Here is a 57,671-nt window from a genome sequence, read left to right as displayed (position 1 = left end):
GCATTGTGGGAATCGTCTATGGAGGCATCACCTATACATCGGCGAAAGATGTCGTTGACCTGGGGCCGCTGCACGTCGAGGTAGACCAGCAGCGTCGGATCCCAATCACCCCTCTTGCGGGTGCCGTAGTCCTGTTGTTCGGTGCAATACTCATGTTTGTCGGAAAGCGCCATCTGGCCAGAGGAAAAATTGTATGAGCAACCATTGTACGTCCGGGATTCTCCGGGGGACCTGGGAGTGTGTTCACGTCAAAAAGCGAGTGAGGAAATATGCGAAAGTTAGACTTCCTGAAGATAGTTGGGGCAATATTTGTGTTCGGTCTCTTGTTCACAGGAGTACCGATTCAAGCTGATTCATTAACGACGCCGATCCGTATCGCGACATCAACAGCCAATAGCGGTCCTACGCTGGGGATCCCCCGCTGGAAAGGATACATGTCGGAGACGGATCCCAATCGATTTTATGCCGTTTATGGCAACGGCAGCAACAGGCTGGGAAATATCTCATATACCAGCAATGGTGGGACTACGTGGGGGACCAATCTTATACAGGTCGATCCGTTAGGCTATCTCGACATGCACACTTCCGTATTCGGCCGCGGCGGCAATATGTACGTCACCTGGCCGGGTCGCACCACCATCATGTTCCGCAAGTTCAATGCACCGATCAACAGCAACACCGACCGGGGACCGCTGGTGACGATCGCCAATACAACTGATGCCTATCGTTCCAATATCATGGTCCAGAATACAGGTCGTATCTGGTTGTTCACCCGGCTGGGCGGAAGCCCCAACGAAAATGTGCGCTACAATTATTCGGACAACGACGGTGCCAGTTGGACGCGCGGCACCGCCTTCGCCACACAACATGATGACGTGCGGATCGGTTCAATGCCCTATGTCGGAGGAAATCCAGCGCTGGTGGTCCTCTACCTTGACGATCCCCGCGGCTTCCAGTATTACCTCTGGAATGGATCATCGTTTGTCGCGAGACCAGATCACGCGATCTATCCGGTGAATATGGGGCATGTTCGATCATTTACTCACAACGTCATTAATGATACGACCATGCATCTGATCTTTGGACTTGGTACGCAACTTCATCATGTGTGGAAAAATTACGCCAACGGCTCTGGTGCCTGGAACCATCAGACCATTGACAACTCCAGTACCACGACGGACGAAGAGTGGTATCCGATTTCTACGGTTCGCGGCGGAGAGCTCTTTGTGTTCTATATAAAGAAGACGTCTAGTAGCGATGCAAGCGGTATGGTATACTATAAAAAATGGAATCAGTCATCGCGTACCTGGACGGCACCCGTCCTGGTCTCCACCAACACCGCCAACCAGTCCAACCGCGACCCCAATACGACATTCCATGTCCCGGCCAATTCTCCTTACATTCCGGTCTATTGGCGAACCGGCACGGGGCCGTTTAATATCTACTTCTCCAAGATTGTAGTCGGTACGAGTTCGCCTACCCAATACACACTGACCATGTCCAGGACTCCGACTGCGGGCGGCACTATCCTGCCAACCAGTGGAACCAGCCAGCATTCTGCGGGCTCGGTAGTCAACATTTCGGCCACGCCAGCCTCGGGTTACGCTTTCAGTTCCTGGACAGGCGGCGTGACGAATCCGACTGCACTATCGACAACAGTATTGATGAACAGCAACAAGAGTGTGGTTGCGAATTTTGTCGCGAGCCCGACCCCGGTCATTACCTGTCCATCGGGAACAGTCAACCTGACATCCTGCTTCCCGGCCACACTGCAGATCTCGTTGCCGATCTCCAATCAGACGCAGGTCACTGTGCCTGGAGCATCCTGGTCGGCGAATCAATTGTCATTTGCTGCGGATACATCCGGGCTCTACTCATATCGCGTCACTGCAACTAATGCGAACGGCTCAACAGTTTGTCAGGTATCGATCCGGGTCACGATCGGGGCGGCCACTGATTTCTATCTGACCGATGATGATATATCAGTCTCAAATCCCGGAGCTGTGCCCGGAAATACGGTCACGTTATCTGCGGTGATACACAGCGATCCACGCTCTCGGCCAGCGACGAATCTGGTCGTCCGGTTCTATAATGGCGACCCCCTCCTGGGTGGCGCTCGCATAGGTTCGGACCAGACCATTGCATCGATCAACGGTGGCCAATCGAGAACAGTCTCCGTTCAGTATGTTCTTCAGGCACCGGTACCTCGGACGATATTTGTGGTCATTGACCCCAACGTCGTCAAGCCCGAGTGCTCAAAGAGCAATAACATCGGCGAACTGACCATAGTCGGCAGTCCGGTGACTGCCTGGATCCACGGAAGTGTGTCCGCCGGGTCAAACGCGATGCACGGCGTCACTGTCAATCTCTTCACTGACGAAGGCGACCTATTTCAATCGGCCACAACAGATCTCTTCGGTGATTACTACCTGGATGAGATACCGAACGGAGGTTATGTAGTAGAAGTGAACCTGCCGCTTGGCTATGGGTCGGTCTCTCCCGCTGCGGTCCCGGTCGCGCTTTCCGGTGATGGTGTGGTGGTCAATTTTGAATTGAGCGATGCAACGAATGGCGCGATCGCTGACTTCTGGTGGTGGAAACGCCAGATCGTCGCCATGCGAGACGGTGCGCCGGTCGAGAGCGACATGACGCGGGCTGATATCGATCAGCTTGGAGCCACGATCTACGAACACTTTTATGCGCGGACGGATGGTTTCGCCATTCGTATCGATGGTGCGACCAATGCCGGTGGAACAACCCGAGCTCTGACGTTTCTGGATATCGCCAGCCTGTGGATCGATGATCCAAGCATAAGCATCGCCGACCGAACCAGAATGCATCTGTTGGCCTGCCTGCTCAATGTGGCTTCGTCTCGACTCAGTTTGCGCAGAGTGGTCACCTCCGATGGTGCCACTGCCAGTCAGGCGATTACGTTCATTGCGAACCGGTTCATGGCCGGCGACACAACAGATGTTACACTTTGGTCAAACTTGTCGCGCATCAATGCCAGGACACTGATTGCCTCAGGGGTCATACCGCTCTCCACGGCCAATATCATGTATAAGCCGGAGAACAATGAGGACGGCGAAACCTTGCCGAACGGATATTCACTTTCTCAGAATTATCCAAATCCGTTCAACCCGACTACCACGATAGAATATGCGCTTGCAGCGCAGGCAACGGTTCAAATCCACATCTACAATGTGGCCGGTCAACGGGTACGCACGCTGGTAGATAAGGATCAGTCGGCGGGAGTTCACCGGATCATATGGGATGGCACCGATGACAACGGGAATCCGGTTGGGTCGGGAATCTACTTCTCGAGATTGACAGCCGACAACCACACGTACACAAGGAAGATGACATTGTTGAAATAACCCCGCTTCACGAACCAAAAAGATACAGGGCAGCATTGGGGTGATGCTGTCCTGTGTCGTAAATACTTGTAGGAGTGAGCCGACTTTATCCTGAACTTTGCATCGTAATATGGTGTAACAGCAACTGATCGAACGTGATGGGCATGATTCGGCGCATGCACGAACGAATGCGTCTACGATAAATCTGAAGGGGAACTGAGCCAGTTTGATTATGGCAGCGTTCTTTTAATCAACCTGCAGATCGAAAGGAGCCCTACCATGGGTGACAAAGGCGGCAAAAAGGACAAAGAAAAAAGCCAGAAGCAGAAACAGTCCAAAGACCAACAGCACGAAAAGGACAGACAGGACAAGCAGCCAAAGAAGGCTCAGTAGCATCATGCGAAAATTATCGCATTCCGATCGGCCTAAGAAGTGCATGTTCTCGAGTGTTTAGGTTGGGTTTCTTCTACAACCCTCGACAGGTTGAGTCCAGAACGCCTCAGAACTTTCATGATGACCTGGGGCTGCCGCTGGACGAAAAAAAAGATTTTGGCGCCTTTTCGCGCTGATCTTGCGCTCGCCGGTAATGGCCCGGGAGAAGCCAATTCAGCTATCGTTGTTTACACCAGTCCAGATAGTGTCGGAGAGTAACGCCATAGCAGGAATACGGCTCAGCCTGATCTATGGCAAGAACACGCATGTTAGCGGATTAGACTGGGGTCTGGTCAGCCATTCAACCTCGGGTCAGTCCAAGGGCGTGCAATGGGGACTGGTCGGACTGAATGATGCCGACTTTGTCGGATGGCAAGGAACCGGAATCAATATCACGAAAGGGAAATTTGAGGGATTCCAGTGGGGTGTGGTTAACTATGCCGGCCACGCCAGCGGATTCCAGCTCGGGTTCGTCAACTATGCAGTGACGATGAACGGTCTGCAGATAGGGCTGGTGAATATCATCAAGCAGGGGGGCCAGTTCCCGGTCTTCCCGATAATCAACTGGTCGTTCTGATCGGATCGAGAGCATGAAACAGTTTCTTCGAAGCATCGCCCATGCAATTCTTCTAGCCATCCTGTCTTCACTGTTGCGCGCCGCGGAGCCAGATAGCGCCGCGGTCAAGCTGTCGACAGATGATGGTCCGCACATATTCTGGCAGAATGATACGACTGCCCAGGTGATCTACTTCTGCGACAGCGCACTATCGACTCGCCAGTTCGTGGCGCGGGATACGATCCGCTTCACCGGATTCTGCAAAGATTCTGCAGTTGACTATCGGATCCCGGTCGGTCGGCATCTGCCACAGCCGGACCAGTTCGAGCAAATCACCAAGTTGTTTGCAGTGAGTGATATCCATGGGGAATACAGTAGCCTCGTCGAGTTACTGACAGCGGCGAAAGTGATCGACACTGACCTCACGTGGTCATTTGGCGACGGTCATCTGGTCATAGTCGGGGATGTTTTCGATCGCGGTCCGAATGTCACCGAGTGCCTCTGGCTGATCTATCGCCTCGAACAGGAAGCATCGGCCGCGGGTGGCGCAGTGCACTTTCTGTTGGGGAATCATGAACTGATGGTGATGCGCGGGGATCTTCGGTATCTGAATGAACGGTACACTGAAGGGATTGCGCGGCGGTCGCGCTTCAAATACGATGAGCTTTTCGGACCGGAGACAGAACTTGGCCGGTGGCTCCGTTCCAAACATGCGCTGTTGCGACTCGACCGCACCCTCTTTGTGCATGGTGGATTGATGCCGGAGTTCGTGAAAAGCAGAGCAAGTATTGGTGAGATCAATGAAGCCGCCCGCGACGGACTGGATCTGTCATCGGTGAGCCTCTACTTTGACGCTCCGACCAAACGGTTGTATGGCTCATTCGGCCCGCTCTGGTATCGCGGATATACTGAAGGGATTGAGGGGTCCTACCCTGCCGCTCCGACTGCTCTGATCGATTCGGTGCTTGCGCTGTGCGATGTCGATCAGGTGGTGGTCGGACATACCGAACATGATACGCTTTCGCTCTTTCACGATGGCAAGGTGATCGCGATCGATGTGGATGTTGAGGCGCTGCACGGTTTTCAGGCGCTGGTTTGGGAGAAGGGTCGATTCTATCGCGTCTCGAAAAGCGGCGAGTTGACGCCGCTGCAATTCAAGAACTGATTACCGTCAGTACTTGGCAATGCATTAGAAAACTCATCCCAGCGGCCCTCTCGCGCCTCATCCCAGCGAAAGCTGGGATCCACCCCCCTTGACTATCGCCGCGTAATGTTGTATACTGAATCCACATAACACAGTACTAACCGCTCGGGGAGAGCTCATGCACAGGTTCGCTATTTTCATCACTTTGATGGTGCTATGCTGCGCCGTCGCGTCTTCGTATTCAGCCACAATCTATGTCCCCTCACAACAGCCGACGATCCAGGCGGGTATCAACGCCGCGGTCAACGGCGATATGGTACTCGTTGCGCCGGGTACGTACAATGAGAGGTTCTCTTTTAATGGCAAGGATGTGATTGTCAAATCGTCCCAGGGACCGTTGTTGACCAAGGTCATTGGTGCTATCTCAAATAGTCAAAGCGATCCTACGGTGCTATTTTCCGGTAGTGAGTCCGCGGACGCTATTCTTGAAGGTTTTACATTTGAGGGAGGCCCAATTGCAATACGCTCTAGCCCTGGAAGCGCCCCTACTATCAGAGGAAATATCCTGATTGATCAAACATATCCGAGTTGGGCAGCGGCCGTAATTGAGGGTCCGGCGCAATTTTCCAACAACACAATCTGTTTTGGAGCTAATGGCGGAATTGCGACCTATTCATCTTCGGCGATTGTGGAAAACAACATTATAGCTTTCAATGTCAACTACGGTATTGCAGCTGGAAGCGGAACGCCGGTACTTGCCTTCAACGACGTCTTTGGCAATGGTGCTAATTATCTTAACTTAGCTGACCCAGGGTTTCCATCGTTAGTTCTTAACCCACTGTTCGTAGACGCTACCTTGAGAGATTTTCGCCTGTTACCTAATAGTCCCTGTGTAGACGCTGGCAATCCTGATCCGGCTTACAATGACCCCGACGGGACCAGAAACGACATTGGGGCGTATCCTTTGTCCGGGCTCGGTGGAACAAATTACCCGATTTGTTTTTCACTTACAGTGTCACCAAGACTGAGTGGAGCACGTACCAGCTCGCTGACTCCGGAAGTGGTCTGGGCCTTTTTGGATACAGGTGGCGTGGTTCAGTCAGCCTACGAGATCGAAGTGGGAACAAACAATGAATGGTCGACTGCCGAAATGTGGGCTAGTGGACAGGTTAATGATTCATCGACTTCGGTAATGTACTCTGGTGCGCCATTGCAGGATAAGGAACAGTACTTCCTGCGCTGTCGCGTTAGCGATGGCACTAGCTGGAGTGAGTGGGCTGGAATATCTTTCGTTGTGTGGCTTCCCAAGTCCATAGCCGTACCTTCAGATTTCACAACAATCCAGATGGCGATAGATTCTGCATCTGAAGGCGACACGGTGCTAGTAGCGCCGGGTGAGTATGTGGAAAATCTCTTGGTACAAGGTAAGGCGATAACGCTTACGAGTAGTGGGGGACCGGAGATTACAATTATCCGAGGTCAGAGTTCAGAACTGGCAACTATTCGGATTACTAATACTCAGATAAGACGGGCCGAGATTTCAGGATTTACTATCACTGGCGGAGTTGAAGGTGGCATCATCTGTGCAAATACATCTTTGGCTGTTCTCGGGAATATTATAACCGGTAACTCGCACGAAGGTAATGCTGGAGGAGGCATTAGCCTAAATACTACTTTCGGTTCTCTGATAAGAGGAAATCGAATATTCGGAAACACGGGATTCGGATATGGTTCCGCGATCCATGTTGGTAGTGACGGCAGCGGCAGTCAGAGTGATACTATCTGTTACAACTTGATGTATGACAACCAAGGCATCGGAGATATTAGACTGCTGGGCACGGTCAATAATTTGCAGGTTTACAACAATACAATTCGTGTGATCACATATGGCGGCATAGCTAAGCAGAGCGCAGGAAGCGTTTATATTCGCAACAATATCATCTTCGGCGCACCAGTATATGCCTTTCATGGTGAAATGACTGTCGAATACAATTGCCTCTTTGATAATTTGGCAAATTATGCAAATGGTTGTATACCGGGATCCGGCAATGTCACGCAAGACGCATTGTTCAAGAACATCGCGACTAAGGATTATTCTCTCCAAGTAGTATCGCCCTGTATCAACTCTGGTGACCCCAATCCGGTATACAATGACCCAGACGGTTCACGAAATGACATGGGTGCCATCCCTTATTTTCCGATAGTTGCACCGCCAGTATTGGCTCCCATTGGGCCAAAGACAGTGAATGAAGGAGTCCAACTGTCATTCAATATCTCAGCTACAGACGCCAATGGAACAACTCCGTCGCTTGAAGTTCCTGCTCATCTGCCCGGTTCTGCATTCTTCGACAGCACAAACGGACATGGCAACTTTTCCTGGACGCCAACCTTTGCACAGGCCGGAGAGTATGATGTCCTGTTCATCGCCAGTGATGGTGAATTGGCTGACTCGGAATTAGTTCACATTACCGTCCAAAATGTCATACGTCCCCAGTCGTTGATTCATTTAGAATTGACGGCCTCACCGCCTATCAAAACCAGCTGAATCCACTTCCGCAGTTCCAGTGGCAATACTCCGATCCCGAAGCAGTTGGACAGGACTCCTTCCTCATCGCTGTTGGGACGGACAATGACTGGCAGTTTGCCGAGAAGTGGAATCCCGCGCCGTTTGCATCATCGGATACGTTTGTCGTATATGATGGCTCTGCGCTGCTCGATGGTCAGACCTATTATCTCAGGTTGCGCGTGCACAACACGCTCGCCTGGTCCGATTGGTATCAGACCTCCTTCCGCATGAACTCGGTGCCGACATCGCCGGTGCTTCGCGCTCCAACGAATCTAACGGTCGTTGGGTCGACCCCGATACTCTGGCTCACCAACGGCGCGGATGCCGAGGCTGATCCGCTCACCTATGAGTTCGCCGGGTTCCATGATACCGACTGCGTATCCGGACCGGATATCAATCTGACAGGCGTGGCGCAGACCGCGGATTCGACCGGCGGCCAGATTGTCGATCCGCTCGCGGAGAACTGCCGCTATTTCTGGCGCGCGCGGGCGTTTGACGGTTTCGAGTATTCCGCCTGGACCGACCTCGCGCAGTTCCTGGTGAATGGCACGCCCGAGGCGCCAACCGCGCCGATGCTGGACTATCCGCCGCTTCCGAACAACAAACCGATCTTCACGCTCTTGCCCACGCTGACATGGCAGGCATCGTATGACCCTGACCCGTCGGACACGGTGCGGTATAAACTGGAGCTTTCGGACCGGGCGAATTTCTCGTTTGCGCTGGTGCGCGATTCATTGCTGGCGACCAATTTGCCGCTGGTTGATTCGCTGGTTTTCGGCACGCACTATTATTGGCGGGTGACCTCGCGCGACAAAACCGGGTTGGGGGCGATGTCGAGTGTGAAAGAGTTCTGGACCTGGAAACTTGGGGATATAAACCACAGCCATTCGACTGATCTGTCGGATCTCAGTTTGCTGATCGCGTATCTGGTGCAGACTCCGCGGCCGGAGATTTCGCCGAAGATGCTTGCCGACCTGACCGGGGACTGCAAGATCGACCTGTCGGATCTGTCGCTCATGATCTCATTCATGACGACCTCGGGGATCCAGTTGCAGGTGGGGTGCGAGTAGACTATTGCATCATTATAGGTAACAATGTATATTTTGGTGTTACCCAACTGGCGCTCTAAGGTCAATCGACTGTTTTTCTGGGAGGCGTTATGTATCTACGTTCATCGCTCGTGTCAATCTTCATGCTCTGTCTGTTGTCGGCGACAATAATCTACGCCGGTAACTCGAGTCCAATTTCTGCGGTAATGTCCGGTGGCGATGATCTGAGAGTCACATCCTCAGCTTCATCCATGCCAACTGCCTTCACCAAGAATATGGGGCAGTGGCCGGATTCCATTCTATTCCGGGCCGATGCCGGCGGCGCCACCATGTGGTTCACCAAAGACGGCATCTACTACCAGTTCAGCAGACATATTCCCCTTCCACAATCGAGCGAGGGTGCACTGGCGGCCGGCTTGGGACCACGGCAGATCGACCCCGCGGACCAGTTGCATCAAGAGCGAGATTCTGTCGAATCGATCATGCTCAAGGCGCAGTTTGTAGGAGCGAGTCCCGATGCACAGGTTGTCGGGCTGGATGAACTGGAGTACAAGTGCAATTACTTCATCGGCGATGAGCGATCGAACTGGCACACCGATGTTCCCAATTTCAGTGGGATCACCTACCAGCAGCTTTACCCCGGAGTGGATGCCTCGTTTGGCGCGCGGGATGGGAAGATGGAATGTCGCCTGACGGCGGCAACTGAGTCGAGCCTTGCGCAGGTGAAGACGGAGTATCGCGGCGCGCTGTCCGTGACGAATGAGAGCGACGGCATGGCCACGCTCCAGACCACATTTGGCGAGATGCGCTTCGCGGGAGTACTGCCGGTGACGGAGAGTGAGATGAGAGGGGCGATGAAAACGTCCGCTGAGGCGGCAACTGGCACATGGGTCCTGGTGTACGGGACGTATCTCGGGAGCAGTGCTGAGGACAAGGGGTACGGCATCGCGGTTGATGCTGATGGCTGCGCATATGTAACTGGCAATACATCCTCCGCAGGTTTCCCTGTTCTTGATCCATACCAGACACATCAGGGAAGTTCGGATATCTTTGTAACCAAGCTCAATCCTGCAGGCGATGGTCTGGTCTTCAGTACCTTCATCGGCGGAGACTCGGCTGATGGAGGCAACGATGTGGCGCTTGATACTGAAGGCAACGCTTATGTAACGGGAACAACGTATTCTCCGGATTTCCCGACCGTGAACCCCTTTCAAACACTCCAGGGGGCGACCGATGCGTTTGTGGTCAAGCTCTCCGCCGCGGGGAACAGTCTACTGTTTGGTACCTGCCTTGGCGGTAGCATCTATGACTTCAGTATTAGAGATATAGAGGATGGAACCGGGATCGACGTTGACGCGAATGGCAATTGCTATGTGATAGGATCAACCAATTGCGTAGACTTTCCCTTGCAGAATCCTCTGAAAGCGGCAAAGACGGGCAACTTTGACGTTTTTGTGGCAAAGTTAGCAGTTGATGGTGGAAGCCTGGTTTATAGTACGTACTTTGGCGGTGGCGACAGTGAATATGGACATGCCATTGCAGTTAGTGACGCCGGTAACGCCTACGTTACGGGAGATACCAAGTCAACCGACTTTCCTATACAGAATGCAATTCAGATGACTTACGGCGGTGGTGAAGATGCCTTCGTCGCCAGATTCTCCGGTGACGGTAGTAGTCTGATCTACAGCACATACCTGGGCGGGCTCTACTGGGACGAGGCAAATGACATAGCAGTGGATAGTGGCGGCAGCGCATATGTTGTAGGGAAAACAGGCGGTGAGGGGTTTCCACTAGCGAATCCGCTGCAACCACAAACTGGAGACGAGAGTTACTTCGACATGTTCTTGACCAAGTTTTCCGCTGATGGTACCAGTCTGTACTTTAGTACCTATATCGGCGGACCGAGGCATGATTTCGCCAATAGTGTGGCCCTCGATTCTGCCGGAAACATCTATATAGCCGGTTATCATGATACTGGCCTGTGGCCGCGCCCTGGTTCTTCTTCTCAACCACAATCGTATACGAATGATATTATGGTGGTCGCGGTTTCTTCCGGAGGAGAAAGTCTCCTTTACACCGGCTACCTTTTGCCTCAATCTGGTTCAGATGCTTGGGAGGAGGCTTATGCCATTGCCGCTGATGGCGACGGCAACACATACGTTACCGGGATGACAACATGGGGAGGAAAGCTACCGTTTCCAGATCCATATCAGCCCTATCAAGGCAATGCAGATGCTTTCGTGGCCAAATTGGCCGGCCCGTCCGCCGATCGGGACTCGGATGGTCTACTTGATATAAATGACAACTGCCCGCTCATCGCGAATCCCGGCCAGGAAGACACCAACAACGATGGCATTGGCGATGCCTGCTGTTGTATTGGTACGACTGGCAATCCGAGCGGTTCCATTTCACAGACTCCAGATTTGCTCGATCTTACGTTCGTGATTGCTTACTTGATACTCACACCCAGCTATCCACTACCGTGCCCTGCAGAGGCGAACACTGACGGCTCGGGCGGAGTGGACTTGTCTGATCTGTCGGTCCTGATTGCATATCTGACTCAAACAGGCTCGCCAGAACTTGCACCCTGCCGATAGGCCAGTTGAATCTCAGGGGCGGCAGGCGCCGCCCCTTCCCTTCTTGACATCCACATAAGAAATTCGATATCAGTGCACATGGCCCTGAAGTTTGAACATCGCCACCAGCCGCTCGCGCCACGAGATAAGTTCGTCCGACGGCTCCTCAATGCGGCACTGCTAGCGGTCGCCGCACTGATCGTCTGGATGATAGTCGGCGTCTGCGGCTACCACTGGATCGCCGGGTTGCCGTGGGTGGATGCGTTTCTCAATGCATCGATGATCGTGGGCGGGATGGGGCCGGTCGATCTGCTGAATTCGGATTCCGCCAAAATCTTTGCCGGATTTTATGCCATTTTCAGCGGTGTGATCTTCCTGGCGATCTTCGGCCTGTTGATCGCCCCGATCTTCCACCGCTTCCTGCACCGCTTTCATCTGGAAGCGAAGTCCGAGTAGCAGTTATCTTTTGCTTGTCTCCGGGCGGAAATTTTCGCACCATGAGTCTGGAGGTATCACCATGAAACAGATCCTGATCGCCCTCATCCTATTGACAACATCCGCCGCGGCCCAGACCGACCAGCCATGCTTTATCGGTCAAGAAGCGGAGGAACTGACTCTCCTGCTCGACCAATATCAGGCATACAGCCGGGCTCTCCAATGGGATTCGCTGACCATGTTGATGGACACCACGGAGCTTGTCGGGTTCAAGGAGATAATGGTCGGAGCGCTCAGGCAAGCCGGAGCGGACGCCGATATGTCGGCGTTCTCGATGATTTTCGAAGACAGTCTCGCGAGCATTGAGGAAGTGGAAAAGATACCACCAGGTGTTTTCTTCGCTAAGTTCATGGGTTTTATGACCGAATACGCGCCTGAATTTGCGGAGATTATGAAATCGGGATCGTTCAGCCTGGTGGGCTGCTTGCGGGAATCCGAGACCACCGGTTATGCGGTGATAAAAGTGAGCATGCAATACTCCGGCGAGACGATAGACGCCGTCGATGTCATCCCGCTCCGGAAACGCGCGGACGGGAGATGGTTTGTCGGAATGAAGGCGGATTTCAAACAGCTGGCCAGCGCACTGGTCGGCGGTCAATAAAACGAATTTCGAGAATATCAAGTGCGGGTCCGAGGTCGGACCCGTTTTTTATGGACGAAACCAGGTAAGCTGTTATTATACAATTATATAGGCAGCTACTGCCGTCGATCTCTTCCTCAAAAACTCTCAAAATCATGTAGTCGTTGCTTTACATTATGTATTATTTTATTGACTTTATGTAAAGTATACTGTACATTCCTGCCGATAGCATTGGTGAATGAGCTAATTAAGCCAAAGAGTCGCCATGAAAACAACACTTCGCAAATTCCGCTTTGAACGCGGCGAAATGAGCCAACAGCAACTGGCCGATCTGGTCAGAGTGTCGCGGCAGACGATTATCTCGATCGAACGCGGTGATTACTCTCCCTCGGTCAAACTTGCCCTGCTTTTGGCGCATCATCTTCAAACGACCGTCGAACAGCTTTTCGTTCTGGAGGAACAGGACCATGCGTAAACGTGACCCCATTTTCTACACAGCCTGCGCCTTGTTTGCGGCAGGTATCGGTCTGGCGCTGCTGGGGCAACCGATCGCGCTCTTGCTGGTGGTCGCGGCCTATCTCCTCCGCCCGACTTTGCATGCGTTCGAACTGGCCCCCCGTTTCGATGATGAACGGCAGGTGCAGATCCATTCGCGCTCCGGCAATGTCGCTTTTGTTGCGGTGATGCTGGCAATAGTCGGATTCTCAATTGCTCGCCTAGCGCGAGGAGAACAGCCGGATGAGATGTATCTGCTTCTGATCATTGGCCTGGTAGCGCGGGGAGTGACCAACCTGGTGATGCATGGTGAGCTGCGGAAGGCGGCCTCAATCATCATCATCGTGCTGGGGTTGGTGATCGCGACCTTTGTCATTCTCTCGGAGGGTCTGTCGACCGGGTCGATCATCGGTCTTACAGTCGGACTGGTCATTGCGATTGCAGGATATCTGTCACGAAGATACCCCCGTCCAGTCGGAGTCGGTATTGCGGCGCTTGCATTCGCAATGGTCTTTTGGTTTCACTTGTATCGCTTCAACAGTAATTCAGTCCCAGTCTGGTTGCTGGTTGGCTGCATGCTGATCGCCGCAATCTGTCTATTGGGTGAACGTCGCGAAGATTCCGAATCCGACCAACGACGCAACAAGCAGATTCGTGCCGTTCTTCTCGGGGCCACGGCGCTGGCGCTGGTCATTCTGTTTGCTCTGATGAGCCGTCCTGAGAAGGGTGCGCAGGGTCAACTGAACAAGTCCGGACAGGCGCTTTCCGGACCGGTCGAAGTGCAGTCTGTCACTTGTGTGGGGCATATCTCCTATTATCCCAACGGCAATCTCCGTAGCTGTACGCTGGGCGCGGTCGACACGCTTTCTGGGCAAGAGTTGCCAAAAGGGACGGTCGTTGCATTCTCCAGTGAGGGTGAATTTGACTTTGCCTTCCTGCAACAGGAGACAAACATCCAGGGCGTACTCTGTAAAGGTGAAGGACATGGATTCCAGACGGTCTTCCACCCGAACGGGAAACTGAAGATCGCCTGGCCGGCGCAAGATCAGATGATTCAGGATATCCCGGTGGCGAAGTACAGCTGGATGGCGGATGTCTTCGGTGATGGTGCCAATGTGACGTTCTGGGAGAACGGCCAACTCCGGCGCGCGCGCCTTGCAGCACCTTTCACTCGCGATGGAAAGTCATTTGAGAAGGGTGGATATATCGAGTTGGATTCCAGCGGTGCTGTGATGCAGAAGTAGCACTTAGACGAATAGACAGACAAAGAGGTGGCCGCGTTTTGCAGCCACCTCTATTTATTTTGTTGAGAAAATATCTACTTAGTATCGAGGATGATCGGCAGGCCATCTTTGCCGGATCCGACAATGATCACTTTGGTGTTGGGTGAATGCGCCAGCTTTTCGGTCGCCTCCACTCCTTTCCATCGAAGGAGTTGCTCGCTGATCCCCGAAGAGACGATCTTCTGGAAATCGGAGATTCCCTGAGCCTCGATCCGCTTCCGGTCGGCCTCCTGCTTCTCCTTAGTCAGAATGAACTCCATCCGCTGGCTTTCCTGGTCGGCACGCTGTTTCTGCTCGATCGCCTCGGTCAATTGGGTCGGGAGTGCTACATTGCGAAGCGGCGTTGACTCGATATAGACCCCTCGCTTCTCCATGGTTTTGGAGAGCTCTTCCTGAATGGTCACGCCGAGTCGTTCACGTTCGGTCGAGTAGAGTGCACTCGCTTGGAATCCGGCGGTCACCGCGCGACTTATCGACCGGAACTGCGGCGCCAGAATGACCGACTCGTAATCTCCTCCGGCCACAGTTTTGTAAACTGAAGCGGCCGAATCAGGATTTAACCGATACAGGGCGGATATTTCCAACCCGATAGTGAGACCTTCGCGCGACAATACCTGCATGGTCTCTTTCTGCTCTTTGGTCTGGATCGAAAACTTGACGACGCGCGCCAATGGATTGACCAGATTGATCCCGGCGGGGAGTACGCGGTCTGAGACGATGCCGAAGAAGTCAATAACGCCGACATGTCCCGCCGGCACCTGTGAGAAACACTGGGTCAAGGCGACCACCCCGAAGATGACCGAAAAGAGCAACGCAACTGATCCGGCTGACCGAGCCACACTGCTGCTCTGACGCATGACGACGATTGCGCGCCGCCAGACAAAAAACGCGGCGATACTGATGAGAAGTGCGAGAATGAAGAGCATATCTATCTCCCTTTGTGCTATAGCCTGTTAAGTTGCCGCTCGATTGCGCCCCCAGTTTTACTCTAATCTAGGCGGGCGCTGTTCGCCCACCAACTAAAAAGCAGTACCTCCCGATCCGGACAATATTCACGCTCCCCCCCTTGTTTGGCAGACAATTGGCAGGTATCGGACACGCTATTCCAGGATGATGCTGAGTCCAGCCGTTCGGCACCTGAACGTTGAGTCTTCTCACTATTATTCACCGGTGCATACGTTGACAATCCGGGTTAGTCATATTACCTTTTTCGCCGGACCAGGTTATCAGGTGACCCCTGCTATTGGGGCCTCCCACGGACAATGAGATTCGCGACAACGGGACAGGAGTTTGGGAGATGAACAGGACGTTCACGGCAGGTTGTTTCCTCGGAATCTGGATGCTGTTTCTCTGTACCTCACTTATCGCTCATGACGAACCTCCCAAAACACGCGATGAACAGCAGCAAAAGGAGCGGATCCGCGCCACGTTTGCGCAGCATAAGGTCAGAATCCAGCATGCATGGGTGATGCTTCCCGACAAGCCGGACCGACCCGCCGACTCACTCCTCTGGCAAAGCAATCATTTCGATCAACGGGGGAACCCCATCGAGCAGGTCGTGATCGACTCATCCGGCGCTACCAGGACGATCAACACTTTTGGGGAGAAGAATATCTGGCTCGAAGAGCTCACCTATTTCGGGGATTCGCTGGATGATCGCACTGTTTTTGTTTACAACCCGGATGGCCTGATCCACCAAGTGCTTAGCTTCGACGTTCACGGGGGAATGACCGGCATACTCGACTACACCTATCACGACTCCACCAATGAGATAGTCGTGGTGAAACACGACGCCGCAGGCGCTCTGCTGTACACGATCGTTTACGCCTATTCTCCTCACGAAAAGTACCTGGAGAACATTTCCGCCGTTCAGACCAAAGGTGATGGTAGTGTGATGATCAGGGTGGAGAACAGATTTGAATCCGGTCGCCGGGTCGGCAAGACCCTCTATGGTCCGGACGGCACGCTCAATCGGACTTTCTCCTATCGCTATACGGACTCGGGTGACTATGCGGAGATCATCACGCTGAATGCCGAAGGGACTGTGTTGAGCATTCAAAACTACCGGTACTCCGCCGATGGCCAGCTTCTTGAGCTGTTCACCAGCGACCAGTCGGGCGAGGTGACGCGAAGGATCCATTATCACTACGAATACTACAAAGATCCGCTGAATAACGGTTGAGCATTGCCGGTAGTGTTTTAGAGTTGCGATCTCCGTGACCAGCGGCCATTTTCCCACCATATTTAATTGAACGCCGGATCACGGCCAGGACAGTATGGAAATTCTTTCAATATCAGTCACGCTATTTCTCATCATGGATCCGTTCGGGAATATCCCGATCTTTCTACCGATCCTCGAGAAAGTACCGCGGGAACGTCGCCGCAAAGTGCTTGTCCGTGAACTACTCCTCGCGCTACTGATAATCGCGGTCTTTACGCTTTCCGGTAAATATGTAATGTCCTTTCTCGGCCTCGAACGCGCATCGGTTTCGATAGCCGGGGGAATAATCCTGTTTTTGATCGCGATCCGGATGGTTTTTCCGCGACATGAGGCGGATGCGCAAACCGAATTCGAGGGGGAGCCATTTTTGGTGCCTATGGCCGTGCCGCTCGTCTCCGGACCATCATTACTGGCCGCCTTGCTGTTGTTTTCGTCGACCGGAACCCTGTCAGTGGGTGCGTTATTGCTGGCGGCGGTCGGTGCCTGGGTAGTGACCTTTATTGTGCTTTATCTCTCAACCTATATTGTTGACTTGCTGACCAAACGCGGTCTGGCGGCGATCGAACGACTGATGGGGATGATCCTGGTCGCGGTGGCGGTCCAGTTGTTCCTTGAAGGGCTCTCAAGTTACTTGCGGTGAGCGGGTTCGACCCGGACTGCATGGCTCCATGATTTAGTTGCCATCCTGATTCAAATCTGTTACCTTGCGCGCCAATTGGAACGAACCTGTCCGGGCTGCGGTTCAACGAGTGTGGCTTACTGTGAAGCTCTTTCGCTCTGATCGAGTCGCAGCATCATGATCGGTATCGGACCTCAAGCCACGGATACCTGCGACCCCGCACTGTCGCCCAAAAGATCGGAGAACGTGCCTGACAGATCACATCCAACCCACCGTGCAGTCTGGTGAACAACTGACCCCGGAGATCATCCAGCAGGAGATCTCGCACTTCCAGCAACCATCCGTCGGCCGAAGTCTCTGGCAACTGGGTAATACACTCATCCCCTATCTGGCGCTGATGGCGTTCTCTTTCTGGGTGATGCAGTATTCTTTCTGGTACGCGTTGCCTTCAATCGTGTTGGCATCCGGTTTCCTGATCCGCCTGTTCATTATTTTCCACGACTGCGGACACTCAGCCTTTTTCGCCTCTGAACGCCTGAATATCATCGTTGGCAATATTACCGGGATCCTGACCTTCACTCCCTACGACTACTGGCACAAGAGCCATGCCAAACACCACGCTACTTCGGCAAATCTGGACAAGCGCGGCTTTGGAGATGTTTGGATGATGACGGTTCAGGAGTATATCAATTCCGATTTCAAGACCCGGCTGCAGTACCGGCTGTATCGAAATCCGGTGGTGATGTTCCTGTTGGGACCGCTGTTTATCGTCCTGATCACACACCGAATGGTCCGTCGCAAAGCGACCTCCAAAGAGCGGAGATCGGTCTATATCACCAATCTCGCCATTCTTCTCATGGGAGTTGGCGTTAGCCTGATCGTCGGCTGGAAGACCTATTTGGTAGTTCAGTTCCTGGTGCTGTATATCGGAACGATGGCTGGAATCTGGCTATTCTATGTCCAGCATCAATTCGAGGGCGTTTATTGGGCACGTCAGCCCGAATGGGATTTCATGACCGCGTCGCTCGATGGCGGCTCGTTCTATGCGCTGCCGAAGGTGCTGAACTGGTTCACCGGAAATATCGGTTACCATCATATTCATCACCTGAATTCACGCATCCCGAATTACAATCTTCCCAAGTGCCATGAAAAGCACGAGGCGCTGGCGGCCACACCCAAGGTCCGCTTCTGGCCAAGTTTCAAATCATTGACATTTCGTCTGTGGGATGAACAGGAGAATCGATTGGTCGGATTCGGACAGGTCAAGCGCCGCACGGCGCAGATGCAGTCCTGAAGAATTAGCGAAGTGAGCGGGCCATCAACTTGGTCCGCTTCCAGAGCGTCACGACCGTGACCATCGCCAGCGCAAAGCTGGTCAACAGGATGATCGCCACAATCGTTTCACTATGATTGCTGGTGGCGGTTCCCGCCACCTTTGCCCCCAACCAGATCACCGGCGCCAGCGGAAGTGCATACAAAAAGGCACAGGTCGGCAGGATCAACGGCACCAACAACCAAAATGTCAGGTAAAGGCCCCGACGGTTGGCAAAGACGGAGTGCCCCGGATCGAGCGTTTCGCCGATCGGCTCAACGTCCTCCTCCGGCCGTTGAAGATAGACTGTCTCGGTACCCATACCCCTAGTATCGGCGCCGCGGACAGCATACTTTTGAGGATTGTCAGGGGGTTATTCCGGGTCACGAACCGCTTCAGGGGTAGGGACTATCCCCTTCTGAATGTAGATCGGACGGATCATCTGGCGCATCGCCGGCAGATATCGTGCAAAGATAAGCGCTCCCAGAATGCAACCAAGTCCCCCCAGCATAAAGGTATAGGGTGCACCAATGCTGGCGGCCATTGCTCCCGCCAGGAGACTCCCCAACGGCGCAATCCCGCGAATCGCCAGCGTATACAGTCCCATTACTCTCCCCCGTTTATCATCATCGACGATCGTCTGCAGTAACGTGTTGCTTGAAGCCGCCTGAGTAATAAATCCAAAGCCGGTGAAAACCATCAGGCCGATCGAAAGCCAGACATTGCGAGAGAAGGAAAGCGCAATCAAGCCCGCGCCGAATACGGCCGCGGCGATCGGGACAAGCCGGGCCAGTCCCCTGACCGATCTTCGCGATGCCAGATACAATGCGCCAATCAATGCTCCAACACCCGAGGCTCCCACCAGAAACCCCATCGTGTGCGAATCCCCTTGCAGAACGTCCCTGGCGAAGATCGGCATCAGCACGGTGTAAGGCATTCCAATCAACGAGACCAGTGCCAGCAACAAAAGCAAAGACCGGATCGGCGGAAATCCGAAGGAATAGGTGACGCCTTCTCGAACTGATTCCCAGAGGCTAGCATCCGATTTCTTGGCCTGCATATTCACATGTGTCATCGCCATTAGTGCAATTATGACTGCGATATAACTGAGACCGTTGACCAGAAAGACCATCCCTTCTCCAACCGCAGCGATCATTAGCCCGGCAATTGATGGTCCGATCAACCGTGCCAAATTAAACATGGTCGAATTAAGAGCGATGGCATTCCCCAGATCTTTTCGATCTTCGATCATCTCCACGATATAGGACTGCCGAATCGGCATGTCGAAAGCATTGATGACTCCGAGAAACAGACTGAGAATGATGATCTGCCAGACGGTGATGAGATCAGTCAGGACGAGAGCGGCCATGGCCAGCGCCTGGACCATCGACAGAACCTGCAAGATAACTAGGAGTCGGTGGCGGTCCCAACGATCGGCATAGTAACCGGCGATCGGGGCGAGAAAAAGCACGGGGGCATTTAGAGAGAAGCTGGCGATACCCAGGAGGAACGGGGAGTTGGTCAGTCTATAAACCAGCCAGCTAACCGCTATCTGCTGCATCCATGTGCCAATCAACGAGATACCCTGACCGGCGAAAAAGAGGCGGTAGTTCCGGTGACGCATCGCCCGGACTATCCGCCTGAAGCCCCCTTCCGACTGATCTTTCTGCTGCTCGACGTGGTCCATCTCTCTCAATATGGTAAGTCAGCCCACCCGACAAGGCAATGACAGATACTCCCGCCAAAGTCCAATTCCGGGCTCAATTACCAGTCAAACCACCTCGCCGGCCCAGAGGTTCGCGAGGGGGGTAAATCTATCAAGAATAGGTCCGATATAATGCAGAGGAGCCGCTGGATCCGGTGCTGAATAATACCGGCGGATCGCCCGTAATCCGAACACTTAACATTGGTAAAAGTTATGAGAATCTCATCACTGATCCCTCGCGGCTTGCGCTTGTCTGTCGTTCGGTACACCGAAAATCAGGCGGGGATGGCAACCTTGGTCGCCCTGATCATGGTTGGCATGCTCACCCTGATCGGGCTTGCCGCGCTGTCGACCTCCGATGATGAAGTCAAGGTCGCCGGCAACCAGCTCCATGACAGCAAGGCGTTTTACGCGGCTGAGGCCGGGCTGGAGATCGCGGTTGCCCAGATCCAGGCCGAGTACGAAGATACCGGACTTCCGCCCGTGAACCTTCCCGAAGGCTCTGAAAGTCTGAATGACTGCGAAGTGACGTACGAAACGATCGATGAAGGGACTACCCAGGAGCGATTGTCTGACGGAAATCTGGTTGGATTACATGCGCTGGTAAAGACGTATACGATCCGCTCCACGGCAATGTATGCACAAGACGGCACCCGCGAAGATGTCGTTCAGGAGTTTGAAGCCGCACAAGTTCCGATCTTCCAATTCGCGGTTTTTTACAACGATGACTTCCAGACCACGCCGATGTATGACATGATCATCAACGGTCGCGTCCATGTGAACGGCAGCATGTATATCCAGGCATTGACCAACCTTCGCTTTGATAGTTGGGTGTCGGCCTCCGGGAGTATCTACCATGGTCTCAAGAGCGGTCTGTACTCAGGGTCGAGCAGCGGCAATGTATTCATCAAGGATCGAGTCGGACTTTACCAGAATATGAAATCCGGAAGCGGCTGGCTGGATGCCCGAGTTTCCGACTGGCACGATCAGGCTCAATCGCGCTGGGGAGGGAAAGTCCAGGACCAGGCCTTTGGTCAGGAAGAATTGAGACTACCGCTCACCAATAGCAGCGACCTTCGAAAGATGATCGAACCGGCATCGGGCAACGATGATTCGTATGAGCTCAAAGCGACGTTGAAATTCATCAACGGCAAAGCGTATAAACTCTCCGGCTCCACCTGGACCGATGTCACCGCCGATATGACCACCAAGGGGATCATCACCCAGGTCAGCGACAAGTTCTATGACAAGCGGGAAGGTAAGAACGTCGACGTAACGGATCTCGACGTGGCCGCGTTGTATGCTAATGGCTACGGCCCGTCCAACGGCGTGCTCTACTTCTCGGATTCACTGACTGCCAGCAAGTGGCCGGCGCTTCGCCTGAAAAACGCGACAACGCTCGGAGCCGCGCTGACGGTCGCCAGTAACAATCCGGTTTACACGTTTGGGCACTACAATACGGTGAATAAGAAGCCTGCCGCGATCATTGCCGATGCCTATACCATTCTCTCCGGCAACTGGGACGATACCAAAGGGAATCTCTCCACGAGCAGCCGCACGGCCGTGGCAACCACCGTCAATGTCTGTATGATCACCGGTGACACGGAACCGACCAGTTCCAACTATGGCGGCGGGCTGGAAAACCTCCCGCGTTTCCTTGAGTATTGGGGTGGTACGCGAACTGCCACTATCCGCGGTTCAATGATCAACCTCTGGCAATCTGAGCAGGCCGACGGTGACTGGTCGCTCGATTACTACGAACCGCCGCGGCGCGATTGGGCCTTCGATACCGATCTGAATGACCCGGCTAATCAGCCGCCGCAGTCACCCTGCATTCTGGTATTCCGCCGTATCGGCTGGAAGCAGGAACATATTGCCTATCGGAATGAAGATATACAGTGACCCTATGATCACATTATTTTCGGAGAAGGCGGCCATTGGGCCGCCTTTTTCTTTTCGGTATGACGCCTGATCAACTCCCGAAAAAGGCTTGTCACAACCGTTCCATCGCCCTAGCTTTATCACAAACTGAAATTGACCAGTCTGGGACGTTTCGATGAAACGCTTCTTTCGCTTCGCTGAACATCAGACCTCATTCCGACAAGAGACCCTTGGTGGCATCACCACGTTTTTTGCGATGGCGTATATCGTCATCGTCAATCCGGCGATCCTCAGTGCCGGCGGGATCCCGCGCGAGGCCGGTACGACAGCGACAATCCTGATCGCCGCCTTTGGCACGCTTTTGATGGCACTCTACGCGCGCCGTCCGTTTGCCATTGCGCCATATATGGGAGAAAACGCGTTCATAGCCTATACTGTCTGTCTGGGGATGGGGTTCGCCTGGCAGACCGCGCTGGGTGCTCTCTTTCTGAGTGGCGTGATCTTTATCGTCATCACTCTCTTTGGGATTAGGGGGTGGATCGCAGGCGCCATTCCTGAGAATCTCAAACGAGCTTTTGCCGCCGGAATCGGCTTTTTCATCATGTTTATCGGACTGAACGAGGCTGGCCTGGTTCGACTCGGTGTCCCCGGTGCGCCAGTCAAGATCGGTGATCTTTCCGCCGTCGGGCCACTGCTGGCACTCACAGCAGTTTTGCTGATCGCGGTCCTGATCATCCGCCGCATTCCAGGTGCGATCCTGATCGGCATGCTGGTTACCACTCTGCTTGCATTCGCATTTAACGTCTCCCCATTTCCGGAGAGCATTCTATCCGCCCCTCCCTCACTGGCGCCGATCATTGGTAAATTGGATATCGCGGGGGCATTAACCCCTGAATTCTTCCCTATCATTCTCGTCTTGTTTATCCTGGCATTTGTGGACACCATGGGGACTCTGATCGGCCTCTCTGCTCGGGCGGGACTTCTGGATGCCCACAATAATCTGCCTGAGATCGAAAAGCCGATGATGGCTGACGCGATGGCCACTACTGCCGCCGCTCTGGTCGGCACCTCCACTTCCGGGGCGTACATTGAATCGGCCGCCGGTATCGAGTCCGGAGCGCGGACCGGCTTTGCCTCCCTGATAACGGCCGGGCTTTTCCTGGTTTCGCTCTTTCTGGCACCGATCTACATGGCCGTTCCGGCAGTTGCCTATGGAGCCGCGCTGGTCATAGTTGGATTCCTGATGATGGCCCCCCTTCGCCACCTCCCGTATGACGACTATACCGAGCTTTTTCCAGCGGTGGCGACGATCGCGCTAATGACCTTCACCTACAATATCGGCTTTGGGATTGCGTCCGGTTTTGTCCTCTATGTCGTCTGCAAGCTATTCTCCGGTCGAGCGCGAGAACTTCACGCAGGCATCTGGATTTTGTTCCTGTTATCCCTTATATTGTTCATAGTCTATCCATATGAACGAATCTAACCGTCGGCGAACGTAACCTGTCTGCAACGGGGCTGAGGGGAAAACGAGTAGGGGACATGGTTTCTTTGGCGCGTCTTCTGATTGTCTGGCTTGTCTACTCGCTGACGGCTGGCATGACATCCGCCCAACAAGTGATCGAGCCCGATCCGATCGGCGATACCACTCTATTGCCGTATGGTGTCACTCACTTCATCGAGTCCAGCCATACCGAAAATCAGATGTCGGTCAATCGCCCCGCTCGACTTCTCACCACGCGCCGTACCGCATCAGATTCCATCGCGTACATCTTTGTCTCAAACTGTGCCATCAATCAGGATGATGCCGCCTCGATTTTTGTGAATTCGCTCCCCGACAACCGCACGCTCTCCCAGGACCCGGTTTTCCTGACGATCAGTGATTATTGCCTCTTCCGTGACTCCGTAAATCGGCGTGATGGTGTCGCATTGATAGGGTTTCGCAATGATTCCGCGTTCATTGCCCGCAATTTCCCCGGCTCCAACAAGTTCGATATGCTCTTTCTGACTACCGGAGTCGATCAGACCGGCAATGGCAAATGGATACCATCCCCCTATCATATCGCCAGCTTTGATTATGATTACGACGGTACGACCGAGCTGTTTTTCTACCTGATGGTTGGCCGCGACAAACGACCGCGGGTCTATTACTGCATTGATATCGAGCGGATGGTGGTGGAGTGGTCCATGCCGATGGCGGCCTCGGCTACCCCCGGCAATACAGTTAGCTGTTTTGATTCGATCGATCCGGGGATACTTGTTTGCGCCTATGGCCCGGAGAACGGCGTCACGGATCCGAATTTCGATGACCAGTATGGTTATCTGACACGCCTCAATCAACGCGGCGAGATCATCTTTAATTATCGTCTCGCCCCGAAATTCGCCAGCGTATCTATTCGCACCCTCCCCGGTGACACGCTGTATGCGCTCATTCACCAATTTGAGTTTCCCGGTCAGTCAGGCGATTCTTCCAATGACTGGCTCTCTATCATTGACGCAGATGGGACTCTCCGACAGTCCATAGCAGTTCAAGAGAGGACCGCCTTCCTTGAGTTGGTCGACCTGATAGGCGACGAACGACCGGAGATCCTTTTGATCGGCACCGGAGGAGACGCGTCGATTTTCGATCTGTCACTCCAACCGCTCGCCCGCATCACCGGGGCAAACCTGGGGCAGTACCTCACTCAGTTCCAACTCCCAAAATCCGGGGAGACGGTCCTGCAGTTTGTCGTGGAGGGCGGGTCTGTTTTGTACAGCAAGGGATGGGAATGCCGCGGGTACCTTCCAGGCATTGCCAGCGAACTGCTTCCGGCCGCGCTCGATTCAACCGGCGGCGTCACCATGTTTGTCACCAATGCCGGAAACGGATTCCTGGTCGGCAATCTGCAGGCGAAACCATGGTCGCAGCGATTGGTTGCGTTGCTCTGGCGTTATCGCACCTGGTTTGTCATTGCCCTCTTCCTGGTGTCAATTCAATTGGTTGTGGTGAATATCCGGCGCCGACATGCGATCAATGCGCTGAAAAAGGCTGAAGCCCGCAATGACGCGATGCTTAATGCCACACCGGACCTGATGTTCAGGATGACGGCTGACGGCATATTCCTTGATTATCAGGCGAGTCGACAATCCGAGCTCTTTTCTCCCGGTGATCAGTTCCTCGGAAAACCTGCACGGGACGTTCTGCCTCCGCCGCTGGCCGAGATGGTGCATGGAGCGATCGTTAAGGTGCTAAGTAACGGAGAGACTCAGTACCTTGAATACCAGTTGCCGGTGGGAAATCGTTTCGAGGACTACGAAGCACGCATCGTGGCTAGCGGACCTTCGGAAGTCCTGGCGATCGTCCGCAACATCTCAGATCGAAAACGCTCCGAGCAGGCCCTTCGGGATAGTGAGTCCAATTTCAGAGCGTTTTTTGAGACGATCGGCGATATGCTGATCGTGGCCGATAGAGCTGGTCGCATCCTTCTGACCAATAGGGCACTCCGGACCAAGCTTGGCTATTCAAGTGAAGAGCTCACGACGATGAAGCTGGTCGACCTGCATCCCGCGGATCGTCGGGAGGAGGCACTGAGTCTGATCGATGCTATCCTGCGGGGAAAGCGCAATGACTGCCCACTCCCCTTGCTGAAAAAGAATGGATCGTTGGTCTCAGTCGAGACTCGCCTCTGGTTCGGCAGATGGTATGGTTCCGAGTGTCTCTTTGGCCTCAGTAAGGACTTGAGTGCCGAACAGGAAGCCAAAATGCTGTTCCAGCAGCTTTTTCAATTCAATCCGGCTCTCATGGCACTGACGGACACTACACATGGGCGTTTTGTCGATGTCAACGATTCGTTCCTGCAAACGATCGGCCATGATCGGGATGAAGTGATCGGCCACACACCGAGTGAGTTGTCTATCTTCGTTGATATTGATCAGCAATCTGCCGCCGGTCGGCGCTTGAGACAGACCGGCCGGATCACAGATATTGAAATGCGAGTCCGCCGCAAAGACGGAGTGATACTCCACGGCCTCTTCAGCGGGGAAGTTATCCGAAGTCAGGAAACAGAGTTCTTTCTGACAGTTATGATCGATATTACGGAGAAGAAAATCGCCACGGAAGAATTGAGGGCCTCACGTGAGTTCCTTGGTATCGTGCTCGACTCGATCCCGGCGCGGGTATTCTGGAAAGACAAGCGAGGGCTTTACCTGGGATGCAATTCACAGTTTGCGCGAGATGCGGGATTCAACACCCCGGAAGAGATCATCGGCAAAGATGATTATAGCATGGTCTGGCGGGCACAAGCTGATCTTTATCGGGCCGACGACCGTGCGGTGATCGAGAGTGGAGAGCCGAAGCTGCTGATCGAAGAACCGCAGACTACGCCAACTGGTGAGATCATTCACCTCCTGACCAGCAAAGTGCCGCTTCGAGATCCCGATGGTACCGTGGTGGGTGTGCTGGGCACATATCAGGACATTACCGAACGAATGCGCGCCGAAGAAGCACTCCGGGAGAGTGAGGAAAAATTCCGCGGTTTGACCGAGCACTCCAATCTGGGGATACTGCAGTACGACGATGTTCAGGTGCTGTATGCCAACGAGCAACTCGCCCGTATGCTGGAGATCGATGTACACGAACTTATATCTATGCCGATGCCGGCCTTTCTCAAGGCTCTGGTCGGAGAAGAGAATGTCGTGGCATGGATGGATAGAATCCGCCGCCGCCTCACGGGTGGTGACGCACCGGCCCAATTTGAATCCGAAATCACGACTTTCAAGGGGACTCCCAAGCGGCTCGAGGCACTGGCTCGGCGGATCCAGGCGCCTGATCGGGTCCTTATCCAGGCGACCTGGCTGGATATCACGGCCCGACACCAGATCGAACTCAGTCTGCGCGAGAGTGAAGCGAAATTCCGAGCTGTTGCTGAGTCCGTGACCGCAGGAATCACTATCTTTGGAGCCGACCGCCTTCTCTACTGCAACCCCGCGTCAACGCGTATCACGGGGTACAGTCTCGATGAATTGCTGAAAATGAGTTTCTGGGAAGTCATCCACCCCGACTTCAGGCAATTGGTGACTCAGCGCGGCCGGGACCGGCTGGCTGGGAACGAGGTCCCCCCACGTTACGAGGTCAAGATAGTTCGCAAAGATGGTGAGTATCGGTGGGTTGATTACTCCGCAAAAGTGATCCAGTTCATGGGCCAGACCTGTGTGTTGGGAACGACCATCGACATCACTGATCGAGTTCATGCGGAAGCCGAGCTCCAGCGGATCTACCAGGAGCGTTACCAGCAGGTCCGTGAGATCGCGGGAGGTGTTTCGCACGAGATCTACAACTCCCTCTTCCCTGCCACTACCTGCCTCTACAAAATGCGTGAGCGGCTGGAAGGAAGATCAGGCTCTGGCGAAGAGGCCGAGCGAGACCTCAAGCTTCTGGGACTGGCCGAACAGGCGATCGCCCGGGCGATCCATATGACCGAATCGGTGACCCATTACTCGCGGCTGGAAGCGAATCGAAAGATCGAAGAAGTCTCTGTCGGCAATCTGGTCACAGAGATCATTGAGCAAAATCGAGCTCGCTGTGAAAGACACGGAGTTCGCGTCGACTCGAATATCTCCCCGGACGCTGTGGTTGCCTGCAGCGTGCCGCATTTCAACAGCCTGCTGAATAACCTGGTGGTCAACGCGATCGATGCGCTGCACGAAACGGAACAACCGCTCATCTCGATCACGGCGCGGACCACTCGGGATCAGGTATCGATCCGGGTTGCAGACAATGGTCCCGGGATCCCTGCCGAGAACCTACCCCGGATATTTAACGCCTTTTTCAGCACCAAACCGCGCAGCGGAACCGGTATTGGATTGGCGATGGCAAAGAAAATTGCTGAGATGTACGGAGGCTCGATCAAGGTCACTTCCGGACATGGACATGGAACAAGTTTTGACATCATGCTTCCGCGCTTTAACGCGGAAGCGGGAGGTACACGTGCCACTGAGTAAGATTCGCGGAAAAATACTTATCGTCGATGATGATCCGCTGGTGCTGGAAGCGCTTCGCGAAATTTTTCTGGACCGATACGAGGTGGTCGTGGCGACCTCCGGTCAGGAAGCACTCGATCAGCTTCGATCTCACACCGATACCGCGGCGATCATTCTTGATATTCGCATGGCCAAGATGGATGGCTTTCAGACGGCCCGACGGATCCGGGCTATCCCGCTCGACATCCCGATCATTTTTCACACTGGCTATCCGGGGGAATACTCGCACAAGCAGCGGGATGCAGAGCAGCAATACGACTATATTGGGAAGAACGAGAACCCCGAGCGACTGGAAACGGCCGTGCGCAATGCGGTTCGCAGTTCGCTGTTCAAAACACATCCGGAAACGCTCATCGCCTATGCCCGTGAGATGTTCGAAATGGTCGGACAGTCGCGCCAGATGCTGGAGATATACCGCCAGATCGACGAAATCGGTCCCAAGGACCAGAAAGTGCTGATCCTCGGTGAAACCGGTACGGGGAAAGAACTGGTGGCAAAAGCGATTCACCGCCTCAGCCCCCGCTTTGGACAACCGATCGTCGCCTACAACTGCGGTCAGAAGGCGCCGGATCTGGTCGCGGATGAGTTGTTTGGGCATTTCAAGGGGGCCTTTACCGGCGCGAATAGTGATAAGGTCGGACTTTTGCAGCATGCAAACAAAGGAACGGTCTTTCTCGACGAGATAGGAGAACTCGATCACAACACGCAGGTCAAACTCCTGCGAGTTCTGGAAAGCGGAGAAATACTCCGCCTCGGCGCGATCGAGACTGAACAGGTCGATGTCCGCTTGATCTGCGCGACCAATGCCGATCTCGCCGGAATGGTAGATCAGGGGAAATTTCGGTCAGATCTCTATTTTCGCATACGCGGGACAGTGATCTCGCTTCCCTCGTTGCGCGAACGAAGAGAAGACATTCCGGCCTTAATAGACTACTTCGTTGAGAAGTACTGCGATGAGGCCAGGATCGATCCCAAATATTTCGACCAGGAGGGACGCGATCTGTTGATCGAGCATAACTGGCGAGGCAATGTCCGCGAACTGTATGAGAAAATCAAAGCACTCCTGGCCGATACCCCTTCATACTTCATCTCCCGCCGGGATGTCCTGAACCAGCTCGAAATAGGCGACAAGGCTGCCGGTATCCCGAACGATTTTGATGAGGCGGTCAAGGATTTCAAGCGGATCCTGATAGTCAAGGCGCTGGATCGGCACAAAGGGAATGTCAGCAAAGTGGCGAGAGAGTTCGGCAAGGACCCAGCCAATATGCGGAAGCAAATTGACAACCTCGGTATCTCATTGGGTTAAAATTACCCGATTGCTTAGGCCTGATTTGAGGTGCATACCACCATATCATCACTAATCAGGTTGAGTGCTATCCGTATTGCACTATTCAACAACAGCATACGTCATCTAAAGTAGATAAGTTAGTTGGCATTCATATTGCGTATTAATTGCGAAGCTGGAGTCAGTCAGGGAGACGGTTGCCCTATGCGGCAAGCTCTCACGACCCCGGCAAAAAGTTGTCTCCCGGGAGCGGGACATCGCAAACGGGGAAAAATGCCCTCATGTGCAACAGAGGGTTAAACCACCCGGCAGCCATGGCGAGTTTGGTTGCTGGGTGTCTTTTTATCTCCGCCTTGCTCACCCCACTCTTTCCTATTTCTCTTTAACTCCCTTCCGGTTACATTGACTAACCAGTTGCCGACACGCTCCCCATCTGATGACTTGAGGGGTTGCCCGTGTTTTGGCCCCACCACCTAAAGAGGATATGTACGTGATTCAACTCATTGGATCGGATGGCTCTCAATACTACTCCTGGATGCTGGATAGCGGAAACTATGTGATCGGACGAAGTTCTGAGGCCGATCTGGTGGTCCCGGACAAAACCGTTTCACGCAAACATGCTCAGTTTGAGATAGGGCCCGATCCTCTGGTCATCTTTCTCACGGACCTTGAGAGTCACAACGGCACATTCGTTAACGGCAAGAAACTTAGCGGCCGGATTCAGGTCAAAGCGGGCGACCATCTGACCTTTGGACAGGCGCAATTCAAGCTCTCCTCCGGCACTGCCCCGGCCAACGATTCGACCAGTTTTCCCCGCGCGATACTTCCCGAGAATATTGCCGAGCACTCGGTTTTCCTGTCGATGAATGAAGCGCTCAAACCGCTCCCAACCCGAGTGACCGACCTTCCCGAACTGCTGCCGACTCTGTTCGATATGGCTAAAACCCTCGTCCTGCCGGAGCCGCAGGAAGAGATGCTTCGACGCGCCCTCTCCCTGGTCGCAAAGGTGATCCCATCGGAACGACTGGCGGTGCTTTTTACATCTTCCGACCAGAACGAGATTTTCGCCGCGGCGACTCTTCTGCCGAATGGCCGTGATCTGGGGACCTTTACTCTCTCGCGGACGATCGTTCGAGAGATCCTGACCAATAAAAGCGCGATCCTGATCGGCGATCCAACCAGCGATCCCCGCTTCGCCTCTCAGCAGTCCGTCATTATGTCGGCGATGAAATCGGCTATGGCGGTACCGATGATGGACGAAGACAAGGTGCTTGGGATACTGTATGTCGACACCACCAATCCTCTCCACCGGTACAGCGACGAATACCTTCGATTGCTGGCGACCTTCGGTAATATTATAGCCGCCCGGCTGATGAACTACCAGTTGTTGCAGGCGCGACAGGAAAAGCAGTTAATCGATGCCGAGCTGCACCGGGCCGCTTCGATCCAAAGCAATTTGCTTATCAAAATACCGCCGCGGATAAGTGGATTTGATGTCCACGCTTTTCAGCGCCAGTCACGACTGGTGGGCGGTGACCTGTATGATGTCGCGGCGCTCCCCGATGGTCGGCTCGTCTTTCTGGTGGCCGATGTATCCGGTAAAGGACTCGGCGCGGCATTATTGATGTCGAATATTCTTGCCTCGTTCCGAATCTTTTATAACGACCCGACTTTCACGCTCGAGCGGGCGGTCAAATCGGTTTCCACACAGTTGCACCGCTATAGCGCGCCGGAAGATTTTGCCACCCTCTTCATGGGATTGATCACTCCGGACAGCGAAACGGTCACATTTGTCAATGCCGGCCACAATCCGCCGCTGGTGGTTCGTGCGAATGGTTCGCTTGAGTATCTGCAACCTTCCGGAACTATGATTGGGGCGTTTGATTTTTCAACGTGGCAGGAGTCAACCATTCACTTATCTTCCGGGGAGTTCATTTTTGTATTCAGCGACGGTGTCACCGAAGCGATGCGCGGCGAAGAACCATACACCGATCTGCGCATGGAAAAACTTGTCGTTGCCAACCGCGCTGAGTCGATCGACGTAATAGCCCGTCGCCTGACGGAAGATATTGAAGCGTATGTCGGGGACGGCCCCCGCTCGGACGATATAACTATGCTGCTCGTCAGAAGGAAATGACCATGCTTGAGCCAGGCCAGAGTTTCGCCCATTTCAAGATCATCAAACTCCTGGGAGAAGGAGGAATGGGACAGGTCTATCTCGCGGAAGACCAGAAACTACATCGCGAGGTCGCCCTCAAGATCCTCTCTTTCAAACCGGGAGATGATGATGATCGTCTTGCCCGGTTCCAGCGGGAAGCCAAGACCGCCGCGCAGGTCTCACATCCGAACGTGATGGCGATCTATGACATTGACACCACCAAGGATGCCGCCGGCAGCGACGTAACTTTCATCGTCATGGAGTACGTCAAGGGAAAATCCCTTTCCGACTACATGAAAGCACGGTCCTCCGATATTTCCACCGTGGTTAAGTTGGCGGAAAAGATCGCCTCGGGATTGGCGGCGGCCCACAAGATCAATGTGGTACACCGGGATATCAAGGCGGACAATATCATCGTGAACGAGGATGACCAGCCAAAGATCCTCGACTTTGGATTGGCGAAGCCGGTGCAGCCGGTACAATTCTCCGAGGGTGATTCCACACGCACTGTTTCCAAAGAGCTGACCCGCGCCGGTAAGATAGTCGGCACGGTTTCTTATATGTCACCCGAACAGATCCGCGGCGAGGTAGTGGATATTCGATCCGATATCTTCTCGTTCGGTGTGTTGCTCTATCGGATGGCGACCGGCGAGTTTCCCTTCACTGGACCGACCGAGGTCTCCACTCTGGCCAAGATCCTCGAAGCGCGCCACGACTCTATTCGGATGCGCAACGAGACGATTCCCATGGAGCTGGAACGGATCGTTGACAAGTGCCTGCACAAGGACCCGAACGACCGCTACCAGGATACACGCGATCTGGTAGTGGACCTTCGCAATCTCCGCCGTCTCTACGAAAGCGGTACGTCGGATTCCATCTCTGCATTGCGCGCGGCACCACAGACGGTCAAGAAATCCAAGTCATGGATCATCGACTGGAAAACCGCCGTGATCGCGATCGCGGTGATCGGAATTGTCTGGAAAGTGTTCTTTTCTGAAGGCTCCAATCTGAGTTTCAGTGTTGACCTGCAGGCAAAGCCGAACAGCCTGGCTGTCTTGGACTTTGCCAATAAAACCGGCGATCCGGAATACGACTGGATGGAGTCCGGCCTTCCGGAGATGCTGCTGACCGACCTGGCGCAGAATAAGGAAATGAACTTGATCAGTCGCCAGCGCATTTTGGATATGCTGGAACCGAGCAAAGCCAATGGCGGCGAGATCTCCAGCGATGCCAGTCGGGCGATCGCCTCAAAGCTTGGTGCCACCAATGTCCTGACCGGTACACTCTTCAAGGTCGGGAAGCAGATCAGGATCGATGCTCGTTTGGAGGAAGCCTCCAGCGGTCGCGTACTGATGGGTGAAAAAGTTGTCGGCGAAGACCCGTTTGTGCTGGTCGACAGCCTGACCGACAAGATCGCCAGTTCGATGAATATTGCCACTGCCACGGGCGATCAGGATATTCGCAAATTGACCTCGGCCTCTCCCGAAGCCTTCAAAAACTACGTTTTGGGGCTGGAGAATTTCCTGAAAGGACTGAACGAAGAAGCGATCGTCAATTTTGAGCGGGCACTCTCGTTCGATTCGACGTTCGCTCTCCCCTATATGCGCCTGGGGATGATCAATGCCTTTCAGGGACGGCCGCAAAAAGCCGCCGGGTATATAGCCAAGGCTCTGCAATATCAGTCGAAACTGCCCGTCCGCGAACGGAGTCTATTGGATGTCTACGCCGATATCTGGATGAACAAGAAGTTCGATGACGCCTTCGCTAAGATGCGTTCCATGGTGAGCAACTATCCTGACGACATCGAAGCGCGCACCATCTATGGGATCCTGGTTTACGAGTTCACCAAGGATACGACCAAGGCGTTCGCGCAGTTTGATTCCGCGCTCGCCATAAACCCGACTTATCAGCTTCCGCAGGATTTCCGTTCGGAAATATACATCAGCTTTGACAAGTATGACGAGGCGATCCGGATCGCGGAGAAAACGAAACGGGAGCACCCGGATTCGCCTAATCCGTATGCCTTGTTGGCTAGCGCTTACCTGCAGCAGGGGAAGAGAGATCTGGCGGAAAAAGAATTTGACGCTATCCTGGCGCGCTTCCCGAAACATCGCGGCGCATTGGCCAATCTGATCCGTCTGGCTATCTATCGTCGCGACTTTGCCAAAGCCACCGCGCTAACCGAGAACTACAAGCAACTCGACCCCGGCAATCTGTATGACATGGTCGACTATTATGAGCAGATGGCCACGCTGGCGATCTGGAACGGCAAGTTCAGAGAAGCGCTGCAGCAGTACGATCGCATGGCTGATGCCGCCAAGCAACTTGGCGATAGCGGCATTCTCGCCAATACACTCCAGACAGTGGCTCGCGGCTATCTTCACTGCGGTATCACCGACACCGGACTCAAGTTGTATGAAGAATCCTATCGGTATCGCACCGCGAACATGTTCAGCAACTATGCGCTGGTTTTAGTGGAGCATGATCATTCCAAAGCTGATCAGGCGCGAAAGATGATTCGTGAGGATATCGCTCAATTCAAATCACGCATTCCGTCCGAGCTCTGGGGGATCACAGATGGGCTGGAGAAGATTTTCGAAGGTCTGGCAAGACCCGATACCGTGTTGTTGCTCGAAGGATATCGCGATCTGATCAAAACGCAGCAACAGGGCAACAGCGGCAACGATCGGGAGATGGCGTATATTCTGATCAGCCGTGGCTCTTACCAGGAGGGGATCGACATACTCAAGCGATTCGTTTCCGGTGAAGAAGAGAGTTCCGGCGGGATCGGCTATCCGATGGCTCTGTACTATATCGGGATCGGTTACGAAGGTCTGGGAAACAAGGCCGAGGCGACCAAGTACTTTAGTGAGATGCTTAAGTTTTGGGGAAATGCGGACATACAGATCGATGAGATCAAAGATGCGAAAGCCCGACTGGCGAAGTTAACGAGTTGAGCCTCATGGGCTAGCTCTCACGAGTGTTTCCAATTGTAACAGGCGCATGTGTAATCCTTCACATGCGCCTGATTCTTTACTGAAGTGTCCACGAAAATGCCAACAGGGACATTGTTGCGTGTGAGGTTTTTTCTTGCATAATCGATTCCCCTCTCCCTTATTACATCATCGTTGATGATCTCAACACCAACAATTAAAGACAAAAACCGGTCACATTTATGTCGCGGTCCTCACAGGTGATTCTCTAATGCGTGATGCTGTGGTGTGGGTGTGCGTCGAACGAAGGGGGGTGAACTCGCCAGAGAATCTCTGATCAAATAATTCCGCGGTTCTTGTTATTGCTGATTAACTAACTTCAATTGCAGGTGAGCGCCGCAATGCGACACTCCAGTTCTATGGAAACGTGACCGGCAGGCTCACATGCACAACCCTCACAGTTGTACGGAAGGATAGGCAAATGAGAACTTTTCTCACACTAGTTCTGGTTCTTGCCCTTTTCAGCTTCGCATCCGCAGCCGAGGATTTTAAAGTTGGGAAATCCTGCGTGGTCGAAACTGGTGCAACCTATGCGCCGGGCCAGGTAATTGTGAAATTTAAAGCCGACGTCGGCAGACAGGCGATCACCGCCGCTCAAGCCGCTCTGGGCACTACTCTTGCAGAAACCAATTCGTCGATCGGCATCAATCTTTTGAATATCCCCGCTGACAAGACAGTCGAAGAGATGGTTGCCGCATTCAGCAGCCGACCGGACGTCGAATACGCCGAGCCGAACTACATCGCTCAGGCCTTCATGACGCCAAACGACCCGTATTACAGCTACCAGTGGCATATGCCGATGATCAGCATGCCGGCCGCCTGGGATCAGTCTACCGGTTCAGGTGTTGTCGTGGCCGTTATCGACTGCGGCGTTGCTTATGAGACCTATGGAGCCTTTACACAGGCGCCAGACTTGGCAGGTACTTCCTTCGTGCCGGGCTATGACTACGTGAACAATGACACTCATCCGAACGATGACTGCGCCCATGGCACGCACGTGGCGGGCACGATCGCCCAGACCACCAACAACAGCCTCGGCGTGGCGGGTGTCGCCTACAATTGCAGCATCATGCCGGTCAAGGTTCTGGATGCTTCCGGAAACGGTACCTATACCGCCATCATCAACGGCATCACCTTCGCGGCCAACAATGGCGCTAAAGTGATCAACATGAGCCTTGGCGGACCCTCCACCTCGACCGCTTTGCAGGACGCGATCACGTACGCCTACAATCTCGGCGTTACGATCGTTTGCGCGGCCGGCAACGAAGGTACCTCTGCGCCGCAGTATCCCGCGGCGTACACGCAGTGTATCTCTGTCTCTGCGGTCCGTTATGACCAGACCTATACTTGGTACACCTGTTTTGGTTCGACCATTGATATCTGCGCCCCGGGTGGCGACGTTGCGGTTGACCAAAATGGCGACACCTACCCTGATGGCGTACTGCAGCAGACGCACGACGGGACGAACTACGGAACCTTCGGCTATTACTTCTACGAAGGAACGTCGATGGCCTGTCCGCATGTAGCCGGTGTTGCGGCTCTCTTGATCGCCAAGAACGGCGGCACGATGTCTCCCGCCGCGGTTCGCGCAGCTATCCAGAATACCGCCACCGACAAAGGTACAGCGGGCTGGGATCAGTATTATGGCTATGGTCTGATCAATGCCGCGGCGGCATTGAACTCCATTTCGACCAATAACCCGCCGGTCGCCAACTTCAGCGGCACGCCGACCTCAGGCAATGCGCCGTTGACAGTCAACTTCACGGACCTGTCAAGCAACAGCCCGACCAGTTGGGCCTGGAACTTTGGTGATGGTGGTACGTCGACAACTAAGAATCCGTCTCACGTCTATGCGGCCGCTGGCACCTACACAGTGACTTTGACCGCCACCAACGCGTACGGTTCCGATGGCGAAATCAAGACCAACTATATAACTGCCACGACGCCTTCCACCTGGACTACCATCACCTCGGACAATTTCGAAACCGGAATGGGGTCCTATACGGACGGTGGTTCTGACATGTCGCGTGCGCTGACGACCACGAATTCACATCAGGGTTCGTATTCTGCTGATATTCAGGACAACAGCAGCACCGCATCGTCATTCTACCATACGGCGAGCTACAACGTGACAGCGTATCAGCGGCTTGAAGTTGATTTCTGGTTCAAGGGTGTGAGTATGGAGTCCGGAGAGAATTTCTGGGTCCAGTACTTTAATGGTACTTCCTGGCTAACCGTCGGTAACTTCATATTTGGCACTACCTACGTAAATAACGCGTATTACCATGCGGTTGTATCAATCCCGCGCACCACGTACAACTTCCCGACCAACGCAAAGATCCGCTTCATGTGTGATGCCAGCAATGATCAGGATGATGTGTACATAGATGAGATCATCTTCCGTGGCACGACCTCTGCCGCTTTTGGCGGCGGGACGACTGGAGAGATCTCCGCGTTTGGCAATTCGTTGCCTGAGGAGTTTACGCTCGACCAGAACTACCCGAACCCGTTCAACCCGAGCACCACAATCGAATTCAGTCTGCCGACCGCCGGGCCGGTGACACTCGAGGTGTACAATATCCTCGGATCGAGAGTCGCAACTCTGGTGAATGGTTCGCTTGCAGCGGGTCGTCATTCAGTCGTCTGGAATTCGACGACAGATGGCGGCGCATCGGTCTCATCCGGTGTCTACTTCTATCGCTTGGTCACGGGTGATCAGGTGATGACGAAGAAGATGATGCTGTTGAAGTGATCTGATTCAGAGTCAATCTGACAAAAAAAGCCCGGCTGATTGCCGGGCTTTTTTATTGAATCGAAAATTTCTTGTGGACTAGGCGAACACTTCGCACACCTCGATCCGATTCCCATCCAGATCGTAAAACGCGAACCACTGAACTGATCCGCCGGACTGCACCGGTTCGGTCTGCACGCCGCGTTCGGACAGGGTTCGGTGTGCCCTGCGAACATCATCGGACATCAGGATAGGGAAGCAACCGGTTTTGGCCCCCGGAGTCAACGATTGACCCTCTTTGAGTTGCCAGAGCGTTATGGAGGTATCTCCGCCAAATGAGATGACCACCAGGTTCTCTTTCTTTTCGCCGAACAGCTCTTTCACACCCAGTTTTTCACGATACCAGGCGCGCGACTTTTCCAGATCAGCGACGCGGAGCATGACGGTATCTACTTTCCGGAAGAGGCCATTAGCGGTCATGGTGCATCCTTTTGCTCAGAAGTCAGAGTTATGACATCCGTGTTTGCATGAGTCCATCGATCGCGATCGGCGACTGATAGGAGCGGATCGCCCGTTCATGTCTGGCCGAGAGTTCGCGCACAAAGGACATGGCAATGAATGCGGCGATGACGGTCATGCTTTCGGATGCGACTATGATGTAGCCGGCCACTAAGGCCTGTTCGATTGTCTCAGCATGTTGCGACCACTGGAATCCAATCCTGTCCAATGCCCCCATGAGCAAGGCCGCCCCCCACCAATAACCAATGAGACTGGTACCTGACGGTGCAGCCACCGCGAATACGTTAGGAGATTGACGGACACAGCATTTGGTCCAGATCTCCTTAGCGATCTGATATGGGCGTACGACGTGGAGGATCGGAATGAGCCATCCAATCACCGCCCATTTCGTAGCGTATGCTGTGCCGTCGGGAGACCACTGAGCGACGTTTGCATAAGCGCGATGGAACCATGTTATGAAAAGTATTCCGCTGAAAAGGAAAGCCCCAAGCTGAAGCCAGACCAGTTGATCAATTCTCTCTTCAATCGTGACAGCCTCTGCCTCAAGGACCTCGTCCCCTGCCTTGATCCGACTGAGCAATTCAATTTCGGAGACAATGTTGAGGCCCTGCAGGACGGAGAGGACCGCACAAACGATGAGGGCAAGAATCACCACGTTAGTTAACGTACCTAGTGGTTTGAGATCAAGGAGCCGTTGTTTTGGAGAAAACGCTTGGTGTTCCATGACGACACCCTCCCAGGTGGAAGAAAAAAGTACGCCCGTCAGGATTTGAACCCGAAACCTTCTGGTCCGTAGCCAGACGCTCTATCCAGTTGAGCTACGGGCGCATGTTTGTGTCGTTGGAAGGACCAACTTAGCAAACAAGAGGTAGGGTTGTCAACCGATTTTCGGGGTCATTTCCCTTGTCCGAAGACGATGATCAGCACGGAGATAACGGCAAAGAGGGCGAACATTCCGATCAGGAATGCCTTGTTGGGCTTATGAGTTGACTCTACAGCCGGCTGCGGAGTGGCTTCAAACTTCTCCAGCCATCGGTCTTCCGCCCCCAGCGTACTATCCGATTCATGAGCCAGAGTTGCTGTTTCACTGGTCGGCAAGCCGGTGGAGGTGGTCTCTACAACCTGAACAGCCACAACGGTGACGTTATCTGGCGCGCCGCGATCCAGCGCCAATCGAACCAGGTTATCTACAATATCGTCAACGTTTTCGCGATACTTGACCGCCACTTTTTGGATCTCGTCATCATCGGAATAGCCGCAGAGGCCGTCGGAACAGAGGATGAATATCTCCCCCGCCTGGACCTTGAGCGCGCGATAATCTACATCCACCCATTCCCGAACCCCCAGGGCACGGGTGATGATATTCTTGCCGACGATATTGCTGGCTTCCTCGATCGTGATCTGCTGCGAACGCTGAATTTCGTTCAGCCAGCTATGGTCGATGGTCAGCGGAATCAGCGCCTTCTGCTCGAGGCGGTAGGCCCGGCTGTCGCCAACGTGGGCGATAGTAATATGGTCCGCCTCGAAGGCCAGGGCAACGATCGTCGTCCCCATCCCCGACAGCGCGGAATCAGCGGCAGATTTGCGGAAGATGGCTCTGTTGGCCAACCTGATCGCTCTGAGCAACAGACCGCCGGTCGCCGGGACCGGGGCGTCAAAATTGAGCGCAGGATCATCCAATAACTGATTGGAAAATTGGTTGAACGAACGATGCAGCACCTCACCGGCGAGATAAGAGGCAACCTCGCCCGCCTGAGCACCGCCCATACCATCACAAATGGCAAAGACGTTGTTTTTCAGATCGAGATGGAGATGATCTTCGTTCCCCGGCCTGACCAGACCCTTGTCGGTTTTGCCGGCTACTTTCAATCGTAATGGCACAATTTTCCCTTGATACTGCAGGTTATCGGCAGTCTCCATAATATCGGCCTTTTCAGATGCGGGCAATAGTTTTTCTTAGCCGGTTTTCCGGGGTCTGCAGACAAAGAAAAAGCCCCAAGATCGCTCTCGGGGCTCTTCTCTACTTGGGCTGTTCCCTATTTGACCAGCAACATCTTTCTGGATTGCTGGGCATAGTCGGTCACCAGACGGTAGAAATAGACGCCGCTGCTTAACGCTGAAGCATCGTACTCAACTGCATGATCACCAACCGATCGATACCCCAGATCGCGGCTCTCAACCGAGCGCCCGAGAATATCAAAGACCTCAAGGCGAACTTCGCTCGACCGCGGCAACGTGAACGAGATCGTCGTTGTCGGGTTGAACGGGTTCGGATAGTTCTGGTTCAGCGCAAAACCGCGCGGCAGATTGCCGCCATCCGGTACATCGGTGATCGACAGATACAAATTCACGTCATCGGAGTAGGTCTGCGACGGGTCGATCCCGGAATTAACGGTGTAGGAGATCACGTCAACCGTGTCGAGGGAGGAGGCGAAGATCGGCGTACGAACTTCAAATTCCACCGAGACCGTATCACCCGGCTGAGCGTACACGAACGAATCAAGCACGATCGAGTGGAAACTCGTATCGCTGTGGCTGGTCGAGATATGATAGAAATCCTCGCCCGTGCCGTCATTGCGAACTTTCACCGTGAAGCGGATTGTCCGATTAAACGTCGCCGCGTCGTCGCCCGGGATCTCGATCACAGTCATCGCCACGCTTGCCGCAGTCGCGGAAAGGACCAGTTCCTTTTGAGCTGATTCAGTATACGTGGGATCGCCGGAAACAACGGTCGCCGGACGACCATTGATCGTGAAACTGAGGCTGTCGCCGTTGATCGGTCCTTCATCAAGGCCCGCCGTGCTGGGCTGGTCACCATACACGTTCATAAAGCCAAAGAATCCGGCCGCGTTGGATGGTCCGATCCCCACCGTGTCCATACCGGAGAGTACTCCGTCAGGATCATAGGCCCGGATGATCGATCCGACTGGGACTGGTACACCGTTGTACAGACTCGCCGAGCTGTAGAAATTGACAAAAAACGGTCCAGGATACGGCTGTGCCGAGGCCAGGGTTGCCAGCATCGTCATCGCCAGTATGACAGTCAGATGTAACGTAATACGTCTTTTCACTTCTTCACCGCCAGTTAGTGTCCGGCCGGCTTAAGCCAGCCGGCCGGAACGTCTTGCAACGATGCTTACTTCAGCAGCATCATCTTCTTGGTATCGGTATAGTTATCGGCAGTCAGTCGGTAGAAGTACACTCCCGAAGCAACCGCTTCGCCAGTTTCGTTCTTACCATTCCAGACCACCTGATGCTCACCAGCTTCGACCGAGCCGTTAAACGGCACAGCCACCAGCTTACCAAGAACGTTATAGATCTCAATCTTCGCCGTACCCTTGGACGGGAGGCTGAAGGAGATAGTCGTCGTCGGGTTGAACGGGTTCGGATAGTTCTGCGCCAGCGAGAAGCTGCCCGGCAGAGTACCGCCCGTCGCCGTGGTCAAACGACCCAGTTCGATCCGGTCACCAGTGGTGGTCCAGACGATGGTCTCGTTGACATCTTCGCCATTCACGCGGAGCGTGAACTTCTCACCCGGCTTCAGACCGGTAATATTCTCATTCAGGCCGGCATCGGAGTAGACCGGCATAAAGCCGAACTGTCCGTCGCGCTGCATTCTGAATGAACCGATCTTTGTTCCGGACAGGCTGTACGCTTCGATCGAAGAACCAGCCTTCACTGTCCGACCATCAACTGTCAGATCACGCGAGTAGAGGTTCACCCAGGCGATCGTGGTATTGACGTCGGTCGCCGCGGAGACGCGGGCCGCCGCTGCATACGGAGACTCAATGGCGGTCGTCAGGACCGGTGTCTCGCCACCCGGATAGATCAGGACATCGTCTGTCGAGAGCTTCATCCAGTAGCCGTGGCAAGTCATCATCTCTTCGAGAGTATTGAAGTCGCCCATGCCCGGCTGATGGACCTGGATACCGTTATCGTATCCATAAGCGATCAACAGGTGGTCATTCACGCTGACCAATGCATCTTCGGGGATCATGGTCATTTCGGGCAGATAGCTCACGAGGTTCCAGCCGCGGTAGACCGGGATCGGCGTATTCGCCGGGACCACGGAACCAGCCAGTCTCAATTCAGGTGAGCAACCGGTCTTGACCTTGATCCAGTAGCCGCTCATATGGTCGGTCTGCCAGAGAGTCGAGAACTGCTCGAGTTCCGGATCATAGGTGAGTCCGCCACCCTCGAATCCGAGCACGACTTCCACACATTCCATGATCTCGCCGAGAACTGCTTCAATCGAATCAGTCGGCGTATCGACATTCCAGGAAACCAGGTTCCAGCCTTCCATCAACTGGCAAACCTTGCCGCCACGGAGCGAACCATTGACACAGACTTCAACCTGCGCGTAGTCGGCAGGATATATCACTTCGGAGGGCGAGGTTTCAGCGATCATACCGTTCACGTAGAACCAGAGCATGTCGCCGGTCTCGGCGCCTTCATCAATATCAGAACCGGCAGAGTCACGATAGACCGGCATGAACCGAATGACACCCGGTTCGGTGACGATCTGGCGACCAGCCAGGGTACCATCGGCATCTTTCACTTCGACGACCGTTCCGATCGGCAGAGCGATCGAATCATCGAGCGTGGCAAAACCGCAGTAGTAGTCAACCCAGCGATCAACCGGGATCAGCTCCTGCAGCTGGCGCAGTTCGATCGTACCGCACTGCGTGCCGTAGTTTTCGAGCTTCCAGTTCGGATAGTATCCGGACGCGTACGCATAAAGATCGTACGGAGTCGGATGCTCACCACCGAAGAAGAACGCACCGTTTTCGTTGGTGGTTGTGGTCGCCACTGGGCTGCCGTATGGCCAGTTCGCCCAGAGTTCAACCGTCGCGCCGGCGATCGACATGCCTTCTTCGTCGGTCACGTAGCCGCAAATAGTGTCGGTCATGATCTCATCGATGACCAGGTATCCCTCGGCGAAGCCAGGGGATAACGTTCTCTATCAATTCGCCGCAATTGCGGAGGAGTGACGGACCAAGTTCGCCGACTTCAACCGCCAGGGTTGAGCCGAGCGGAGTCTCGTCGCTTATCGAGAAGAAGATCGTCGCCCAGAGACCGGAACCTGCGGGGACCGCATGGTCCATATCAGGAGCGGTAAACGACATCGTCACGCCGGAACCATCCAGGTCGTAGGTCTCCATAAAGACTACGCCTTCGGGGAAGCGCGATCCAACAATCGAGATGGAGTCGATTGAAAGATAGAGACCGTTATAGCGAAGCGGAACTGATCCGGAGATCGTGTTGCACTCGGTAACCAGGTTGACCGGCACCACTGCCTTGCCACCCGGAGTACCGGCCGCGGTTCCTACCAAAATCGAATCGGTGAGGGAGACATTGTTTTCCTCAACATTGAGATGGAACACAAACGTCTTGGCTCGCGGCTCACAAATATGTTCGTCCGACGTAGTAATGACGCCGACCGCAAAATAGTTGTCGGCAGACAAGCCGGTCGAATTCGCCAGGATCTTCACCGTCAACGGTGTCATTCCGGCAACGGTAGTCACCGTGTCGCCGAATTCGTTCTCGAAGTCGATCCAGTTGGCGTCCATCGGACGGGAGACCATCACCTGGACAGCGCTTGAATCGCTGGCATAGATCGTCATCGTGCGGAACGCCGGGGTCGGCGCTTCACCAACCATCGCCGTGAAGCTGACGACTGAATCAGTCATCAACAAGTCGGCACACTGGGTGCCGGCAACGGTCAACTGCACACAGACGCTTACTGCAGTTGAGCAGATCAGGTGACCCTGAGTTTCACCCTCGGGTACTGAAATGCCGCTGATAAGCGTAAAGCAGTCGGTATAGGTCCCCGGCTCGCTCTTGGTTGCCATGTAACTAAAGACAAACTGATCGGGAGTCGCGCCAAGCATCGGTACGATAGTAAACGCGCTCGACGGATTGCTGATCATCCAGACCATATCCTGTCCAGTGCTGGTCAGCGAGATCGTGTCGGAGAACATCACCATCTCGTCCACGCCACCAGCGACCTGATAGAACGTATCAGAAATTACCAGGGTCGGGCAGAGGAATGGAGCAAGTTCCAGTTTCACGTACACGTACTGCGGAGAGTTTTCCGCAGCAGTCGCCTCGACCATAATGGAGTCGAGATAAACGCCTGCCGGCATATCAACGATATCGGCCAGCACGATAAGGCTGTCCGGGGTCGTTCCCGCATTCTTAGAGAGGAAGATCCACGGGGATTCGGTGGAGGCGATATATGATATCGCGGTGCCGCCGACTTCACGGATCACCATGATCTCCGGATCCGGAGCGGCGCCGTTTTCAGTCGAGAAGAAGTACAGCGTATCCGGATGAGTATCCAGAAGAACTGACTGGGCACCGGTCACGGTCAGGTTGATCGCAACTTTGATCGGGCTGTTGGTCACACCAGCAGCTTCGATCAAGATCGTGTCGGTATAAGCGCCTTCGCCCACGCCGGTGATGTCGATATTGACATCAAATCCACCGGGGGTGGTCAGAACGGCATTGGCAGTTGAGATCCAACTGGCATTTTCAGTCGCCGTGAAGGTGATGGGGAAAGAACCGAGTTCCGTTACCGCAACAGACTGCGGAGCCGGATTGGAGCCACCCTCGATCGCTGAGAAATTGAGGACTGTCGGATTCACTGACAGCGTCTTGGGAGCGGTGGTCACCGTCAATTTGACGGTCTTAAGAATCGGAGAGTTTGTCGCTCCGGCTGAAGTGAAGGTCACTGTGCCGAAATAATCGCCAGGAGCCAGATTTGAGGTCGTGATATCAACCCGTACATTGGCGGGAGTATTCCCGGACGGGTTGGTCAGACCAAAGAAATCGGAGATCTCGGAGGCGGTGAAAGGAATCACTGCGCCACCAGTCTCAGAAATGGCAAAGTTCTGGAAAACAGGCAATGAGCCCTGTTCCTGAACGGTGAAGAACAGAGTATCCGGTGTGACCGCAAGCACCTTCGGACGAGCCGCGACATTGAGCGTCACAACTACGAACGGGGAGTTGGTGGAGCCTTCACCGGCCACATTGATCGTATCAACATAGGTTCCCGGAGCCAGACCGGCAATATTCACGCCGACCGAAACGGCCTGCGGAGTGGTGCCACTTGCCGGATTCGGGATGATCCATCCGGCATAACCGGAGAGAGAGACGGCCACTACCTGACCGGTCTGCTCGGTGATATTAAACGGCTGGGCCGCCGGATTGGCGCCCCCTTCGGTTGCATTAAATGTCAAAGCCGCCGGGGCAGCTTCGAGCACGATCGGCGCAGCGCCGCCTTCAAACTGGAAGCAGAATCCCTGACCGGGGACGGGTGCTTCGCCGTTGATCCCGCGCCACTGCGGGAAGAGATCTTCCACACCGACGCCCGTGTTGTATACCCATTTCCAGACACCACCCGGTTCCCACCAGGAAGAGTCGATACAGATATGCTTGCCGGCGTTTGCGTCATTGGAGACCCACGCCATCACCGCGAGTGCGGTGTCATTGTAGCCAACCGGCATCTGGCGGGTGGCTGAGGTCGGCGTACCTGCGGCCAGAATACCGACAGTGTCGGGAGACTGACCATCAGTACTGAACCGCGTGAAGGCCATAACGATATTGAAGCGACGGAGCAGGGTATGCTCGCCGTCAACATTGATCAGGCCGGTTGAATCAAGCGTGGTACTGTCCCACACGGCTCCATCGGGTGAAGACAGGCGCCATCCCATAGAGATGTCGGCTTTCTGCCCTGAGTCGTTGTTCAGTCGCAATACAAAGCGAATTGGCGTATTGTTCGCCACGGTCGTTCCACTGACCAGACCGTCGACATGGTCCAGCTGGACGATGCCGCTCTGAGCCAGAGCCTGATCAGCCGTAAAGCCAACCAGCAACGCACACAAGAACGCAATCATAAGTGACATGCGCTTCATGGTGTTTCTCCTATATGACAGGTTTCGAATCAATGTCGAAGCTGTATGATACATGTAGTAATTTTCCGCCCCAGTATGATCCTGTCCCGGCGTAATGCCGGAGCAGGTCGCTCGGCTCCCTCTTAGGGTATGTAATTAGTCAACCTTAGCCCGGCAGGACGCATCGGACAAACAGACTATCGTCCGAGGGTAGCTGCCAAAGCACAAAAGTACCCGTTAGATATTCCTACGAGTCAATGCTGTTAGACCATGTGAAGACGAAAAGGCGGTGCCGTGAGGAGTACAAGGCGCCCTTTTCAAATATAGTCGACCGCCCAAAATATACCCGTTGGAATACATATGTCAATAGACTATAAGCAGGTTGCCCAAAAAAGATACACCCGTTTCTCCACCTAAACCTGCCCTTTTTTTGATCGCCAAACCAGCGCTACCAGCACCGATCCGACCGTGTCGGCCGCAAAGTCTGCGACCGAAGAGTCCCGCCCCGGGACAAAAGATTGCAAATATTCGTCCAAACCGGCATATGCCGCTGCTAGCCCAATGGCGAACAGAATTAGCCCGGTTCTCCCAACCCCGGTAGGCATGCTCTCCAGGGATCGCAGGATCAGCCAGGTGAAGATCCCATACTCAAGGCAATGAATCAGCTTATCTCCCCCAAAATCAGACAGTTTCGGGCCGCTCAGGTTGGGAATCGCAGAAAGCGAGGCGATCGCTGCCGCATAAAGTACCACCGGGAGGTGATACCAGAGGAGTCGTCGGCCAAGACTTTGGGCTGGTGCGGTTAGTGCCATTCCGGTCTGATTACGCAAATTCCCGGCCCGACACAAGCAAGAATGGAGTTTTAATTGCTTTTGGTGTGCTCAATCCGTTAGCTGATAGCAGCATGGCGGCTCAAATCGGATCCCTGACATTGTCCAAGGCCGGACGGCTACGGCTGGCCTTCCTGGGGCTTGCCCTCGTTCTGGTTGGCGGAACATCCGGAATGATGGTGATCGAGGATATGCGCTTTCTTGACGCGCTCTATATGGTCGTCATCACTCTCTCAACAGTCGGCTATGGCGAGGTTCAGCCGCTGCATGATGCCGGCCGGATCTTCGTAATGGTAGTGATCACGTTCGGCGTGGCAACCGTCACCCTGTTTGCCACTGTTGTGGGAGAGGTCATATTCGAAGGGCAATTCACCGAACTAGTGGCGAGGCGCAAGATGGAATCTTCAATCGCGAAGTTGGAAAACCACAGCATCATCGCCGGTTTCGGGCGAGTCGGACGTCAGGTCGCGCTGGAATTTTCGCGACGGAATGTTCCGTTCGTCGTGCTGGAACGTCGCGCCGAATCTCACGAGTTGCTGACAGAGTTGGGGTATCTGTACTATGAAGGAGATGCAACCAACGAGGAAGTACTCCATCACGTGGGGATCAGCCGCGCCAAAACCCTCATTTCCACTCTTCCGGAAGAAGCCCAGAATGTCTACCTGACCCTGACCGCCAGGTACATGAATCCCCAACTGACCATTATCGCTCGCGCAGATTACGAGGAAGGAGAGAAAAAGCTGACTATTGCGGGAGCAAACCATGTCGTCGTTCCCCACATTCTGGGCGGGACCCGCATGGCGATGGCGTCGCTTCAACCCAATGTCCTTGATTTCATGCGGATGACCGTGGGTGGCTCTACCGAGGGGCTGGTCGTTGAGGAATTGCTCGTACCCGAGGGTTCTTGGTTGGCCAACCGGACTTTGGCCAACTCTGAAATCAAGCAGAAGTATGGCGCCAATATCGTCGGGATCAAAAAGCAGAACCGGGAGATGCTGGTCAACCCTGACCCGGCCACTGAGTTGCGAGGAGGGGATGTCCTGGTGGTGATTGGCGAAGGGTCCAGACTGGAACGGCTTAGTCGAGAACTCAAGGGGTAAGCCGGTCTTCCTCAGGCTCGCCGGGGCCAGAAATGACTTGCGCGAACCTTTGTTGCAACCTATTGTTATGCTGATTGTAACGCCAAACGGCAGACTGGAAAACGTAGTCTCGCTTCCCTCGGCAGCCCCAAGCGCCGCCCGTCTCAGGAAGCTCGGATACTCCAACCGGGAATGTCACTTGCCGCCAAATGCGGCCAGCAATCCAGTACATTATAACCATGGTTCGGCTTCACGACGGTTGGAGTCAGGCACTACGGGCCGGACCGAACAGAGTAGTATGAAATGACAGGTAAAATCATCAACCTGATTCTGCTGGGAGTCCTCGTGGGCGTCCTCCTCGGCGGAATGCTCGGCGCGGTTATCCCCGACGCCATGCTTGCGACCGCGATTGTCGGCAAGCTGTATCTAAACGCCCTGGCGATCGTCGCCATCATTTTGGTTCTGGTTGGTTTCCCCCTGGCCCTTGCCCGTTACGGAGACCTCCGCCGGTTCGACAACAAATCTGCCGGTGCCTTTATTATGACCGTCACCTCGGCCGTGGTAATTATCGCCGCCGGTGTTGTGTTGGTCCGTCTGGTGGCCGCTCAAGCCATCTCCCCCCACGGCTTCACAGCCGCGATCATGTCCGATTTCTTCCAGGTTCAGGCTAACCTGTCTGGTGACTATCTCGGACAGCTCCTTCCCGAGGGCCTGCTCCGTGCAGTGCTCAACGCCAGCTACCTTGGGTGGGTCCTCTTTGCCCTGATCCTTGGGCTGGTTCTCCCCGGTGTTGGCACACGTGGTCGCACGCTCCAGATGTTTCTGGAGGATGTCACCGGAGCCATGATCCGGATATCCGAATTACTGTTCGTTCTGGCCCCACTCGGCCTGATCGTGGTGACGGGTGTTCTCGTCGCCCGGGCTGGTGGGTCGTTCAGCGACATCTTTTCGTCCCTGCTTTACCCGGTAATCCTCGTGATCGCTTTGGTACTTTACTGTGCAGTTGTCCTGCCCCTGGCTATCAAATGGTGGCACAAAGTACCGGAAAATCGTGGTCAACGGGATGACCGTGACCGCGGACGCAATGACCGGCCGATGATGGCGGGTGGCCGTCCGGGTCAGCGCCCGATGGGGCAGGATCGCGGTGGACGTGGCCGTGATCCGCGCTTCGATCGCAATCGCGATCGTGATCGTGATCGTGATCGCGGAGACCGTGGCGACCGCCCACGTGGGGATCGTGACGACCGCAGTCGTGGCGAACGTGGTGACCGCGATGACCGCGGTGATCGAGACAGAGGACGCCGCGACTTCCGTCGCGACCGCAACGAGGGACCGCGGACTGAGACGCCGCGTGAAGACTCTCCGTTTGCAGTGAGCAAGTCCACACATGTTTTTGATCCCGAAGCTCCGTCCCAGGCTGTGCCGCTTCCCGAGATCGCCGGTGAAGAGACTCCGCCGGTAGTCAGCGAAGAACAGCGTCCGAGCGGCGATATGCAGCGTCGTGACCGGGATGACCGAAATGATCGTGGTCCGCGCGACCGTCGTGACCGCGACCGTCGCGGTGGTGGCGGCGGACGAGATCGCCAGGGACGTGGCGGCCGTGATCGTGGCCGTGGACCGCGTCGCTTCGATAGAAATGATTCAGGCGACAGACAGCCGGCACCGGAGTCAGTCTCCGCGGAGGGCGAGAGTAACGACTTTGATGCTCCGTCAGATCTCTCCCGGATCTTCGATCCGGTCCCCGAGATCGACAATACCGATGACCAGCCGATTCGCAGCTCCCGACCGGAGCCACAGGGCGATAATGAATATTCGGGTGAGACCCCGAGTACTCCTGAAAACGAGCCGGAAATCGTCTATGGACGCTCACGGCACGGCAATCGACCGGAGCGACAGGAGTCGGATAACGCAAAGCCGACCCCGCCAAGTCCAGCACCGGAAACCAGCGATAACGAACCGAAAGCAATCGATCATTATTCGACCGAGGGTATCGAGTTTGGACGCGCCAGTCGCCGTAAGAATAGGCGGTAGCAGGGATTAGAAGTGTCGCTGGAGAGCGGTCCGATTTAGGAAACTTTTCGAACCGTTCCCCACTATATAGGGTAACTGCCGGGCCAGATCGCCCGGCCAAAGGAAGCGACACAAGGATAGGAAAATGAATACGCTGAAGACATTCATGCTGATGGTCTTTTTGATGCTGCTGTTCATGTGGCTTGGGTACATGTTCGGCGGCAGCACGGGGATGTTGTTTGCGCTGGTTTTCGCCACGTTGATCAATTTCGGCATGTACTGGTTCTCTGATAAAGTCGTGCTGAAGATGTACCGTGCGCGCGAGGTCACCGAAATGGATCACCCGCGCCTGTACCGAATCACGAAATCGGTGGCCCAGAAGGCAATGTTGCCAATGCCCAAGGTCTATATCGTCCCGTCTCAGGGACCGAATGCGTTTGCCACCGGGCGGAACCCGGAGCACTCCGCAGTCGCCGCAACCGAGGGGATACTGGCAATGCTTAACGATGATGAGCTCGAAGGGGTCATTGGACACGAGATGGCCCATATCCAGAATAGGGACATGCTGATCGGCACGATCGCCGCCACCTTTGCGGGCGCGATCGGGTATATCGCTCACATGGCCCAATGGAGCGCGATCTTTGGCGGTATGGGCGGCCGAAGCAGTGATGACGAAGGTGGCGGTGGTGGTGGAATGATCGGCGTACTGGTGGCGGCTATTGTCGCCCCGATCGCGGCGATGTTGATCCAGACCGCGATCTCCCGTCAGCGCGAATACAAGGCTGATGCCGAGGGGGGCCGGATCACCGGCAAATACCACGGCCTGGCCACCGCTCTGGAAAAACTGCACCGTTCGCCGGTCCAATTGAAACTTGACGACCGTCCGGCAACCGCTAACTTGATGATCATAAACCCGCTCTCCGGGCGTGGGTTGGTCAGTCTCTTTTCCACCCATCCTCCGGTTGAGGAGCGGATCAAGCGGTTGCGAGAAATGGCGCAGCACCCTGTGCACACTGGATATGCCGGATAGTCAATTGTCTGACGGAAATTCAATTTCTTCTGGTTTAAGGATGGCTGTCTGATATGGACGGCCATCTCTATTTTGAGCTGGGGGCGATCTTCCTCCTTATCCTGGCCAACGGCTTTTTTGCACTCGCCGAGTTTTCGGTAATTGCCAGTCGCAAGACCCGCCTCGCTGAAAAGAGCCAGCAACGGAAATGGGGCGCCGGCTCCGCTCTCAAACTCCATGACAATCCGGAGAATTTCCTCGCTTCCATCCAGGTCGGCATCACCCTGATCGGCTCGCTGGTCGGCGTGTTCTCCGGCGCCACGGTGGTGGAGGCATTGGAACTTTATTTCGGGAAAAGCACCATCGGCTTCGTTGCCGAATTTGCCTCCCCTATCGCCGTTGGCTCGGTGGTGGTGTTCATCACCGTCCTCTCCGTGGTTCTCGGCGAATTGGTCCCCAAGTACATTGCGCTCTCCTTCCCGGAACGTTGGGCCCGCTGGGTCTCCGGTCCGATCACCATTTTCATGAAGATCGCATTTGTCTTCACGCGCTCCCTCTCCGGTCTGGCCAAGGGGATCATCAGACTGCTCGGCATCCGGACCGATGATATGCAGGGGATCGTCTCTGAAGACGAGATCCAGCACATGATCATCGAAGGGCGCAAAAAAGGATTCTTCGAGGTATCGGAAGAGGAATTCGTTCGCTCGGTGTTTGATTTCACGGATACGCCGGTCAGGCGAGCGATGCGTCCGCGCCCCGATGTAGTGGCAATCGAAGTTGACACGCCTTCCGAAATGGTGCTTTCGATCCTTGCCGAGTCCGGCTATAGCCGTTACCCGATCTACGAAGACAGCATCGACAAAATAGTCGGAGTGGTGTATGTCAAGGATCTGATCCGGGATAAGCAGGACCTTCACCAGATCGAGCTCCGCAAATTGATGCGCGAACCGTTTTTTGTCCCGGACTCGATGCAGGTCACGCGCCTCCTCCGTGAGTTCCAGTCGGGAAAGAACCATCTCGCGATCGTCCTCGATGAGTACGGCGGCACGGCAGGGATCATCACGCTGGAAGATATCCTCGAGGAGTTGGTCGGCGAGATCCAGGATGAATACGATTCCGAAGCTAAACCGGTTATCAAACACTCCGAGACCGTGGTATACGCCAACGGCGAAGTCTGGCCAGGAGATGTGAACGAGTTGATCGGAACCCATCTACCTGAAGACCAGTCGGAGACGCTCGCTGGGCTCTTTATCGACACGGTGGGGCATGTGCCATCCAAGAATGAAGCACTGGAAATGTCCGATGCCCGCTTGACGGTGCTGGCCAAGCAACAACATCGCGTGATCCGCCTCAAGGTCGAACGAATCCCCCCCGCTCCCGAAGGCCTCGACTAAGCGTCATTTTTCGCTTAGAGAGATACCTGCCGGACATTATACTGCTCGTATGAGCGGCTCTCACTCTCATAACCATCCGATCCCATCGGGGAAAAAGCTTGGCTGGACGATCCTGCTGAATTTGGGGATCACCCTGGCGGAATTCATCGGCGGGCTGATGTCCGGTTACCTGGCACTCCTGGCCGACGCTGTACACAATCTTTCCGATGTTGCCGCTCTTATCCTTGCCTGGCTGGGCGCCAAAGGGGCGGCCCTGCCTGCGACCAAACGCTCTACCTACGGGTACAAACGGCTCGAGGTAATCACCGCGCTGATCTCCGCCACATCGCTGGTGGTGATCGCGGTCTTTATCTTCAAAGAGGCGTACGAACGGTATCTCCATCCGCAGGCATTAACGCATCCCACGCTGTTTCTCTCGATAGCGATTTTCGGCTTAGTTGGCAATATCCTCTCAGTCTGGCTATTGGCCGGCGACCGGCATCTCTCACTGAATATGAAGACCGCGTTTCTCCATATGGCGTTTGATGCCGTTTCGTCGGTAGCGGTCATCATCGGGGCAATTATCATTATCAGCTTCGACTGGATCCTGATCGACCCGATCCTCTCTGCGCTGATCGGTATCGCGATCCTCTGGTCCTCGTATTCGGTCATCAAAGAGGCGGTCCTGATCCTGTTTGAAGCGGTCCCCGGTTCGATCGATTTCGACGAAGTACACAAAGCGATTTCAGAACTGCCGATGGTGCGCGATGTTCACGACTTGCATATCTGGTCGCTGTCGTCGCAGGAGATCGCCCTCTCCTGCCATGTCTGCGTGGATGATTCCGACTATCCCAAAGGACCGACCCTCATCGGCAAAATAAACCAACTGTTGCATGATCGATTCGGGATCGGGCACGGGACTATCCAGATCGAAACCCAGGAATGTGCCCGAGCCGAGCTCCTCTGTCATTTCCGCCATGATCATCCGGGAGATGCGTGAACGATAAACTGGTTGAACTGGAAATCTCCGATCTCGCTTTCGACGGCAAGTCCGTCGCCCACCTCGACGGCAAAGTGACCTTCGTGAATGGAGGACTCCCCGGTGAGACGATCCTGGCCGAGATCACCCGCTCAAAACCGCGTTACAACGAAGCCAAACTGCGCGAGATCCTCAAGCGGTCGGATATCCGCGTCCCCGCCCGCTGCGAACACTTTCCTGCCTGCGGTGGGTGTACCTGGCAGGATCTTGAGTATCACCAGCAACTCACCTTCAAGCGCAAGCAGGTGGTGGACTGTATTGAGCGACTGGGAAAACTGGAATCGGTCGAAGTCACCGAGTGTATTGGTTCACGCGAAGTGTTCAATTACCGAAATAAGATGGAGTTTTCGTTTCATGTCGACCAGGAGGGAGATTTCACTCTCGGCCTGCATGAGCGGGGCCATTTCGACCGGATCTTCGACCTGAACGAATGTCACCTGACCTCGGACAGCTCGAATCGCCTGGTTCATTGGATTCGCGCCTATATCAAAGAACATCAGATCCCGGTGTACGATGTTCGCGCGCACACCGGATACGTCCGGTTTGTAGTGATCCGCCAGACCAAGCGGACCAACCAGACGATGCTCAATCTCGTAACTAATTATGGGAGCCTGCCGGATCAGGAACGGCTTGTCTCGTCATTGCGCGAGGCCTTCCCGGATCTGACGACACTGGTGCATAACCAGAATGGTTCGAAATCGAACATCGCGACCGGCGAGATAGAGACGGTGATCTACGGGCCAGGGTATATCGAGGAGCAGATCTTCGGATCGACCTTCCGCATTCGTGCTAACTCGTTCTTTCAGACCAACTCGCTCCAGGCAGAGCTTTTGTATCAGACCGGTTTTGAGCTGCTGGAGCCGCGCTCCGATGACCGCTTGCTCGACCTTTATTGTGGGACTGGCACTATCGGGATCCTCGCCGCGCCTCACGTTGAACAGGTGGTTGGAGTTGAACTGGTTCCATCGGCGATCCGCTCGGCGATCGAAAACGCTGAGTTGAATCAAATCAGCAACATTTCGTTTTTTGAGGCAAATGTCGTCGATTTCCTGAAGGGAGTCCCGGAAGAATTGCGGCAGTTCTCAGCCTTTCATTCTCGATCCGCCCCGGGCCGGTATGCACCCCAAAGCGGTGAAAAAAATAGTAGAGTTGGCTCCCCCGCGTATCCTATATATCTCCTGTAACCCGGCGACGTTTGCTCGCGATGCCAGGGATCTGGTGGATGCAGGGTACCGGCTCCCGAAAGTCACGCCGGTCGACATGTTTCCGCATACGATGCATATAGAGACAGTTGGGATGTTCACCCGCGCCTGAGCGCTCTGGATAGCGACCTGGAGGAATGATGCGCAAGATTACTTTGATATACGCGATCGCGTTTGTTGGATTACTGGTTGGACTCGGCCAGGCCGCCCCCAAAAAGAATGCCCGCTCCCAAACCCAGATCTTCGCCGAACTGAGCGCCGACATCCTGACCGGTCTGCAGTCTTTCTATCCGGTGACCGCGACAGAGATGGGAATACACGCTTACGATCACCGTCTGGCGGATTATTCCGCAAAGTCGGTCAAAGAGATGATCTCCCGGCTCAAACAATACGAGAGCCGTCTGGGCAAGCTGAACAACGCCAGCTTTGATGCCGACACTCGCGTCGATCTCAAACTGATCAAATCAAACGTCGATGTTGCTCTGCTGAATCTGGACAAGATCGGCTGGCACCGGAAATCGCCGGTATTGTACGTTGATGAAGCGATCAACGGGATCTACTACCTGACGCTATCGGCAGATAGTACTACTGCGGCGCGACTCAAAGCGATACTGGGACGCATGCGGCAGATCCCGTCACTCTTCGCCACCGCACGCACGAACCTGCAACATCCACCCAAGGTATTTGTGCAGGCGGCCAGAGAATCATTGGCCGCCGGAATTGAATTCTATCGACAGGTGGGTGGGGACCTGATGGTTCAGTTCCCTGAGCAGGCGGACTCGATCCTGGCGATCACCACCTCCGCGCGCGAAGCAATGAACAGCTTCCTGGGGTATCTCGAATCCGTTCAAGTCGGCGATGACAAGTCGTTTGCGATCGGCGAGACCAACTTCAACTATATGTTACAGCACGAGCAGTTTCTCAATTTTGGCGCCGATTCGTTGCTGAAGATAGGTGAATCACTCTTGGTCCAGGCTGACCGAGTTTACCGTGAGTTTGAGAGTACGGTCGAGAAAAATCACCAGACCGGACAGGATTCTGTGTTCATTCCATCGACCTTCACTCGCGACGACATTCTCGATTACTACCAGTGGGAGGTCGAGCAGGTCCGTGTTTTCCTTGAGATGAACAATGTCGTCAGCGTTCCGGAAGATATCGCCCCGTGCCGAGTGGTGGAAACACCCCCAATGCTTCGCACGATGATCAGCGGCATCGCCTATCAACCGGCCGGACCGTTCGATTCCGAGCAAGTCGGCCACTTTTATGTCCGCCCGCTGCCTGACAGTATGGATCAGGTGCAGCTTGATGCTCGCTATCGGTATGTCCACCGTCGGGGATTCCGTGGTTCAGTGGTGCATGAAGCCTATCCGGGTCACCACCTACAGATGCAGATCGCGGCACGCGCCGAAAGTCCGATCCGCAAATGGCAGCGCAATAATATGATGATCGAAGGATGGGCACTCTTTAGCGAAGAGTTGGCCTATCGCTCCGGCCTGTTTGGCGCCGAAAATCCCGCGCAATGGCTCGGCGTGCTTGGCGGTATTCGCTTCCGTGCCGCAAGGATCGTGGCCGATGTCAATCTCCATACCGGCAAGTGGAGCTACGATGACTGTGTCGACTGGATGACCCGCACGCTGGATATCAACACGGAATCCGAGGAAGAGTATATCCGTCGCGAGGTCCTTCGCTACACCCATACCCCAACCGTGCAGATGTCGTATCTGATGGGGAAACGCGAGATCGAGCGACTGCTCCAGGCGGCGCAGATGCGAGAAGGCTCCAATTTCTCCGAGAAGACATTTTATGATCAGATTCTGGCCGAGGGCTCGGTGCCGCCAGCTCTGCTTTGGGAGTTGTTGAATTTAACTCCTCCGTTGACTCCTCAGCCCTGAAAAAAGGGCGGGGAGAATTTGGTGCGAAGTCATTATCTGAATTGAGATTCTGGCGGTCTGGACCGCCACCGGCGTTTCCCAGCTAATTCTTTGCCTGACATATCGTTATCGTCTGCTTCTTTGCGCAAGCAGGTCTTCATTTCCAGTTCTTCATTGAGCCTACTCGCAACAGCTTATAGGGCAAACAGATAGCCAGACATTTCCACAATTTCACTTTTTTCGACCACGCTCCCAGTGTATATTTCTGACACTATGACAGATGACATTTTATGGGCTCCCTGGCGCTCCGCCTTTGTCCTCAACAAGAAGGAGAAGGGGTGTGTCTTTTGCCGGCGGTACAAGATGAAAGACTCTGTGGAAAACCTGATTGTCTATCGAGGCAAGCGTGTCTTTGTCATCCTGAACAAATTCCCCTACAACACTGGACATACGCTGGTGGTCCCGAATCGTCATGTTGGACATGTCGAGCGACTAACGCCGGAAGAGGCGGCGGAGTTTTTTGAGCTGACCCGCCTCTCCATCAAAGTGATCAAGAAGGTGCTCAAACCCCAGTCGATGAATCTGGGAATGAATCTCGGGCGCGGCTCGGGAGCAGGCGTACCGGGACATTTGCATATGCATATCGTTCCTCGCTGGAGCGGCGATACGAACTTCATGCCGGTTCTGGGGAAAACCAATGTCGTGTCAGTGCCACTCGAACCGGTCTACGAGCGGATGCGAAAAGCGTTCGGGGCAGTATGAGTCGCAAGCGGACCGCCCCCACCAAAACCGAACTTCTGCAATTGCAGAAGTTGTACAAGACCGATGAAAAGATCGGCGAGCGGTTGGGTGGCGTCCCCGCGTATCTGGTTGCCTACTGGCGCCGCAAAAAGAATATCCCCAAACATTCACTCCCCAAATTCTCCGAGCCCGAGGTCCGCAATCTTTGGGAACGGTATGGCGATGATGAAAAGGCCGGGCTCGAACTAGGCCTCTCCAAGGCGGCCTTTTACAACTGGCGTCGACGCTACGCCATCAAGGAAAAGCCTGCCTTTCTGAAACTGGAGCAGTTGGAGCTCGACTTCCCGGGCGTCAAGACCAGCCAGCACTCAGTATCGTTGTACGGCAAACAGACCATCGCCCAGAAGATCCTCTCCCGCCTGGCCAATCGTGAACGAGTCGAGATCGGTGAGACGGTGACGGTTGAACCCGATGCCGTCATCACGCACACTGAACTTGGCAAAGTCGTTCAGCAGTTTCGTGATTCCGGCGCGGACTACTTCTGGAATCCCAACAAAGTAGTAGTCTCCCTTGATTACGGTATTTCCGACAGCGGCACAAACGGGAATAGCCAGCCGCTCGGAAATCGCGAATTTTTCCGTCGCCAACGAG

At 54.5% G+C, this 57,671-nt stretch carries 41 protein-coding genes and 1 tRNA gene (2 of these 42 running past the window's edge); 31 read left to right on the top strand and 11 right to left on the bottom strand.

Annotation, left to right across the window (positions count from 1 at the left end; genetic code table 11):
- The 11 genes from IPH75_10195 to IPH75_10145 all read left to right on the top strand — a co-directional run.
- Positions 1-197: the 3' portion of a DUF3185 domain-containing protein gene (locus IPH75_10195; GenBank protein MBK7142439.1), read on the top strand. 43 nt of this gene lie to the left of the window's left edge; the window shows 197 of its 240 coding nt (coding positions 44-240); its start codon lies beyond the left edge, outside the window; its stop codon occupies positions 195-197.
- A 72-nt stretch (positions 198-269) separates the two neighbouring features.
- A complete protein-coding gene (locus IPH75_10190; protein ID MBK7142438.1) occupies positions 270-3,377 on the top strand; it encodes a T9SS type A sorting domain-containing protein in 3,108 nt (1,035 codons plus the stop codon).
- A 595-nt stretch (positions 3,378-3,972) separates the two neighbouring features.
- A complete protein-coding gene (locus IPH75_10185; GenBank protein ID MBK7142437.1) occupies positions 3,973-4,365 on the top strand; it encodes a hypothetical protein in 393 nt (130 codons plus the stop codon).
- Between the two features lie 13 nt (positions 4,366-4,378).
- Complete coding sequence (locus IPH75_10180) at positions 4,379-5,509, top strand: metallophosphoesterase (GenBank protein MBK7142436.1); 1,131 nt, start codon at positions 4,379-4,381, stop codon at positions 5,507-5,509.
- A gap of 157 nt (positions 5,510-5,666) precedes the next feature.
- Entirely contained in the window at positions 5,667-8,033 is a 2,367-nt protein-coding gene (locus tag IPH75_10175; GenBank protein MBK7142435.1) for a hypothetical protein, read from the top strand.
- 200 nt (positions 8,034-8,233) lie between these two features.
- A complete protein-coding gene (locus tag IPH75_10170; GenBank protein MBK7142434.1) occupies positions 8,234-9,124 on the top strand; it encodes a hypothetical protein in 891 nt (296 codons plus the stop codon).
- A gap of 89 nt (positions 9,125-9,213) precedes the next feature.
- Positions 9,214-11,700: an SBBP repeat-containing protein gene (locus IPH75_10165; protein ID MBK7142433.1), complete on the top strand. Its 2,487-nt coding sequence runs from the start codon at positions 9,214-9,216 to the stop codon at positions 11,698-11,700.
- A 78-nt stretch (positions 11,701-11,778) separates the two neighbouring features.
- Positions 11,779-12,135 carry a hypothetical protein gene (locus IPH75_10160; protein MBK7142432.1) on the top strand — a complete coding sequence of 119 codons (357 nt, stop codon included), beginning with the start codon at positions 11,779-11,781 and terminating at the stop codon, positions 12,133-12,135.
- Between the two features lie 61 nt (positions 12,136-12,196).
- Complete coding sequence (locus IPH75_10155; GenBank protein MBK7142431.1) at positions 12,197-12,775, top strand: hypothetical protein; 579 nt, start codon at positions 12,197-12,199, stop codon at positions 12,773-12,775.
- 244 nt (positions 12,776-13,019) lie between these two features.
- Positions 13,020-13,229 carry a helix-turn-helix domain-containing protein gene (locus IPH75_10150; GenBank protein ID MBK7142430.1) on the top strand — a complete coding sequence of 70 codons (210 nt, stop codon included), beginning with the start codon at positions 13,020-13,022 and terminating at the stop codon, positions 13,227-13,229.
- On the top strand, positions 13,222-14,493 hold the full coding sequence (locus tag IPH75_10145; protein MBK7142429.1) for a hypothetical protein: 1,272 nt from the start codon (positions 13,222-13,224) through the stop codon (positions 14,491-14,493). Before IPH75_10150 ends, IPH75_10145 begins: the two co-directional genes overlap by 8 nt.
- A gap of 74 nt (positions 14,494-14,567) precedes the next feature.
- Here the strand turns inward: IPH75_10145 and IPH75_10140 are convergent, their stop codons facing one another.
- Positions 14,568-15,458, bottom strand: coding sequence for a prohibitin family protein (locus IPH75_10140; protein ID MBK7142428.1), 891 nt, complete (start codon positions 15,456-15,458; stop codon positions 14,568-14,570).
- Positions 15,459-15,829: 371 nt separating this feature from the next.
- On the opposite strand from IPH75_10140, the gene IPH75_10135 reads away from it, so the two are divergent.
- The 3 genes from IPH75_10135 to IPH75_10125 all read left to right on the top strand — a co-directional run bounded on the left by IPH75_10135 (position 15,830) and on the right by IPH75_10125 (position 18,666).
- Positions 15,830-16,714, top strand: a complete 885-nt coding sequence (locus IPH75_10135) for a hypothetical protein (GenBank protein MBK7142427.1) — start codon at positions 15,830-15,832, stop codon at positions 16,712-16,714.
- A 94-nt stretch (positions 16,715-16,808) separates the two neighbouring features.
- Positions 16,809-17,393 (top strand): NAAT family transporter, encoded by a 585-nt coding sequence (locus tag IPH75_10130; protein MBK7142426.1) that lies wholly within the window; start codon positions 16,809-16,811, stop codon positions 17,391-17,393.
- A 376-nt stretch (positions 17,394-17,769) separates the two neighbouring features.
- Positions 17,770-18,666, top strand: coding sequence for a fatty acid desaturase (locus tag IPH75_10125; protein MBK7142425.1), 897 nt, complete (start codon positions 17,770-17,772; stop codon positions 18,664-18,666).
- A gap of 4 nt (positions 18,667-18,670) precedes the next feature.
- Here the strand turns inward: IPH75_10125 and IPH75_10120 are convergent, their stop codons facing one another.
- Together IPH75_10120 and IPH75_10115 are read right to left on the bottom strand one after the other, a co-directional pair.
- Positions 18,671-19,006 carry a hypothetical protein gene (locus tag IPH75_10120; GenBank protein ID MBK7142424.1) on the bottom strand — a complete coding sequence of 112 codons (336 nt, stop codon included), beginning with the start codon at positions 19,004-19,006 and terminating at the stop codon, positions 18,671-18,673.
- 51 nt (positions 19,007-19,057) lie between these two features.
- Positions 19,058-20,371, bottom strand: coding sequence for an MFS transporter (locus tag IPH75_10115; protein ID MBK7142423.1), 1,314 nt, complete (start codon positions 20,369-20,371; stop codon positions 19,058-19,060).
- Positions 20,372-20,602: 231 nt separating this feature from the next.
- On the opposite strand from IPH75_10115, the gene IPH75_10110 reads away from it, so the two are divergent.
- From IPH75_10110 to IPH75_10080, 7 genes are all read left to right on the top strand, one after another.
- Positions 20,603-22,291, top strand: coding sequence for a hypothetical protein (locus tag IPH75_10110; protein ID MBK7142422.1), 1,689 nt, complete (start codon positions 20,603-20,605; stop codon positions 22,289-22,291).
- A gap of 154 nt (positions 22,292-22,445) precedes the next feature.
- On the top strand, positions 22,446-23,753 hold the full coding sequence (locus tag IPH75_10105) for an NCS2 family permease (GenBank protein ID MBK7142421.1): 1,308 nt from the start codon (positions 22,446-22,448) through the stop codon (positions 23,751-23,753).
- Between the two features lie 65 nt (positions 23,754-23,818).
- The gene (locus IPH75_10100; protein ID MBK7142420.1) at positions 23,819-28,246 is read left to right on the top strand and encodes a PAS domain S-box protein; all 4,428 of its coding nucleotides are present in this window, start codon (positions 23,819-23,821) and stop codon (positions 28,244-28,246) included.
- Positions 28,233-29,591 carry a sigma-54-dependent Fis family transcriptional regulator gene (locus IPH75_10095; protein ID MBK7142419.1) on the top strand — a complete coding sequence of 453 codons (1,359 nt, stop codon included), beginning with the start codon at positions 28,233-28,235 and terminating at the stop codon, positions 29,589-29,591. Before IPH75_10100 ends, IPH75_10095 begins: the two co-directional genes overlap by 14 nt.
- A gap of 469 nt (positions 29,592-30,060) precedes the next feature.
- The gene (locus IPH75_10090; protein ID MBK7142418.1) at positions 30,061-31,707 is read left to right on the top strand and encodes a SpoIIE family protein phosphatase; all 1,647 of its coding nucleotides are present in this window, start codon (positions 30,061-30,063) and stop codon (positions 31,705-31,707) included.
- A 2-nt stretch (positions 31,708-31,709) separates the two neighbouring features.
- Entirely contained in the window at positions 31,710-34,685 is a 2,976-nt protein-coding gene (locus tag IPH75_10085; GenBank protein MBK7142417.1) for a protein kinase, read from the top strand.
- A 457-nt stretch (positions 34,686-35,142) separates the two neighbouring features.
- Positions 35,143-37,473, top strand: coding sequence for a S8 family serine peptidase (locus IPH75_10080; protein ID MBK7142416.1), 2,331 nt, complete (start codon positions 35,143-35,145; stop codon positions 37,471-37,473).
- A 78-nt stretch (positions 37,474-37,551) separates the two neighbouring features.
- Here IPH75_10080 and IPH75_10075 read toward each other — a convergent pair whose 3' ends face one another.
- From IPH75_10075 to vanZ, 8 genes are all read right to left on the bottom strand, one after another.
- Entirely contained in the window at positions 37,552-37,932 is a 381-nt protein-coding gene (locus IPH75_10075; protein ID MBK7142415.1) for a VOC family protein, read from the bottom strand.
- A 28-nt stretch (positions 37,933-37,960) separates the two neighbouring features.
- Positions 37,961-38,695, bottom strand: coding sequence for a DUF4328 domain-containing protein (locus tag IPH75_10070; protein ID MBK7142414.1), 735 nt, complete (start codon positions 38,693-38,695; stop codon positions 37,961-37,963).
- 30 nt (positions 38,696-38,725) lie between these two features.
- A tRNA-Arg gene (locus IPH75_10065) sits at positions 38,726-38,799 on the bottom strand.
- Between the two features lie 66 nt (positions 38,800-38,865).
- Positions 38,866-39,852 (bottom strand): serine/threonine-protein phosphatase, encoded by a 987-nt coding sequence (locus IPH75_10060; protein ID MBK7142413.1) that lies wholly within the window; start codon positions 39,850-39,852, stop codon positions 38,866-38,868.
- A 155-nt stretch (positions 39,853-40,007) separates the two neighbouring features.
- Positions 40,008-41,042, bottom strand: a complete 1,035-nt coding sequence (locus IPH75_10055) for a T9SS type A sorting domain-containing protein (protein ID MBK7142412.1) — start codon at positions 41,040-41,042, stop codon at positions 40,008-40,010.
- Between the two features lie 65 nt (positions 41,043-41,107).
- Complete coding sequence (locus IPH75_10050; protein MBK7142411.1) at positions 41,108-42,880, bottom strand: T9SS type A sorting domain-containing protein; 1,773 nt, start codon at positions 42,878-42,880, stop codon at positions 41,108-41,110.
- Positions 42,881-42,884: 4 nt separating this feature from the next.
- Complete coding sequence (locus IPH75_10045; GenBank protein MBK7142410.1) at positions 42,885-45,887, bottom strand: hypothetical protein; 3,003 nt, start codon at positions 45,885-45,887, stop codon at positions 42,885-42,887.
- Positions 45,888-46,279: 392 nt separating this feature from the next.
- Positions 46,280-46,678: a VanZ family protein gene (gene vanZ, locus IPH75_10040; protein ID MBK7142409.1), complete on the bottom strand. Its 399-nt coding sequence runs from the start codon at positions 46,676-46,678 to the stop codon at positions 46,280-46,282.
- 92 nt (positions 46,679-46,770) lie between these two features.
- Here vanZ and IPH75_10035 point away from each other — a divergent pair, with 92 nt between their 5' ends.
- The 10 genes from IPH75_10035 to IPH75_09990 all read left to right on the top strand — a co-directional run.
- A complete protein-coding gene (locus IPH75_10035) occupies positions 46,771-47,796 on the top strand; it encodes a potassium channel protein (GenBank protein MBK7142408.1) in 1,026 nt (341 codons plus the stop codon).
- 282 nt (positions 47,797-48,078) lie between these two features.
- Positions 48,079-49,806 (top strand): cation:dicarboxylase symporter family transporter, encoded by a 1,728-nt coding sequence (locus IPH75_10030; protein MBK7142407.1) that lies wholly within the window; start codon positions 48,079-48,081, stop codon positions 49,804-49,806.
- A 124-nt stretch (positions 49,807-49,930) separates the two neighbouring features.
- On the top strand, positions 49,931-50,815 hold the full coding sequence (htpX, locus tag IPH75_10025; GenBank protein ID MBK7142406.1) for a zinc metalloprotease HtpX: 885 nt from the start codon (positions 49,931-49,933) through the stop codon (positions 50,813-50,815).
- Between the two features lie 53 nt (positions 50,816-50,868).
- Positions 50,869-52,188, top strand: a complete 1,320-nt coding sequence (locus IPH75_10020; GenBank protein ID MBK7142405.1) for an HlyC/CorC family transporter — start codon at positions 50,869-50,871, stop codon at positions 52,186-52,188.
- Positions 52,189-52,237: 49 nt separating this feature from the next.
- On the top strand, positions 52,238-53,167 hold the full coding sequence (locus tag IPH75_10015; protein ID MBK7142404.1) for a cation transporter: 930 nt from the start codon (positions 52,238-52,240) through the stop codon (positions 53,165-53,167).
- Positions 53,164-54,390 carry a 23S rRNA (uracil(1939)-C(5))-methyltransferase RlmD gene (rlmD, locus tag IPH75_10010; GenBank protein MBK7142403.1) on the top strand — a complete coding sequence of 409 codons (1,227 nt, stop codon included), beginning with the start codon at positions 53,164-53,166 and terminating at the stop codon, positions 54,388-54,390. The genes IPH75_10015 and rlmD overlap by 4 nt, the downstream gene beginning before the upstream one ends.
- A complete protein-coding gene (locus tag IPH75_10005; protein ID MBK7142402.1) occupies positions 54,338-54,520 on the top strand; it encodes a tRNA (uracil-5-)-methyltransferase in 183 nt (60 codons plus the stop codon). Before rlmD ends, IPH75_10005 begins: the two co-directional genes overlap by 53 nt.
- 25 nt (positions 54,521-54,545) lie before the next feature.
- Positions 54,546-56,300, top strand: coding sequence for a DUF885 domain-containing protein (locus IPH75_10000; GenBank protein ID MBK7142401.1), 1,755 nt, complete (start codon positions 54,546-54,548; stop codon positions 56,298-56,300).
- 252 nt (positions 56,301-56,552) lie between these two features.
- Positions 56,553-57,041, top strand: coding sequence for an HIT domain-containing protein (locus tag IPH75_09995; protein MBK7142400.1), 489 nt, complete (start codon positions 56,553-56,555; stop codon positions 57,039-57,041).
- On the top strand, positions 57,038-57,671 hold the 5' end (the start) of the coding sequence (locus IPH75_09990) for a hypothetical protein (protein ID MBK7142399.1). It continues 989 nt past the right edge of the window; only the first 634 of its 1,623 coding nucleotides appear in the window; the start codon lies at positions 57,038-57,040; the stop codon falls past the right edge of the window. The genes IPH75_09995 and IPH75_09990 overlap by 4 nt, the downstream gene beginning before the upstream one ends.

The organism is bacterium (genome assembly GCA_016708025.1).
In the GTDB taxonomy this organism is placed as follows: domain Bacteria; phylum Zixibacteria; class MSB-5A5; order GN15; family FEB-12; genus FEB-12.
This window is presented reverse-complemented; position numbering and strand designations above follow the sequence as displayed.

Coding starts and splice junctions, on each gene's coding strand:
- IPH75_10190 (MBK7142438.1), top strand. CDS start 270: ATGCGAAAGTTAGACTTCCTGAAGATAGTTGGGGCAATATTTGTGTTC.
- IPH75_10180 (MBK7142436.1), top strand. CDS start 4,379: ATGAAACAGTTTCTTCGAAGCATCGCCCATGCAATTCTTCTAGCCATC.
- IPH75_10175 (MBK7142435.1), top strand. CDS start 5,667: ATGCACAGGTTCGCTATTTTCATCACTTTGATGGTGCTATGCTGCGCC.
- IPH75_10165 (MBK7142433.1), top strand. CDS start 9,214: ATGTATCTACGTTCATCGCTCGTGTCAATCTTCATGCTCTGTCTGTTG.
- IPH75_10160 (MBK7142432.1), top strand. CDS start 11,779: ATGGCCCTGAAGTTTGAACATCGCCACCAGCCGCTCGCGCCACGAGAT.
- IPH75_10155 (MBK7142431.1), top strand. CDS start 12,197: ATGAAACAGATCCTGATCGCCCTCATCCTATTGACAACATCCGCCGCG.
- IPH75_10150 (MBK7142430.1), top strand. CDS start 13,020: ATGAAAACAACACTTCGCAAATTCCGCTTTGAACGCGGCGAAATGAGC.
- IPH75_10145 (MBK7142429.1), top strand. CDS start 13,222: ATGCGTAAACGTGACCCCATTTTCTACACAGCCTGCGCCTTGTTTGCG.
- IPH75_10140 (MBK7142428.1), bottom strand. CDS start 15,458: ATGCTCTTCATTCTCGCACTTCTCATCAGTATCGCCGCGTTTTTTGTC.
- IPH75_10135 (MBK7142427.1), top strand. CDS start 15,830: ATGAACAGGACGTTCACGGCAGGTTGTTTCCTCGGAATCTGGATGCTG.
- IPH75_10130 (MBK7142426.1), top strand. CDS start 16,809: ATGGAAATTCTTTCAATATCAGTCACGCTATTTCTCATCATGGATCCG.
- IPH75_10125 (MBK7142425.1), top strand. CDS start 17,770: ATGGCGTTCTCTTTCTGGGTGATGCAGTATTCTTTCTGGTACGCGTTG.
- IPH75_10120 (MBK7142424.1), bottom strand. CDS start 19,006: ATGGGTACCGAGACAGTCTATCTTCAACGGCCGGAGGAGGACGTTGAG.
- IPH75_10115 (MBK7142423.1), bottom strand. CDS start 20,371: ATGGACCACGTCGAGCAGCAGAAAGATCAGTCGGAAGGGGGCTTCAGG.
- IPH75_10110 (MBK7142422.1), top strand. CDS start 20,603: ATGAGAATCTCATCACTGATCCCTCGCGGCTTGCGCTTGTCTGTCGTT.
- IPH75_10105 (MBK7142421.1), top strand. CDS start 22,446: ATGAAACGCTTCTTTCGCTTCGCTGAACATCAGACCTCATTCCGACAA.
- IPH75_10085 (MBK7142417.1), top strand. CDS start 31,710: ATGCTTGAGCCAGGCCAGAGTTTCGCCCATTTCAAGATCATCAAACTC.
- IPH75_10080 (MBK7142416.1), top strand. CDS start 35,143: ATGAGAACTTTTCTCACACTAGTTCTGGTTCTTGCCCTTTTCAGCTTC.
- IPH75_10075 (MBK7142415.1), bottom strand. CDS start 37,932: ATGACCGCTAATGGCCTCTTCCGGAAAGTAGATACCGTCATGCTCCGC.
- IPH75_10070 (MBK7142414.1), bottom strand. CDS start 38,695: ATGGAACACCAAGCGTTTTCTCCAAAACAACGGCTCCTTGATCTCAAA.
- IPH75_10050 (MBK7142411.1), bottom strand. CDS start 42,880: ATGACCGACACTATTTGCGGCTACGTGACCGACGAAGAAGGCATGTCG.
- IPH75_10045 (MBK7142410.1), bottom strand. CDS start 45,887: ATGAAGCGCATGTCACTTATGATTGCGTTCTTGTGTGCGTTGCTGGTT.
- vanZ (MBK7142409.1), bottom strand. CDS start 46,678: ATGGCACTAACCGCACCAGCCCAAAGTCTTGGCCGACGACTCCTCTGG.
- IPH75_10035 (MBK7142408.1), top strand. CDS start 46,771: ATGGCGGCTCAAATCGGATCCCTGACATTGTCCAAGGCCGGACGGCTA.
- IPH75_10030 (MBK7142407.1), top strand. CDS start 48,079: ATGACAGGTAAAATCATCAACCTGATTCTGCTGGGAGTCCTCGTGGGC.
- htpX (MBK7142406.1), top strand. CDS start 49,931: ATGAATACGCTGAAGACATTCATGCTGATGGTCTTTTTGATGCTGCTG.
- IPH75_10020 (MBK7142405.1), top strand. CDS start 50,869: ATGGACGGCCATCTCTATTTTGAGCTGGGGGCGATCTTCCTCCTTATC.
- IPH75_10015 (MBK7142404.1), top strand. CDS start 52,238: ATGAGCGGCTCTCACTCTCATAACCATCCGATCCCATCGGGGAAAAAG.
- IPH75_10000 (MBK7142401.1), top strand. CDS start 54,546: ATGATGCGCAAGATTACTTTGATATACGCGATCGCGTTTGTTGGATTA.
- IPH75_09995 (MBK7142400.1), top strand. CDS start 56,553: ATGACAGATGACATTTTATGGGCTCCCTGGCGCTCCGCCTTTGTCCTC.